The 55,878-nt window shown below is 69.6% G+C and carries 51 protein-coding genes (1 of these 51 running past the window's edge); 21 read left to right on the top strand and 30 right to left on the bottom strand.

Annotation, left to right across the window (positions count from 1 at the left end):
• The 3 genes from PARJ55_RS0102840 to PARJ55_RS0102830 form a co-directional block, all read right to left on the bottom strand.
• Positions 1-740 carry the 5' portion of a 3'(2'),5'-bisphosphate nucleotidase CysQ gene (locus PARJ55_RS0102840; RefSeq protein ID WP_028711617.1) on the bottom strand. The gene continues 82 nt to the left of window position 1, outside the view, so 740 of the gene's 822 nt are visible here — the first part of the coding sequence; the start codon lies at positions 738-740; the stop codon falls past the left edge of the window.
• A complete protein-coding gene (locus PARJ55_RS0102835; RefSeq protein WP_028711616.1) occupies positions 727-2,079 on the bottom strand; it encodes a TldD/PmbA family protein in 1,353 nt (450 codons plus the stop codon). The genes PARJ55_RS0102840 and PARJ55_RS0102835 overlap by 14 nt, the downstream gene beginning before the upstream one ends.
• A gap of 95 nt (positions 2,080-2,174) precedes the next feature.
• Positions 2,175-3,734 carry a DUF2125 domain-containing protein gene (locus PARJ55_RS0102830; protein WP_028711615.1) on the bottom strand — a complete coding sequence of 520 codons (1,560 nt, stop codon included), beginning with the start codon at positions 3,732-3,734 and terminating at the stop codon, positions 2,175-2,177.
• A gap of 87 nt (positions 3,735-3,821) precedes the next feature.
• Here PARJ55_RS0102830 and PARJ55_RS0102825 point away from each other — a divergent pair, with 87 nt between their 5' ends.
• Positions 3,822-4,439 carry an enoyl-CoA hydratase/isomerase family protein gene (locus PARJ55_RS0102825; protein WP_036697336.1) on the top strand — a complete coding sequence of 206 codons (618 nt, stop codon included), beginning with the start codon at positions 3,822-3,824 and terminating at the stop codon, positions 4,437-4,439.
• Positions 4,440-4,517: 78 nt separating this feature from the next.
• Here the strand turns inward: PARJ55_RS0102825 and PARJ55_RS0102820 are convergent, their stop codons facing one another.
• The 4 genes from PARJ55_RS0102820 to PARJ55_RS0102805 form a co-directional block, all read right to left on the bottom strand.
• Positions 4,518-4,859: a DUF2853 family protein gene (locus tag PARJ55_RS0102820; RefSeq protein ID WP_028711613.1), complete on the bottom strand. Its 342-nt coding sequence runs from the start codon at positions 4,857-4,859 to the stop codon at positions 4,518-4,520.
• A gap of 89 nt (positions 4,860-4,948) precedes the next feature.
• Positions 4,949-5,383, bottom strand: a complete 435-nt coding sequence (locus PARJ55_RS0102815) for an HIT family protein (RefSeq protein ID WP_028711612.1) — start codon at positions 5,381-5,383, stop codon at positions 4,949-4,951.
• Between the two features lie 30 nt (positions 5,384-5,413).
• On the bottom strand, positions 5,414-6,805 hold the full coding sequence (gene ahcY, locus PARJ55_RS0102810) for an adenosylhomocysteinase (protein WP_028711611.1): 1,392 nt from the start codon (positions 6,803-6,805) through the stop codon (positions 5,414-5,416).
• Between the two features lie 69 nt (positions 6,806-6,874).
• On the bottom strand, positions 6,875-7,318 hold the full coding sequence (locus PARJ55_RS0102805) for a hypothetical protein (RefSeq protein WP_028711610.1): 444 nt from the start codon (positions 7,316-7,318) through the stop codon (positions 6,875-6,877).
• A gap of 150 nt (positions 7,319-7,468) precedes the next feature.
• Between PARJ55_RS0102805 and PARJ55_RS0102800 the strand changes: the two genes are divergently transcribed.
• The 6 genes from PARJ55_RS0102800 (at position 7,469) to PARJ55_RS0102775 (ending at position 18,150) form a co-directional block, all read left to right on the top strand.
• The gene (locus PARJ55_RS0102800; RefSeq protein WP_028711609.1) at positions 7,469-8,392 is read left to right on the top strand and encodes a glucokinase; all 924 of its coding nucleotides are present in this window, start codon (positions 7,469-7,471) and stop codon (positions 8,390-8,392) included.
• 130 nt (positions 8,393-8,522) lie between these two features.
• A complete protein-coding gene (locus tag PARJ55_RS0102795) occupies positions 8,523-10,370 on the top strand; it encodes an autotransporter assembly complex family protein (RefSeq protein ID WP_232215656.1) in 1,848 nt (615 codons plus the stop codon).
• Positions 10,370-14,875, top strand: coding sequence for a translocation/assembly module TamB domain-containing protein (locus PARJ55_RS0102790; protein WP_028711607.1), 4,506 nt, complete (start codon positions 10,370-10,372; stop codon positions 14,873-14,875). Before PARJ55_RS0102795 ends, PARJ55_RS0102790 begins: the two co-directional genes overlap by 1 nt.
• 112 nt (positions 14,876-14,987) lie before the next feature.
• Positions 14,988-15,419 carry a MarR family winged helix-turn-helix transcriptional regulator gene (locus PARJ55_RS0102785; protein ID WP_028711606.1) on the top strand — a complete coding sequence of 144 codons (432 nt, stop codon included), beginning with the start codon at positions 14,988-14,990 and terminating at the stop codon, positions 15,417-15,419.
• Positions 15,416-17,065 (top strand): MFS transporter, encoded by a 1,650-nt coding sequence (locus PARJ55_RS21420; RefSeq protein WP_036697280.1) that lies wholly within the window; start codon positions 15,416-15,418, stop codon positions 17,063-17,065. The genes PARJ55_RS0102785 and PARJ55_RS21420 overlap by 4 nt, the downstream gene beginning before the upstream one ends.
• Positions 17,062-18,150, top strand: a complete 1,089-nt coding sequence (locus tag PARJ55_RS0102775) for an HlyD family secretion protein (RefSeq protein ID WP_028711605.1) — start codon at positions 17,062-17,064, stop codon at positions 18,148-18,150. The genes PARJ55_RS21420 and PARJ55_RS0102775 overlap by 4 nt, the downstream gene beginning before the upstream one ends.
• 27 nt (positions 18,151-18,177) lie before the next feature.
• On the opposite strand, the gene PARJ55_RS0102770 is transcribed toward PARJ55_RS0102775, so the two are convergent.
• The 4 genes from PARJ55_RS0102770 to PARJ55_RS0102755 all read right to left on the bottom strand — a co-directional run bounded on the left by PARJ55_RS0102770 (position 18,178) and on the right by PARJ55_RS0102755 (position 24,070).
• Positions 18,178-18,636 carry a hypothetical protein gene (locus tag PARJ55_RS0102770; RefSeq protein WP_028711604.1) on the bottom strand — a complete coding sequence of 153 codons (459 nt, stop codon included), beginning with the start codon at positions 18,634-18,636 and terminating at the stop codon, positions 18,178-18,180.
• 113 nt (positions 18,637-18,749) lie between these two features.
• Positions 18,750-21,419: a DNA translocase FtsK gene (locus PARJ55_RS0102765; RefSeq protein WP_028711603.1), complete on the bottom strand. Its 2,670-nt coding sequence runs from the start codon at positions 21,417-21,419 to the stop codon at positions 18,750-18,752.
• 3 nt (positions 21,420-21,422) lie between these two features.
• Positions 21,423-22,616 carry an aminotransferase class I/II-fold pyridoxal phosphate-dependent enzyme gene (locus PARJ55_RS0102760; protein WP_028711602.1) on the bottom strand — a complete coding sequence of 398 codons (1,194 nt, stop codon included), beginning with the start codon at positions 22,614-22,616 and terminating at the stop codon, positions 21,423-21,425.
• A 128-nt stretch (positions 22,617-22,744) separates the two neighbouring features.
• Complete coding sequence (locus tag PARJ55_RS0102755) at positions 22,745-24,070, bottom strand: amidase (RefSeq protein WP_028711601.1); 1,326 nt, start codon at positions 24,068-24,070, stop codon at positions 22,745-22,747.
• A 94-nt stretch (positions 24,071-24,164) separates the two neighbouring features.
• Between PARJ55_RS0102755 and PARJ55_RS0102750 the strand changes: the two genes are divergently transcribed.
• Both PARJ55_RS0102750 and PARJ55_RS0102745 read left to right on the top strand, forming a co-directional pair.
• Positions 24,165-25,424 (top strand): UbiH/UbiF/VisC/COQ6 family ubiquinone biosynthesis hydroxylase, encoded by a 1,260-nt coding sequence (locus PARJ55_RS0102750; protein WP_156929413.1) that lies wholly within the window; start codon positions 24,165-24,167, stop codon positions 25,422-25,424.
• Between the two features lie 90 nt (positions 25,425-25,514).
• Complete coding sequence (locus tag PARJ55_RS0102745) at positions 25,515-26,111, top strand: outer membrane lipoprotein carrier protein LolA (protein WP_036697277.1); 597 nt, start codon at positions 25,515-25,517, stop codon at positions 26,109-26,111.
• Positions 26,112-26,278: 167 nt separating this feature from the next.
• Here the strand turns inward: PARJ55_RS0102745 and PARJ55_RS0102740 are convergent, their stop codons facing one another.
• From PARJ55_RS0102740 to PARJ55_RS0102720, 5 genes are all read right to left on the bottom strand, one after another.
• Positions 26,279-26,857, bottom strand: coding sequence for a lytic transglycosylase (locus tag PARJ55_RS0102740; protein WP_028711598.1), 579 nt, complete (start codon positions 26,855-26,857; stop codon positions 26,279-26,281).
• A gap of 74 nt (positions 26,858-26,931) precedes the next feature.
• Positions 26,932-27,975 (bottom strand): molybdenum ABC transporter ATP-binding protein, encoded by a 1,044-nt coding sequence (gene modC / locus PARJ55_RS0102735; protein WP_084637772.1) that lies wholly within the window; start codon positions 27,973-27,975, stop codon positions 26,932-26,934.
• The gene (modB, locus tag PARJ55_RS0102730; protein WP_028711596.1) at positions 27,975-28,679 is read right to left on the bottom strand and encodes a molybdate ABC transporter permease subunit; all 705 of its coding nucleotides are present in this window, start codon (positions 28,677-28,679) and stop codon (positions 27,975-27,977) included. Before modB ends, modC begins: the two co-directional genes overlap by 1 nt.
• Positions 28,676-29,416: a molybdate ABC transporter substrate-binding protein gene (gene modA, locus PARJ55_RS0102725; protein ID WP_028711595.1), complete on the bottom strand. Its 741-nt coding sequence runs from the start codon at positions 29,414-29,416 to the stop codon at positions 28,676-28,678. The genes modB and modA overlap by 4 nt, the downstream gene beginning before the upstream one ends.
• A 66-nt stretch (positions 29,417-29,482) precedes the next feature.
• On the bottom strand, positions 29,483-29,839 hold the full coding sequence (locus PARJ55_RS0102720) for a winged helix-turn-helix domain-containing protein (RefSeq protein WP_028711594.1): 357 nt from the start codon (positions 29,837-29,839) through the stop codon (positions 29,483-29,485).
• Between the two features lie 104 nt (positions 29,840-29,943).
• On the opposite strand from PARJ55_RS0102720, the gene PARJ55_RS0102715 reads away from it, so the two are divergent.
• Positions 29,944-31,125 (top strand): acetyl-CoA C-acyltransferase family protein, encoded by a 1,182-nt coding sequence (locus tag PARJ55_RS0102715; protein ID WP_028711593.1) that lies wholly within the window; start codon positions 29,944-29,946, stop codon positions 31,123-31,125.
• Positions 31,126-31,513: 388 nt separating this feature from the next.
• Here PARJ55_RS0102715 and PARJ55_RS0102710 read toward each other — a convergent pair whose 3' ends face one another.
• The 6 genes from PARJ55_RS0102710 to PARJ55_RS0102685 form a co-directional block, all read right to left on the bottom strand.
• On the bottom strand, positions 31,514-32,128 hold the full coding sequence (locus tag PARJ55_RS0102710) for a VUT family protein (RefSeq protein ID WP_028711592.1): 615 nt from the start codon (positions 32,126-32,128) through the stop codon (positions 31,514-31,516).
• Between the two features lie 100 nt (positions 32,129-32,228).
• A complete protein-coding gene (locus PARJ55_RS0102705; RefSeq protein ID WP_028711591.1) occupies positions 32,229-33,362 on the bottom strand; it encodes a serine hydrolase in 1,134 nt (377 codons plus the stop codon).
• The gene (locus tag PARJ55_RS0102700; RefSeq protein ID WP_028711590.1) at positions 33,359-34,327 is read right to left on the bottom strand and encodes an esterase-like activity of phytase family protein; all 969 of its coding nucleotides are present in this window, start codon (positions 34,325-34,327) and stop codon (positions 33,359-33,361) included. The genes PARJ55_RS0102705 and PARJ55_RS0102700 overlap by 4 nt, the downstream gene beginning before the upstream one ends.
• Positions 34,300-35,172, bottom strand: coding sequence for a penicillin-insensitive murein endopeptidase (gene mepA, locus PARJ55_RS0102695; protein WP_028711589.1), 873 nt, complete (start codon positions 35,170-35,172; stop codon positions 34,300-34,302). The genes PARJ55_RS0102700 and mepA overlap by 28 nt, the downstream gene beginning before the upstream one ends.
• Positions 35,169-36,563 carry an MFS transporter gene (locus PARJ55_RS0102690; protein WP_256380422.1) on the bottom strand — a complete coding sequence of 465 codons (1,395 nt, stop codon included), beginning with the start codon at positions 36,561-36,563 and terminating at the stop codon, positions 35,169-35,171. The genes mepA and PARJ55_RS0102690 overlap by 4 nt, the downstream gene beginning before the upstream one ends.
• A 41-nt stretch (positions 36,564-36,604) precedes the next feature.
• Complete coding sequence (locus PARJ55_RS0102685; RefSeq protein WP_028711587.1) at positions 36,605-37,177, bottom strand: acyl-CoA thioesterase; 573 nt, start codon at positions 37,175-37,177, stop codon at positions 36,605-36,607.
• Between the two features lie 144 nt (positions 37,178-37,321).
• On the opposite strand from PARJ55_RS0102685, the gene PARJ55_RS0102680 reads away from it, so the two are divergent.
• Together PARJ55_RS0102680 and recQ are read left to right on the top strand one after the other, a co-directional pair.
• Entirely contained in the window at positions 37,322-37,615 is a 294-nt protein-coding gene (locus tag PARJ55_RS0102680) for a YggT family protein (RefSeq protein ID WP_028711586.1), read from the top strand.
• Positions 37,616-39,649, top strand: coding sequence for a DNA helicase RecQ (recQ, locus tag PARJ55_RS0102675; RefSeq protein ID WP_028711585.1), 2,034 nt, complete (start codon positions 37,616-37,618; stop codon positions 39,647-39,649). It abuts the gene before it with no gap.
• 568 nt (positions 39,650-40,217) lie between these two features.
• On the opposite strand, the gene PARJ55_RS0102670 is transcribed toward recQ, so the two are convergent.
• The 8 genes from PARJ55_RS0102670 to PARJ55_RS24465 all read right to left on the bottom strand — a co-directional run bounded on the left by PARJ55_RS0102670 (position 40,218) and on the right by PARJ55_RS24465 (position 48,662).
• Positions 40,218-43,313 carry an efflux RND transporter permease subunit gene (locus tag PARJ55_RS0102670; RefSeq protein WP_028711584.1) on the bottom strand — a complete coding sequence of 1,032 codons (3,096 nt, stop codon included), beginning with the start codon at positions 43,311-43,313 and terminating at the stop codon, positions 40,218-40,220.
• Positions 43,310-44,410 carry an efflux RND transporter periplasmic adaptor subunit gene (locus tag PARJ55_RS0102665; RefSeq protein ID WP_028711583.1) on the bottom strand — a complete coding sequence of 367 codons (1,101 nt, stop codon included), beginning with the start codon at positions 44,408-44,410 and terminating at the stop codon, positions 43,310-43,312. Before PARJ55_RS0102665 ends, PARJ55_RS0102670 begins: the two co-directional genes overlap by 4 nt.
• The gene (locus tag PARJ55_RS0102660) at positions 44,407-45,471 is read right to left on the bottom strand and encodes an efflux RND transporter periplasmic adaptor subunit (protein ID WP_036713725.1); all 1,065 of its coding nucleotides are present in this window, start codon (positions 45,469-45,471) and stop codon (positions 44,407-44,409) included. The genes PARJ55_RS0102665 and PARJ55_RS0102660 overlap by 4 nt, the downstream gene beginning before the upstream one ends.
• A 202-nt stretch (positions 45,472-45,673) precedes the next feature.
• Entirely contained in the window at positions 45,674-46,399 is a 726-nt protein-coding gene (fliP, locus tag PARJ55_RS0102655) for a flagellar type III secretion system pore protein FliP (RefSeq protein ID WP_028711581.1), read from the bottom strand.
• On the bottom strand, positions 46,396-46,653 hold the full coding sequence (locus tag PARJ55_RS0102650) for a FliM/FliN family flagellar motor C-terminal domain-containing protein (protein ID WP_028711580.1): 258 nt from the start codon (positions 46,651-46,653) through the stop codon (positions 46,396-46,398). Before PARJ55_RS0102650 ends, fliP begins: the two co-directional genes overlap by 4 nt.
• 2 nt (positions 46,654-46,655) lie before the next feature.
• Entirely contained in the window at positions 46,656-47,216 is a 561-nt protein-coding gene (locus PARJ55_RS0102645; RefSeq protein WP_028711579.1) for a hypothetical protein, read from the bottom strand.
• Positions 47,213-48,169 carry a flagellar M-ring protein FliF C-terminal domain-containing protein gene (locus PARJ55_RS24470; protein WP_232215655.1) on the bottom strand — a complete coding sequence of 319 codons (957 nt, stop codon included), beginning with the start codon at positions 48,167-48,169 and terminating at the stop codon, positions 47,213-47,215. The genes PARJ55_RS0102645 and PARJ55_RS24470 overlap by 4 nt, the downstream gene beginning before the upstream one ends.
• Positions 48,129-48,662 (bottom strand): hypothetical protein, encoded by a 534-nt coding sequence (locus PARJ55_RS24465; RefSeq protein ID WP_232215654.1) that lies wholly within the window; start codon positions 48,660-48,662, stop codon positions 48,129-48,131. The genes PARJ55_RS24470 and PARJ55_RS24465 overlap by 41 nt, the downstream gene beginning before the upstream one ends.
• 235 nt (positions 48,663-48,897) lie before the next feature.
• Between PARJ55_RS24465 and fliL the strand changes: the two genes are divergently transcribed.
• From fliL to PARJ55_RS21410, 9 genes are read left to right on the top strand one after another with little or no spacing between them, the layout of a single operon-like run.
• Positions 48,898-49,380, top strand: a complete 483-nt coding sequence (fliL, locus tag PARJ55_RS0102635) for a flagellar basal body-associated protein FliL (protein WP_028711578.1) — start codon at positions 48,898-48,900, stop codon at positions 49,378-49,380.
• Entirely contained in the window at positions 49,377-49,724 is a 348-nt protein-coding gene (locus PARJ55_RS0102630) for a hypothetical protein (protein ID WP_028711577.1), read from the top strand. The genes fliL and PARJ55_RS0102630 overlap by 4 nt, the downstream gene beginning before the upstream one ends.
• Complete coding sequence (locus tag PARJ55_RS0102625; protein ID WP_028711576.1) at positions 49,717-50,259, top strand: MotE family protein; 543 nt, start codon at positions 49,717-49,719, stop codon at positions 50,257-50,259. Before PARJ55_RS0102630 ends, PARJ55_RS0102625 begins: the two co-directional genes overlap by 8 nt.
• 9 nt (positions 50,260-50,268) lie before the next feature.
• Complete coding sequence (gene motA, locus PARJ55_RS0102620; RefSeq protein ID WP_028711575.1) at positions 50,269-51,135, top strand: flagellar motor stator protein MotA; 867 nt, start codon at positions 50,269-50,271, stop codon at positions 51,133-51,135.
• Positions 51,132-51,419: a hypothetical protein gene (locus PARJ55_RS0102615; RefSeq protein ID WP_028711574.1), complete on the top strand. Its 288-nt coding sequence runs from the start codon at positions 51,132-51,134 to the stop codon at positions 51,417-51,419. Before motA ends, PARJ55_RS0102615 begins: the two co-directional genes overlap by 4 nt.
• On the top strand, positions 51,416-53,503 hold the full coding sequence (locus PARJ55_RS0102610) for a flagellar biosynthesis protein FlhA (protein ID WP_051416136.1): 2,088 nt from the start codon (positions 51,416-51,418) through the stop codon (positions 53,501-53,503). Before PARJ55_RS0102615 ends, PARJ55_RS0102610 begins: the two co-directional genes overlap by 4 nt.
• Complete coding sequence (locus PARJ55_RS0102605) at positions 53,500-54,258, top strand: flagellar biosynthetic protein FliR (protein ID WP_028711572.1); 759 nt, start codon at positions 53,500-53,502, stop codon at positions 54,256-54,258. Before PARJ55_RS0102610 ends, PARJ55_RS0102605 begins: the two co-directional genes overlap by 4 nt.
• The gene (gene flhB / locus PARJ55_RS0102600) at positions 54,255-55,358 is read left to right on the top strand and encodes a flagellar type III secretion system protein FlhB (protein WP_028711571.1); all 1,104 of its coding nucleotides are present in this window, start codon (positions 54,255-54,257) and stop codon (positions 55,356-55,358) included. Before PARJ55_RS0102605 ends, flhB begins: the two co-directional genes overlap by 4 nt.
• Entirely contained in the window at positions 55,355-55,798 is a 444-nt protein-coding gene (locus tag PARJ55_RS21410; protein ID WP_198019305.1) for a hypothetical protein, read from the top strand. The genes flhB and PARJ55_RS21410 overlap by 4 nt, the downstream gene beginning before the upstream one ends.
• Positions 55,799-55,878: the final 80 nt, after the last annotated feature.

Here is a 55,878-nt window from a genome sequence, read left to right as displayed (position 1 = left end):
AGGGCGGGCGCCGCCACCACCAGCCCGTCGGTCAGCGGCCGGGCGGCGTTGAAGCGCATCGCCGCGCCGGTCAGGTCGCTGGCCAGGCAGCCGGCACGGGCGGCGATCAGGCTGCCCGCCGCCACGTCCCATTCCCAGGCCGGCCTGACGGACAGCGTCGCGTCGAACTGCCCGTCCGCCACCAGGCAAAGCCGCCAGGCCAGCGAGGGGCGGAAGCTGCGCCTGACCGGCGGCGGCGCGCCCCGCCAATGCGTGGGGTCGAGCCCGGCCTTGCTGGTCAGCACGCGCGCGCCCGTCAGGCCATGCGTCGAGGGGGCGATGGGCTTGCCGTCGCGCAGCGCCGGCCCATCGGCCGAGGCGGCATAGGTCGTGCGCTGCGCCGGCAGATGCACCACCCCCGCCACCACCCGGTCGCCGCGGGTGATCGCCAGCGCATGGGAAAACCCGACCTGCCCGTCGATGAAGGCGCGGGTGCCGTCGATCGGGTCGATGATGAAGCAATGCTCGGCCTGAAGCCGCGCCGGATCGTCGGCGCTTTCCTCGCTGAGCCAGCCGTAATCGGGCCGCGCGGCGCGCAGCAGACGCTCCAGATGCGCGTTGACCGCCAGGTCGGCCTCGGTCACCGGGCCGGCGCCGTCGCCCTTGTCCCAGACCCGGGGATCGCGCCGCCAGTAGCGCAGCGCGATTTCTCCGGCCTCTTGCGCGGCCTGTTCCAGAAGCGCAAGGTCACTCGCCGGCAACGGTCATCCCCTCGACCAGCAGGCTGGGCACGCGCATTCCCCGCCAGTCGGGCAGGTCGTTCGCCGCCGTCACCCGCAGCAGCATGTCGCGCAGGTTGCCGGCGATGGTGCATTCGTTGACCGGATAGGCGATCTCGCCGTTCTCGACCCAGAAGCCGCCGGCGCCGCGCGAATAATCCCCGGTCGTGCCGTTGATCGAGGCGCCCAGCATCGAGGTCACGACCAGCCCGCGCCCCATCTCGCGGATCAGCTCCTCGCGGGTCCTGTCGCCAGCGGTCAGTTCCAGATTGGTCACGCCGGGCGAGGGCGGCTGACCGGCGCCGCGCATGGCGCTGGCGGTCGAATCCATGCCGAGCTTGCGCCCGGTGGCCAGGTCCAGGGTCCAGCCCTGCAAGACGCCGTCGGCCACGATCAGCCGCGGCGCGGTCGCCAGCCCCTCGCCGTCGAACAGGCGCGACGAGCCATAGCGCGGTCGGTGCGGGTCCTCGCGCAGCTCGAACCCCCTGGGCAGGACCTGTTCCCCCAGCGCGTCGCGCAGCCAGCTGGCGCCGCGCGCCACCGAAGCGCCGTTCACCGCACCGACCAGATGGCCGATCAGCCCCGAGGCCACGCGCTCGTCGTAAAGGATCGGGAAGGCGCCGGTGGGCGGCTTCCGCGCGCCGCGCCGGGCGACGGTGCGCTCGGCCGCAAGCCGGCCGATCTCCTCGGGCGCGGGCATGTCGGCGGCATGGACGCGGCTCTCGCCGGCCCAGTCGCGCTCCATCCCCAGCCCCTCGCCGGTGATGGCGACGGTGGACAGGCTGTGGCCGCTGCGCCCGTAGCCGGCCGAGAAGCCGTTGCTGGCCGCCAGCCACATGCGGCGCTGCGAATGGCCGGCGCTGGCGGATTCGATCTGCGAGACGCCCTCGACCGCCAGCGCCGCGGCCTCGGCGCGCAGCGCCAGCTCCTGCAGCGCCTCCGGGCTCGGCTCGGGGCCGTGGTCGCAAAGGTCCAGCCGGGCGCTGTCGGTGTCGCGGGCCAGCTGTCCGGGTTCGGCCAGGCCCAGCGTGTCGTCCACCGGCGCCTCGCGGGCCATGGCGACGGCGCGGGCGGCCATCTCCTCGATGGTGCGCTGCGAGCGGTCCGAGGCCGAGACGCAGGCCTGCCGCCCGCCGATCAGCACCCGCAGCCCGATCTCGACCCCCTCGGCGCGCTCGGCATGCTCCAGATGGCCGGCGCGCACATCGACCGAGACGGCGGCGGCCTCCAGCGCCACGGCATCGGCCTGATCGGCGCCGGCCTTGCGCGCCGCTGCCAGAAGCTGCTGGGTCAGGGCCTCGAGTCGATGGAATTCGGACATGCGGTTCACCTTGGACAAGAACGGGGGCCGCGACGTCAACGCCCGGCCCCCGCGATACGATCCGTCAGGGCGCGCGGACGCCGCGCCGGACGGGATTACTTGATCTGCTGGCCGTTGGCAAAGATCGAGCCGCCTTCCTTGAACTCCAGCCGGGTTTCCAGCTTGTCCTCGCCCTCGGCGACCGGCTTGGCGAACATGGCCATCATCATGCGCACGCCCATGAGCTGATCTTCGGGGATCAGGCCCATGGCGCCCAGCTTGTCGATCAGCGCGTTCACGCCCTCATAGGTGGCGTGGATCTCGCCGACCGGGGCGGTCATGTCGCCGCCCTCGGGCGCCTGCAGCGCGCCCTCGGCATTCACCTTGGCGCCGAGCGCGTTCAGCGCGAACTGGTTGATCGCGACCTCGAGCGGCTCGAAGGGCTGCGGCGCGGCATCCGCCTCCATGTCCCCGGTTTCGTCGGCCTCTCCATCCTCGGCCGGCTCCTCTGCCGGCGGCGCCATGGCGGCGGGGTCGAAGATGTCCTTGAGGACCTTCATGGTGCCGGTCACGTCCAGATCCAGCGAGGCCGGGTCGCGCGGCAGCTGGCCCTCGGCGTCGAACAGGTTCCAGATCGCATCGCCCAGCGTCAGCCCGGCCAGCGAATAGGCGAACTTGAAAGGCTGCGCCTCGTCCGACTGCATCACCGGCAGCTGCATGTCGAAGCTGCCGCTTTCGATGGCGTAGTTGATCGGGAAGGCCAGGTCGCTGCTGGTCAGCTCGAAGCTGCCGGCGTCCGAACCGGCCTGGTAGGACATGCCGTCCTGCGACAGCGCATAGCTCAGCTCGAAGCCCTTGCCGTCGTATTTGCCCGCGCCGCTGGTGGCCTGGCCTTCCTCGTCCGTGCCGGCGAAGTCGAAGCTGGCGACCAGCGCCCCGGCCTTGAGCACGCCGTTCATGGCCAGCCCGGCCTTCAGCGCCGCGTTCATGTCCTCTTCGATCTTCGCGCCGCCGGGCACGGCCATTTCGCCCGTGGTCTCGGCCCCGTCGATGCTGCCCTCGAACTTGACCTTGTCGGATTCCTCGGCGGTCACGTCGCCGCTGAAGGTGATCCTGCCCGACTTCATCGCATAGTCGTATTTCGCCGGCGATCCGGCGACGATGTGGAAGGTGCCGGTCGAATCCGCCACCCCCACCTTGATCGGAAGCGGGGTTTCCTTGTCGCCGCTCTTGATCGTGGTCAGGGTGAAATCCATCGCGGGATAGTCGAAATCATGCGTCATGTCCTCGGGCGCGCCCGAGGTGACGATGACGTTGCCCGGCATGTCCACGGTAAAGGGCAGGCTGTAGCTTTGCCCCTCGGGATCGGTGCCATGCGCCTCGCCGGTCATCTGGTCGGCAAAGACCGTCCTGACCTTGCCGTCGCCGCTGTCGCTCAGCGTGACCTGGGGGATGCTGAAGCTGACCTGGCTTTCGGGCATGCCGCCGCTGATGGCGACATCGCTGAGGGTCAGCGTGTCGCCGGCCTTGTCGCGCTTGCCCTCGGTCACGCTGTAGCCGAGCGACTGGTAGTAATCGACCCAGGACTGCCACACCTGTTCCGAGGTCACGTCGGCAAGGGCCGGGGCGGTCATCGCGGCCAGTGCCAGGGCCGAGCTTGTCAGTCGCAGGTTCATTTCATAACACCTTTCCGGGCGAGAATTGCTTTTGAAACGCCAGCCCGGTTTCTGCCACAGCCGGCGCGCGGGTCCAAGGAGGGAATGATGATCGCAAGGGAATTCACCGGCGCAATCGGGCGCATCACCATCGCGCGCCCGGCCAAGGCGAATTCGCTGACCGGCGCCATGCTGGCGGAGCTCACCGCCGCCTTCGACGCCCTTGCCGCCGAGCCCGGCCTGCGCGCCGTCATCCTGACCGGCGAGGGCGCGGTGTTCTCGGCCGGGGCCGATCTGGACGAGGCCCGCGCCGGGCTGGCCCTGTCCCCGGAATGGGAGCGGCTGTCGTCCCGCGTCGCGGCGATGCCCTGCCTGACCATCGCCGCGCTGAACGGCACGGTGGCCGGGGGCGCCATGGGCATGGTGCTGGCCTGCGACCTGCGGCTGGCGGTGCCGGGGGCGAAATTCTTCTATCCGGTCATGCGCTTGGGCTTCCTGCCCCAGCCCAGCGACCCGCCGCGCCTGCGGGCGCTGGTCGGGCCGTCGCGGGCGAAGATGATCCTGATGGCCGGCCAGAAGATCCCCGCCGAGGAGGCGCTGGCCTGGGGGCTGGTGGACCGGCTGGTCGCGCCCGAGGCGCTGCTGGACGAGGCCGCGGCCCTGGCTGCGGACGCAAGCGCCGCCGGCGCCGAGCAGGTCGCGGCGATCAAGCTGATGCTGGACTGACGGCAACCCCGGCGCTGCCGGCGCGCGGACCGGTTTCAGCCGCCGCGCCGGCCCCGCCGTGACGTTGCGTCACAAGGTTCAGGCATAGGCGCTCTGTTTGCCGAAATGCGTGCAGAGCTGGTAATAGACCACCGCGCGATACTTGTTGCGGTTCGCGCTGCCATATTGCGCCACCACCTCGTCGATGGCGGCGGAAAGCTCGGGACCGTCGGGCAGGCCCAGTTTTTTCACCAGGTAGTTGGTCCTGATCCGCTCCAGTTCCGCCTTGTCGGATGCGGCCACGGTCTCGCCATCGGCATTGTAGATCGAAGGCCCGCAGCCGATGACCACCTTGGTCAACAGCTCCATGTCGGGCGTGACGCCCAGCTTTTCCTTCATGTCGGCGGCGTATTTGGCGATCAGATCGTCGCGCTTGCTCATGCTCCGTCCCCCTCGGGTCTGTTTCATCCCGAGGGGAAGCCTAGCGCCGGACTGACAAATATCAACCGAAACCGCGCGCTTGCGCGGTCCTAGACGGCGAAGGCCGGGGCCAGGGCCGCCGCGATCCGCCTGCCCTCCTCGGCCGGCAGCTGCGGCGGGGCCGAGAAGCTGCCGATGCCGTCCTGCAGATAGGCCTGCGACGAGACGTCATGCACATGATGCATCGGCACCACATGGGCATGGGCATGGGGGACATGGATGCCGGTATAGAACAGCGCCACCCGCTCGACCGCGTAAAGCGCCTTCATGTGGCGGGCGAGGCGCTGCGCGCAGCTGGTGATGCGGGTGGCAAGCGGTTCGGGCAGGTCCTCGAACCAAGGGTAATGCCGCCTGGGGATGATCAGGCAATGGCCGGGGCGGATGGGATGCAGGTCCAGGAAGGCCAGGATCTCGTCGTCCTCATGCACGCGATGCGCCGGCAATTCGCCGCGCGCGATGCGACAGAACAGGCAATCGTCGGACATGCAGGCATCCCCCCGGCTGATGGCGCCAGTTCAGTAGCGGTAATGTTCGGACTTGAACGGGCCTTCCGGCGTCACGCCGATATAGTCGGCCTGCTCCCTGGACAGCGTGGTCAGCTTGACGCCGATCTTGTCCAGATGCAGCCGGGCGACCTTCTCGTCCAGCGCCTTGGGCAGGATATAGACGCCGGGCCGGTATTCCGCCGCCTTGGTCCACAGCTCGATCTGGGCCAGCACCTGGTTGGTGAAGCTGGCGGACATCACGAAGCTGGGGTGCCCGGTGGCGTTGCCGAGGTTCAGCAGCCGGCCCTCGGACAGCAGGATGATGCGATTGCCCGAGGGCATCTCGATCATGTCGACCTGGTCCTTGACATTGGTCCATTTGTGGTTGCGCAGGGCGGCGACCTGGATCTCGTTGTCGAAATGGCCGATATTGCCGACGATGGCCATGTCCTTCATCTCGCGCATGTGCTCGATTCGGATCACGTCCTTGTTGCCGGTGGTGGTGACGAAGATGTCCGCCGTCGAGACCACGTCCTCCAGCAGCACCACCTCGAACCCGTCCATGGCGGCCTGCAGCGCGCAGATCGGATCGACCTCGGTCACCTTCACCCGTGCGCCGGCGCCCTGAAGGCTGGCCGCGCAGCCCTTGCCCACGTCGCCATAGCCGCAGACCACGGCGACCTTGCCGGCCATCATCACGTCGGTGGCGCGGCGGATGCCGTCCACCAGCGATTCCTTGCAGCCGTATTTGTTGTCGAATTTCGACTTGGTGACGCTGTCGTTCACGTTGATCGCCGGGAAGGGCAGAAGCCCCTTCCGGTGCAGGTCGTAAAGCCGATGCACGCCGGTCGTCGTCTCCTCGGAGACGCCCCGGATCGCGTCGCGCTGCCGGGTGAACCAGCCGGGCGAGGCGTCCAGCCGCGTCCTGATCTGGGCGAACAGCGCCTCTTCCTCCTCGCTGGTCGGCACGTCGATCAGCCCGGTCTCGCCCGCCTCGACCCGCGCGCCCAGCAGCACATACATGGTTGCGTCGCCGCCGTCGTCCAGGATCATGTTCGCCGTGCCTTCCGGGAACTGGAAGATCTGGTCGGTATAGGACCAGTATTCCGGCAGCGTCTCGCCCTTGACGGCAAAGACCGGGATGCCGGCCTTGGCGATGGCCGCCGCCGCATGGTCCTGGGTCGAGAAGATGTTGCACGAGGCCCAGCGGACCTCGGCGCCCAAGGCCACCAGCGTCTCGATCAGCACGGCGGTCTGCACGGTCATGTGCAGGCTGCCGGCGATGCGGGCGCCCTTCAGCGGCTTCGCTTCGCCATATTCCGCGCGCAACGCCATCAGGCCGGGCATCTCGGTTTCGGCGATGTCCAGCTCCTTGCGGCCGTAATCGGCCAGGGCGATGTCTCGGATGATGGAATCGGTCATGGGGCCCTCGCGCCTTGTGCTGTTGGCGCGGCCTTAGCATTCCCGGCGCGGTCCTGCAAACCGAAGCGGTCAGCCGTTGAGCCCGGCCTTGACGAAGAAGACCTGCGGGCTGGTCTGGTCGCTGAAGCCGATCCCCGAGGCGATCACGCAGCTGGTCGCGTCCGGGCGCTCGAAGACCACCGTCCAGGTGCCCATCAGGTCCGAGCCCCACAGCGTGGTGCCCTGGCTGCCGCTGGCGATTCTGGTCTCGCCGAAATCGTGGCGCAGGGTCGCCTCGATCGCGGCCTTGCGGTCGCACCAGGGCTGGTCGTCCACCGCCTCGTCGGACAGCGGCAGGGTGCGGGCCAGCTCGCGCACGGCGCGCGGGTCCATGCCGGCGACCGCGGACCAGCCGCGCGGATTGGCGGCATTCTCCTCGCGGGTCTGGATCGCGGCCTGCGCGGACAGGGCCGGCAGGGCCAGAAGCCCCGCCAGAAGCACGGGCGCGATGCGGGGGATCAGGGTCGTTTTCATCGCCTCAACCTTTCGCTTGCGCAGGTGACGAGGGAAAACCGCCGTGGTTCGCGAAAGGTTCCGATCCGACCGCGAATGTGAGCGGTAGCAGCTTTCGCTGGAATGGCTTAGAAGGACCGGAACCAAGGCCGGGCGAAGGGGGAAGGCAGCATGGCGATCCTGTTGGCGGATGTGGGCGGCACCAATGCGCGGATGGCGCTGGCGCGGGACGGCGCGCTTGCGACCGGGACCATCACCCGGTTTCGCGGCGACGACCATGCCAGCTTCGACGAGGTGGTGACGAGGTTCCTGGCCCAGCAGGGCAGCCCGCAGATCGAGGCGGTCTGCGTCGCCGTCGCCGGCCCGGTCTGGGGCGACGAGGCGCGGCTGACCAATCGCGACTGGACCTTTTCCGAGGCGCGGCTTTGCGCGCTGTCCGGCGCCCCGCGCGCCCGGCTGATCAACGACCTGATCGCGCTGGGCTATGCCACGCCGGCGCTGGACGGCGAGGCGGCGGGTTTCCTGCGCGCGGCGCCCCAGGGCGCGCTGTCGAACGGCCAGCGGCTGGTGGTGAATGCCGGCACCGGCTTCAACGTCTGCGCGGTCAAGGTCCTGCCGGACGGCGGCATCGCCTGCCTGGAGGCCGAAGAGGGCCATACCCGCCTGCCGCTTTCGGTGGCCGCTCCGCTGGCCGAGGCGCTGGGCGAGCCCGGCCGCGCCATCGATTCGGTCGAGGAGCTTTTCGCCGGCCGCGGTCTTGCCCGGCTGCACGCATTGCGCATGGGCGGCGCCCAGGGCCGGGCGGAAGCCGTGGTCGCGGCCGCCGCCGAAGGCGATGGCGCGGCCGAGGAAACGCTGGCGCTCTATGCCCGGCTGTTCGGACTGTTCTGCCGCGAACTTGCCTTGCGATTCATGCCGATGGACGGGATGTTCCTGGCCGGCAGCGTGGCGCGTTCCTGCACCGACCGCTTCGAGATCTTCGAGGCGGCCTTCCTGTCCGACCCGCTGATGGCGCGGATTCCGCAGGCGGTTCCGGTCGGGGTGATCCGGGACGACATGGCCGCGCTGCATGGCTGTCTGGCCGCAATCCGCTGAAAAATGCCCGGATTCGGGCGGGGATGCTGGATTTTGTTAACGCGGCCTGCAATGCTTTCGGCAAAACCGCCAGAAGCAGGGCAGTCAGGCAATGAAAAGCTGGATCAAGGCAGGAACGGCTGCCGCAATCATGCTGGGAACCGGCGCGGGCATGGTCTGGGCGCAATCCTCGGCCTCGCCCTCCTCCTCGCCCTTCTCGGGCTGGTTCGGCGGCGGCGACCGCAATGACCGCTCGCCCGTCGATCTGGATTTTCAGGTGCATGGCGGCGACGACGCCTTGCTTCCGGCGATCCGGCAGACCTCGCTTCTGGTCAGCGCCCAGGACGAGGGGCGGGTGACCGGGCAGGACATGCTGGCCGCGGCGCGCGGCGATTACGCCCGCATCCTGGGCGTGCTCTACGATCAGGGCTATTACTCGGGCATCATCGACATCACCCTGGACGGGGTCGAGGCGGCCAGCATCGCGCCGCTCGATGCGCCCAGAGAGGTGCGCAAGGTGGTGGTCTCGGTCCAGCCGGGACCGCGCTTCGGCTACAGCCGGGCCGAGATCGCGCCGGTGGCGCCGGGGACCGAGCTGCCGCGCGACTATCGCCGGGGCGAGATCGCCCGCACCGGCGACATGAAGAATGCCGCAACCGCTGGCGTCGCCGGCTGGCGCGATGTCGGCCATGCCAAGGCCGAGGTGGCCGATACCCAGATCATCGCCGATCACGCCACCAACCTGATCGACAGCCGCATCCGCCTGGCGCCGGGCCCCGAGCTGCGCTTCGGCCAGCTGACCATCCGCGGCTATCAGCGCATGGACCCGCGCCGGCTGCGCAAGATCGCCGGCTTCCCCGAGGGCGAGCGTTTCGACCCCGAGAAGCTTGAGGATGTGAGGAAGCGCCTGCGCCGCTCGGGCGTGTTCTCGGCCATCACCCTGACCGAGGCGGATTACATCGGCCCCGGCAACACGCTGGACGTGGACCTGCTGGTGGTCGAGCAGAAGCTGCGCCGGCTGGGCGCCGGCTTCGAATATTCCAGCACCGACGGGCTGTCGCTGACCGGCTACTGGATCAACCGCAACCTGTTCCGCGGCGGCGAGCGGCTGCGCGTCGATGCCAGCGTCTCGGATATCGGCGGCGATACCGGGCGCGACTACAGCCTGGGGCTGCGCATCGACCGGCCCGCCACCATCACCGCCGACACCACCGGCTATGTGCTGGCCAAGGTCGAAAGCCTGCAGGAAGAGGATTACGACCTCAAGTCCGGCACCTTCGGCCTGGGCTTCACCTGGATCCCCAGCGACGAGCTGACCGCCGACATCGCCCTGCAATACCGGGCGCTGAGGGTGGACGACGACAGCGGCCGCACCGATTTCCGGCTTTTCGCGCTGCCTGCCTCGGTCATCTGGGACAAGCGGGACGAGCCGAACGACGCCAAGCGCGGCTATTGGCTGTCGGGCGGCATCACCCCCTTCGTCGGCCTGCAGGAGGAAACCGGCTCGGGCGCGCAGATCCTGGCCGAGGGCCGGGCCTATTACAGCTTCGGCCGCGATGACCGCTTCACCCTGGCGGGCCGCGCGCGGCTGGGCACCGTGGTCGGCCCCGAGATCGAGGAAACGCCGCGCGACTATCTGTTCTGGTCCGGCGGCGGCGGCACGGTGCGCGGGCATTCCTATGAATCGCTGGGCGTCGAGGCGATCCAGGGCCCGGAGGGCCCGGTGCGCACCGGCGGCATGTCCATCGCCACCCTGACCGCCGAGGCCCGCATCCAGGTCCGCGAGCGCATCGGGCTGGCGGTCTTTGCCGATGCCGGCCGGGTCTGGGAGGACAGCGCCTGGTCCGGCGCCAGCGGCTGGCAGGCCGGGGCCGGGGCGGGCATCCGCTATCGCACCCCGGTCGGACCGTTGCGCTTCGACATCGCCACGCCGGTCGGCGGCGGCGATGGCGACGGGGGCGGGGTGCAGCTCTATATCGGTCTGGGGCAGGCGTTCTGATGCGTGATCTGGCTTATCGACTCATCCTTGCCTTCTGCCTTGTGCTGGCCGCGCCCCTGGCCGCGCTGGCGCAGGATACCGCCGCCGAGATCTCGCAGGAGGTCGAGGACGACCGCGGTTTCATCACCCGCTTTCTCGAGGAAAAGCTGTCGGGCGCCGGCCGGCAGGTGGTGATCGAGGGCTTTCGCGGCGCGCTGTCCTCGCGCGCCACCTTCGACCGCATGACCATCGCCGACGACGACGGCGTCTGGATCACCCTGGAAAACGGCGCCATGCAATGGACCCGCTCGGCGCTGCTGGCCCGCCGGGTCGAGATCAACGAGCTTTCGGCCGAGCGCATCATCCTGCCGCGCCTGCCCGGCACCGGCGAAAGCGCGCCGCAGGCCGAGGCGCGGGAATTTTCCCTGCCGCAGCTGCCGGTGGGGGTGAACATCGCCCGCATCGCCGTCGGCCGGGTCGAGCTTGGCCAGCCGGTGATCGGGCAGGAGGCGGTGATCTCCATCGACGGCTCGATGAACCTTTCGGGCGGCGAGGGCGAGACCAGGCTGACGATCAACCGCGTGGATGGGCCGCGCGGCGAATTCGCGCTGGATGCGGGCTTTTCCAACGAGACCCGGGTGCTGCGCTTCGATCTCAAGCTGGACGAGGATCGCAACGGGCTGTTCGCGAATGCGGTCAAGCTGCACGACCGCCCCGCGGTGCGGGCCGAGATCACCGGCGAAGGGCCGATGTCGGATTTCGCCGCCGATATCCAGCTGGCGACCGACGGCCAGCCGCGCGTGACCGGCACCGTCTCGGTCGATGCGGAAGAGCGCGACGGCGCTGCCGGCACCGCCTTCCGCGCCGAGCTGGGCGGCGATGTGGCCGCGCTGGCGCCGCCGCAGCATCGCGCCTTTTTCGGCACGCAGTCCCAGCTGGTGGCCGAGGGCTGGCGCGGGCAGGACGGGCGGCTGGTGGTTCCGACGCTGCGGCTGGCGACCGAGGCGCTGCGGCTGGACGGCAACCTGGCCACCACCAGCCGCGGCGCGCCGGAAAGCGCGCATCTGACGCTGCTGCTGGGCGAGGATGCGGGGGCTGCGCAACTGCCGGTGCGGCTGCCCTGGGCCGACAGGCCGACCACCGTGCGCTCGGGCAGCCTGCGGCTGGATTACGACGCGGCGCAGGGCTCGGGCTGGGTGCTCAAGGGCGTGGTGGGCGACATTTCCCGCGACGACATCGCGCTGTCCGAGCTGCGGATGGACGGGCGCGGCCGCATCGCGCTGACCCCCGAGCAGGCGCTGGAGGAGGTGCGCGGCTGGATCGCCTTCGGCATGGACGACCTGGCGCCGGCCGATCCCGGACTGGCGCAGGCGCTGGGTGACACGCTGAACGGCGGCCTCAACTTCGCCTTCACCCCCGGCAATGCGCTGCGGCTCTGGGGCATGAACATCAACGGCGAGGATTTCGGCTTCAGGGGCGAGACGACCGTCTCGGGCCTGCGGACCGGCATCACCCTGTCGGGCGACATCACCGCGCAGCACCGCAATGTCGGGCGCTTCTCGACCCTGGCCGGGCGCGAGCTGGGCGGCACCGCCGACGCGCATATCAAGGGCCGCTACGCGCTGCTGGGCAAGGGATTCGACGTCGAGGCAGAGGTGCTGGGCAACGACATCCGCATCGGGCAGGAGCACGCCGACCGCATGCTGGCCGGCCAGTCGCGCATCGAGCTGAGCGCCCGGCGCGACACTGCGGGCATCAACCTGCGCAAGCTGACGGTGAACGCCCGGAACCTGACGGCCGAGGCGCAGGGCCGGCTGGACAGCTTTTCCAGCACCCTGACCGCGACCATCGCCATGCCCGACCTGTCGGTCGCGGACCCGGACATGGCGGGCAGCGTCCGCACCGAGGCCCGCGTCACCGGCGCTGCCGGCACGCGCAAGATCACCCTGACCGGCAAGGCGCAGGACCTCGTCACCGGCATCGCCGAGCTCGACGGCGCGCTGAAGGGCGAAACCGACCTGCTGGTCGAGGCCGCCGAGACGCAGGGCAGCTTCGAGGTGCAGACCTTGCGGCTGACCAACCCGCAGCTGGATGCCCAGGGCCGGGGCAATTTCGCGCAGGGCGCGATGGATGCGACGCTGAACCTGTCGATGCCCGACCTCGCGGTGCTGGGGCGCGGCTTCTCGGGCGGGCTGACCGCCGAGGCGACGGCGGTGGAACAGGACGGCGCCCGCCGGATCGAGCTGACCGGGCGCGGCACCGACCTGCGCTTCGGCCAGCAGGACGTGGACGGGGCGCTGACCGGCGTGACCGATCTGCGGCTCTCGGCCGAGCAGCGCGGCGACGAGATCACCGTGCACGGTTTCAACCTGACCAACCAGCAGATGCTGGCGACCGCGCAGGGCCGCATCGCGCCCACCGGCACCGACATGGAGGGCCGGGTCGAGATTCGCTCTCTGGCCAGTTTCGGCCGCGGCTGGCGCGGTGCGCTGAACGCGCAGGGCAGCTTCAAGGACGACGGTTCGGGCGCGCGGCGGCTGGACGTGACCGGCACCGGCACCGACCTCTCCTTTGGCCAGGCGCAGGTCGATGGCGCGCTGGCCGGCGAAACCCGGCTGGCCCTGCACGGCGTCGAGCGGGACGGGGTGTTTTCCATCGAGACCGCGACGGTCGACAACCCGCGCCTGAACCTGGGCGCCGAGGGCCGCGTCGGCCAGGGCGCCACCGACCTGACCGCGACCCTGCGCGCCGACGACCTGCGCTTTCTGGGCCGCGGCTTCCGGGGCGCGGTCAATGCCTCGGGCCATGTCCAGGACCAGCAGGGCGGCGGGCGGCAGATCACCGCCAGCGGCGCGGCGCGCGGCCTGGGCATCGGCAACCCGCAGGCCGATGCCGTGCTGGCGGGGGAAACCAGCTTCGACCTTGCCGCCGCGCAGCGCCCGGACGGCAGCCTGACCGTCAGCCGGCTGCGCGCCGGCAACGGCCAGTTCAGCATCACCGGCGACGGCAACCCGACCGAGGGGCTGAACCTCGATGCCCGGCTGAACGACCTGGGCCTGCTGGTGCAGGGCTTTCCCGGGCCGGCCACCGTTGCCGGCACTGTCCGCAATACCGGCCGCGCCTATGACGTGAACCTGACCGCGACCGGGCCGGGCAATACCCAGGCAAGGGTGACCGGCACGGCGGCGACGGATCTTTCGACCGCCGATATCGCGGTCAGCGGCAGCAGCAACGCCGCCGCGGCGAACTCCTTCCTGCGCACCCGCTCGATCGAGGGGCCGCTGAGCTTCGACCTGCGCCTGAACGGCCGGCCGGCGCTGGAATCGCTGTCGGGCCGGGTGGCGCTGACGAATGGCCGGCTGGCCGAGCCGCGCTTCGGCCTGGCGGTCGGCAGCCTGAACGCCAATGCCGATTTCAACGGCGGGCGCATCACCGTCGATCTGCGCGGCGCGGTCGAGGCCGGCGGCATCATCACCGTCAGCGGCCCGGTCAATCTGGTCGGCGACCGGCAGATGAACCTGGACGTGCGGCTGTCCGACGTGGTGCTGCGCGACCCGAATCTTTACCAGACGCTGGTGAACGGCGCGATCAACGTCGCCGGCACGGTGGGGCAGGGGCCGATGGTCTCGGGCCGCATCGATGTCGGCCATACCGAATTGCGCATCCCCTCGACCGGGCTGGGCGGCGCCAAGGCGATCCCGGACATCATCCACCGTTCCGAACGCCCGCCGCAGCGCCAGACCCGCGCCAAGGCCGGGCTGCTGGAATATCCCAGCGAAGCCTCGCGCCAGGCCGGCATGGCCGCGCCGCCGGCGACGCCGCCGGCCAATCCGGCGCGCTTCGACCTGCTGATCTCGGCCCCCTCGCAGGTCTTTGTCCGCGGCCGCGGCGTCGATGCCGAACTGGGCGGCGAGCTGCGCCTGACCGGCAATGCCCGCCAGCCCATCCCCATCGGCCAGCTGGAGCTGATCCGCGGCCGCGTCGACCTGCTGGGCAAGCGGTTCGACATGACCGAGGGGCTGATCGAGCTGCAGGGCAGCCTGATCCCGGTGATCCGGCTGGTGGCCGAGACGGTGCAGGACGGCATCACCACCCGCATCATCATCGACGGCGAGGCGCAGGATCCCGAGATCACCTTCGAATCCTCGCCCGACATGCCGCAGGAAGAGGTGCTGTCGCAGCTGCTGTTCGGGCGCGGCCTCGACAATATCAGCGCCCTGCAGGCCGCGCAGCTGGCCAGCGCCGTGGCGACCCTGGCCGGCCGTGGCGGCGAGGGGATCGTCGGGCGGCTGCGCGCCTCGACCGGGCTCGACGACCTGGACCTGGCGACGGACGATCAGGGCAATGTCTCGGTCCGGGCGGGCAAGTATCTCTCTGAAAATCTCTATACCGACGTGCAGGTCGGCGGCGACGGCAAGACCAAGCTGAACCTGAACCTTGACATCTCGCAGACCCTGACCGCCCGCGGCTCGGTGGACAGCGAAGGCGAAAGCACCATCGGCCTGTTCTACGAGCGCGACTACTGATGCCTGTTCCGCAGGCCGCAGCGATGGACCCCGCCCGCAGCCGCGCGGCGGGGTCTTGAATAACTGCGGCGAGTTTATTAGCTAGCTAATGAAATTTGCCCCAGGACATTCCATGCCAGACCGTTCCTTCACCCTTTTGGAATCGCTGATCGCCCTGACCCAGACGCTGCGCTCGGCCTTCGAGAGCCGCGTCGAACAACACGGGCTGACCTTTGCCCGCGCCCGGCTCCTGACCACCATCGGCCGGAACGAGGGCGCGAGCCAGGCCGAGCTTGCCGCCATCCTCGGCATCGAGACGCCGACGCTGAAGCGCCTGCTGGACGCGCTGGAGGATCAGGGCCTGGCCGAACGCCGCCCGATCCCCGAGGACGGCCGCAAGCACGCCATCTTCCTGACCGAGGCGGCGCGCATCGAGCCGCTGCTGGGCTTCCGTGCCGAGGTCGATGCCGCGCTGGCCGAGGGCATCCCGCCCGAGGATCTGGCGGCGACGCGCCGCACGCTGGCGCAGATGGCGCTGAATGCGGAAAAGCTGAGGCAGGCATGAGCCAGCCCGCCGCCGACCCTGCCCCGGCCGCGCCCGCGCCGCCGCCCTTCGTGCCGATGTCCTGGCCGGCCACGCTGGGCTATATCGGCGCCTCGGTGACCATCGGCCTGACGCAGGGTCTGGCGCAGGGCTTCGTCAGCACCAACATCCCGCAGATCGCCGGCGACCTGGGCGCCACCACCACACAGGCGAGCTGGCTGATGGCGGCCTTCATGATCCCGCGCGCCTCGATGCCGATCCTGCTGATCAAGATCCGCACCCAGTTCGGCCTGCGCCGCTTTGCCGAGGTGGCGATCCTGGTCTATCTGGCGGTCTCGCTGGCGGCCTTCGCCATCTCGGACCTGCGCTCGGCGGTGACGGTGCAGTTCTTCGCCGGCATGGCCTCGGCGCCGCTGTCGACGCTGGCCTTCATGTATATGCTGGAACCGCTGCCGCCGGCCTGGAAGATGCGGCTGGGCCTGCCGATGGTGCTGGCCATGGTCGCCGCCGGGCCGATGCTGGCGCGGGTGATCTCGCCCGCTTTGATGGGCGATCACGGCTGGGACGGGCTGCATGTCATGGCGCTTGGCATGGCGGCGGTCTCGCTGGGGCTGGTCTATGCCCTGCCGCTGGCCTCGCAGCCGCGCGTCAAGGTGATCGCCGCGATGGACCTGGTCAGCTGGCTGCTGATCGCCACTGGTTTCGGCGGGCTGACGGTGGCCTTCGTCATGGGCTCGATCTACTGGTGGACCGATGTCGCCTGGCTGGGCTGGGTGCTGGCGCTGGCCATCGTGGCGCTGACGCTGGCCGTGGTGATCGAGCTGCACCGCAAGGCGCCGCTTCTGGACATCCGCTGGCTGGCCAGCCCGGCCATGCTGCACCTGACGGCGACGCTGCTGATCTTCCGGCTGGTGCTGTCCGAGCAGAGCTCGGGCGCGCCGCGCATGTTCCAGGTGCTGGGCGTGACGCAGGACCAGCTGGTGCCGCTTTTCGCGCTGATCTCGGCCGCGACGGTGCTGGGCGGGCTGGCGCTGATCCCCTTCATGAAGCCCGAGCGCGTGCCGCTGTTCCACATCATCGCGCTGGCGCTGATCGCCGCCGGCGCCTTCATGGACAGCCATGCCACCATCGACACCCGGCCGGCGCAGATGATGCTGAGCCAGGCGATGATCGCCTTTGCCGGCTCGCTCTTCTTGGCGCCGGCGATGATGCGCGGGCTGCTTTCGGCCCTGGCGCGCGGGCCGAACTACATCCTGTCCTTCGTGATCGTCTTTCTGTCCACGCAATCGCTGGGCGGGGCCGTGGGGTCCGGCCTGTTCTCGACCCTCATCAATCACCGTCAGGCCCTGCACCTGCAGGTGCTGCGCGAGGAGCTGACCGCCGCCGACCCGCTGACCGCGGCCGAGATCGCGCAGCGCAGCATGGCGCTGGCGCCGCAGATCGCCGATGCCGCGCAGCGCCAGGCGCAGGCGGTGGCGCAGATCGCCCAGGACGCCGGCGCGCAGGCCTATGTCATGGCCTATAACGACGCCTATTTCCTGACCTTCCTCGTCGCGGCGGCGGCGCTTTGCGCGCTGCTCCTGCACCTGTTCCGCGACTGGCTGGTGGCGCGCCGCGCGCCGCTGCCGGCTGTCGCCCAGCCCCTTTCCGAGCCCAAGACATCATGACCAGAAACCACCTTGTCCCGACCTTGATCGCCCTTGCCGCCGGCCTGGCCGGCCTGCTGATCGTGCTTTACGCTTGGCACCTGCCGCCGTTTCGCCCGGCGCATCCCCAGACCGAGAACGCCTATATCCGCGGCCAGCTGACCACCATCGCGCCGCAGCTTTCGGGCTATGTGGCGGCGGTCGAGGTGCGGGACTTCCAGCCGGTGACCCGGGGCCAGGTCATCGCCCGGCTCGACGACCGGCAGTATCGCCAGAAGCTGGCCCAGGCCCAGGCCAGCCTGCAAGGCGCCGAGGCGGCGCTGAAGATCCAGGAGCAGAGCGTCCAATCCGCCCGCGCCAGCCAGCAATCGGCCGAGGCGGCGCTTTCCGCGGCGCAGGCGGCCCGGGACACGGCGGCATCGACCTGGGACCGGGCGCAGGCCCTGCAATCGCGCGGCGTGACCGCGCAAAGCTCGGCCGACCAGACCGAGCTGGCGCTGCGTCAGGCCGAAGCGGCCGTCACCCAGGCCGAAAGCGCCATCGCGGTCGCGCGCGAGAACGTCGCCGGCGCCGAGGTCGGGCTGGCCGCGAAACGCGCCGAGATCGCCTCGGCCAGGGCGGCGGTGGAACTGGCGCAGATCGATCTGGACAACACGGTGATCCGCGCGCCCTCGGACGGGCGGCTGGGTCAGGTCGGGGTGCGGCTGGGCCAGTATGTGACCGCCGGCACCGCGCTGGTCAGCCATGTCGGCCCCGAGGTCTGGGTCATCGCCAATTTCCGCGAGACCGAGCTGCATGGCATGCGCGTCGGCGACCGTGCCACCTTCACCGTGGACGCGATGCGGCATCGCAGCTTCACCGGCCGCATCGAGGCGTTCTCGCCGGCCACGGCCTCCGAGTTCAGCCTGCTGTCCGCGTCAAACGCCACCGGCAATTTCACCAAGGTGGCGCAGCGCCTGCCGGTGCGCATCAGCATCGACCCGGGGCAGGAGATGGCGCATTATCTGGAGCCCGGCCTGTCGGTGGTGGTCACCGTGGACGAGGGCTCGGCCGCGCAGGAGCACTCTGCCAGCGCGGCGCCGCTGATCATGGGTCATGCGGGATAGGGGCGGCCCGGCCTGCCCGCCTCCCGCTCAATCGGCCAGGCAGAACTGGATCTCGATGGTCTGGCGGTCCTCGCCGGCCCCTGTCCAGTCGTGATAGACCTCGCGGCTTTCGCCCGTCAGCGTCCGGCCGGATTCACGGATCGCCGCCAGAAGCGGGGCGTAGCCTTCGCCGAACAGGGTCGCCAGCGGCCCGGCATGGATCACGCTGGCCACGGGGACGGCCGGCAGATGGCAAAGCCCGGCCGCGCCGTTCTCCCGCCCTGCCCAGATGACGGGGCGGCAGATCGACCAGTCGAAGAGGGTTTCGCCATCCTTCGGCAGGCCGCGAGAGATGAAGTGCCAGGGCCCGCCGGCCTGCAATCCCTGCCGTTCCCTCTGCTGCTCGATCTCGGGCGCCAGCGCGGCGGCGGCCTGGCCGATCTCGGGGATGCGCAGCCTGCGCTGCCGGCACAGCGCCCATATTTCGTTCGTCGTGCCAATCCGCATGATGTATCCCGTTTCGCTGCCAAGCTTTTCTAGCAAGGCCCCGGCGCACCGGCCAGAGGCATGAAAAAGGCCGGGCGCAGCGGCCCGGCCCCGATTCCGATATGCGGCCGGCCTCAGACCTCCGGCACCAGGACCTCGCGCTTTCCGACATGGTTCGCCGGGCTGACGACGCCCTGCTCTTCCATCTGCTCGACCAGCCGCGCGGCCTTGTTGTAGCCGATGGCGAGCTTCCTCTGGATGTAGGAGGTCGAGCATTTGCGGTCCTTGGCGACGATGGCGACGGCCATGTCGTAAAGTTCGGCATCGCCGCCCTCGCCGGTGCTGAGCCCCAGCACCTGGTCGATGCTGTCGGCGCGCTCCTCGTCCGGGCCCTCGACCACGCCGGACATGTAGCTGGGCGGGCCGAAGCTTTTCAGGTGGTTCACCACCTCCTCGACCTCCTCGTCGCTGACGAAAGGCCCGTGGACGCGGGTGATGCGCGAGCCGCCGGCCATGTAGAGCATGTCGCCCTGGCCCAGCAACTGCTCGGCGCCCTGCTCGCCCAGAATGGTGCGGCTGTCGATCTTGGAGGTGACCTGGAAGCTGATCCGGGTCGGGAAGTTCGCCTTGATCGTGCCGGTGATGACATCGACCGAGGGCCGCTGCGTCGCCATGATCAGGTGGATGCCCGAGGCCCGCGCCATCTGCGCAAGGCGCTGGATGCAGGCCTCGATCTCCTTGCCGGCCACCATCATCAGGTCGGCCATCTCGTCGACGATGACGACGATATAGGGGAAGGTCTCGGGCTGGAATTCCTCGGTCTCGAAGACCGGCTCGCCGGTGTCCTCGTCGAAGCCGGTCTGCACGGTGCGCTTGAACAGCTCGCCCTTGTCCAGCGCCTCGCGCACGCGGCCGTTATAGCCCTCGATGTTGCGCACACCCATCTTGGACATCTTGCGATAGCGTTCCTCCATCTCGCCCACGACCCATTTCAGGGCGACCACGGCCTTCTTGGGATCGGTGACGACGGGGGAAAGCAGATGCGGGATACCATCATAGACCGACAGTTCCAGCATCTTGGGGTCGATCATGATGAGGCGGCATTCCTCGGGCGTCAGCTTGTAGAGCAGCGACAGGATCATGGTGTTGATCGCCACCGACTTGCCCGAGCCGGTGGTCCCGGCGATCAAGAGGTGCGGCATCTTGGCCAGGTTCGCCACCACCGGCCCGCCGCCGATATCCTTGCCAAGCGCCAGCGGCAGCGGCTGGGTGCCGTCGCCATAGGCCTTGGAGGCCAGGATCTCGCGCAGCACCACCTTCTCGCGCCGGGCATTGGGCAGCTCGATGCCGATCACCGAGCGACCGGGCACGGTCGAGACGCGCGCCGACAGCGCCGACATGCTGCGCGCGATGTCGTCGGCCAGGCCGATCACCCGGCTGGCCTTCAGCCCCGGCGCCGGCTCCAACTCGTAAAGCGTGACCACCGGGCCGGGGCGGACCTCGGTGATCTGGCCCTTGACGCCGTAATCGTCCAGCACCGCTTCCAGCATGCGGGCGTTTTCCATCAGCGCCTCTTGCGACAGCTGATGACGCTCGACGGTGGTCGGCGCGGTCAGCAGCGACAGCGGCGGATGCTCGTAATGGCTGGCCGATTCGTCGAAGCGCAGCGCCGGCTGCGCCTCGGACTGCGCCTGCCGCGAGGGGGCGGGTTTCTTCGGCGGCACCACGACGCGCGGCGTTTCTGCGCCGAAGGGCGCGGCGCTGACGGGTTCGGCGAAATCCTCGTCCTCGTCCTCCTCGGCGCTCAGCGGCGGCTCGGCGCGCGCCGGGGCGGCGCGGGCGCCGGTCAGCCGCGCGGTCACCGCCGACAGCAGGCTCTTGCCTTCCGAACGGGTGCGGATGGCATCGGTGATGCGGGCGCTGATCGCGGCGTCCGAAGGCGGTTCGTCATCCTCGGCATAATGCGTCTCGGGGTCGATCAGCTCGGGCTGGGGGGCGAACTCGCGGTCCTCGGCCAAGGGGGCCGGGGCAGGGCGCAGGCCCGGCAGGCTGCGGCGCGACGCCTGCGGCAGGGCTGCGTCGCCAGAGCGGCCGGCACGCTCGCGCCGGGCCTCGGCCCGGGTCCTGATCCCGCGCGCCGCGCCCGAGGACAGCCGCGCCCCGCGATCCACCGCATGCAGCGCCAGGATGCGGGCGGTGGCCAGCCCGTCGCGCAGGAAGGTGCCGATGGCCGCCAGTTCCTTGCGGTCGAAGCCCAGCACGAAGGCCAGGAAGGCCAGGGCGCCGATGGCGGTCAGCAGCGCCAGCAGCTTGATGGCGATCGAGGCCTTCATCGGCATCGCGGACAGCATGCCGCCCATCAGCATGTCGCCCAGATGCCCGCCCAGACCGAAGCTTTGCGTCCAGTCGAGGGGCGGGGTCATCGAGGTGGCATAGATCGACACCAGCACCATGGCGATGGGCAGGAAGATGCCGCGCATCAGCCGTTCCTCGCCCCGGTGCAGCATCAGCCGCAGGCCCCAGGCCACGGCACCGACGACCAGGACCCAGGTGCCGTAGCCGGTGATCATGAACAGCGCCGAGGCGACATAGGCGCCGAAGCGGCCCAGATAGTTCTGCGCCGGCTGGTCGGTCGCCGACATGAAGCTGGGATCGTCGGGGGAATAGCTGACCAGCATCATCGCGATCAGCACGCCCAGGATGACCAGGCCTGCGCCCAGCAACTCCTTGCCGCGCCGTTCCAGCGCCGCCTGCGTGCTTTGGTCGAACAGCGGATCGCGGTGTTTCGCCTGCCAGCTCGCCATGCGTCAACCCCCTTGATACAAACAGTTTTTCAGGCGGTTCAGCGCCGCCTCGGTCTGGTCCGCCGGGGCGACCAGCGCCACGCGGATGAAATTCCGGCCGGGATTGCCGGCCTGGCCGTCGCGGGCCAGATAGGCGCCGGGCAGCACCTGGATGCCGGCCTCGGCCCAAAGCTTCCTGGCCGCCGCCTCGCCGGTGCCGACGCTTTCCGGCACCGGCAGCCACAGGAAGAAGCCGCCCGCGACCGGCTGATAGCCCGGCACATTGCCCAGCACCCGGTCGGCGATGGCGTATTTCTGCTGATAGAGCGCGCGGCTGGCCTCGACATGGCCCTCGTCACCCCAGGCCATGGCGCTGACCCGCTGCACCGGCAGGGGCAGGGGGGCGCCGGCATAGCTGCGCAGCCGCCGCATCTGCGCGATCTGTTCCTTCCCGCCCGCCGCGAAGCCCGAGCGCAGCCCCGGCAGGTTCGAGCGTTTCGACAGCGAGTTGAACATCACCACCCGGTCGGGCAGGCCCATGCGCGTCGCCACGGCAAGCGCGCCGGGCGGCGGCGCGTCGCGCCAGATCTCGGAATAGCATTCGTCGGAAAACACCAGGAAATCGTGCTTCTCCGCCAGCGCGATCAGCTCTTCGAGGTAGTCTTCGGAGGCGATGCTGCCCTGCGGATTGGCGGGCGAGCACAGATAGGCCACGGTGGCGCGGTCCAGCACCGCGGCGGGCAGGTCGGCAAAGCGCGGCAGGTGGCCGGTTTCCGGCGTGGCGGGCACGAAGACGGGCTCGGCGCCCACGGCGGCGGCGGCCACGGCATAGACCTGATAGAACGGGTTCGGGACCAGGATTGCGGGCTTCTGGCCGTTCTTGCGCTCGGGCGCCAGCGCCAGGGCGGCGTTGAACAGCCCCTCGCGCGTGCCGTTCAGCGCCATGATGCGCTCGGGCGCCACATCCAGCCCGTGGCGCCGCTTCAGCCAGCCCGAGATCGCGGCCAGCAGTTCGGCCGTGCCCTCGTTCGCGGGGTATCTGCCGAAATCGGCGATGCTTTCGGCCATGACCGGCCCGACGAAATCCGGCAGCGCGTGGCGCGGTTCGCCAATGGTCAGGATCAGGGGATCGCCCCCGGGCTCAATGCCCGCGAGCAGTTTCCGCAGGCGCGGAAACGCGTAATCCGGCAGGTTCGAGAACCGCTCGGGAATTGCCATGACTGCCTCTCGTTCGGGGTCGTCGCGCCCCGTTTCGTCGCAAGATTACCGGCAATCCCCCCATGCGTCCAGAGTTTCGCGGGAAGATTGCGCCTGCCCGCCCCGGATTTGCCCGGAAAATCCGGGGGTCAGCGCAGGCCGGCCTCGGCCCCGGCGGCGGCGGCCAGCAGGGCGCGGTCGCCGCCCGCGCGGCCCATCAGCATGATGCCGCAGGCCGGATGGCCGGTCGGCAGGCTGATCGCCGGCAGGCCCAGCAGATTGGCGATGCGGGTGTTGCGCAGGGTCAGCAGGTTCTCGCGCGCGAAGAACTCCTCTTCGGCCAGCAGCCGGTCCACCGGCGGCGGCAGGATCGGCGCCGTGGGCAGGATCACCGCGTCGAAGCCGGCGACCAGCCGCGCCCAGTCGGCGCGCAGCCGGTCGAGCTCTTCCCAGGCGGCGACGTAATCCGCGGCCAGCACGAACTGGCCGCCCCGGAAGCGTTCCAGGATCGGCGGATACATCAGCTCGGGCGCCGCCTCGATCTGCTCGCGCCAGATGCCATAGGCCTCGGGGGCGAAAAGCAGCGGCGCCAGCACCATGGCCTCGGCCACGCAGGGCGGCGCGGCATGGGTGATGCGGGCGCCGGCGCGGGCCAGGCGGTCCACCGCATCCTCGAAACCGGCCACGGGCTCCTTGCGCGCCTCGTCGAAGGGCACGCCGTCCAGCACCATCAGCCGCAGGCCGCGCGGGCCGGCCCCGGCCAGGTCGGGCGCGGGCTCGCCGCGCAGCACGGCGAAAAGCTCGGCGCAATCCTCGACCGTGCGGGCGATGGGGCCGGCCACGTCGAAGCGGCGGCACAGCGGCACGATGCCCTCGCCGCTGACGGCGCCCTGCGTGGGCTTGAAGCCGACCAGCCCGTTCCAGGCCGCCGGCACCCGCAGAGAGCCGCCGGTATCCGAGCCGACGGCTGCCGCCGCCAGCCCCAGCGCCACCGAGACCGCCGCCCCCGCGCTTGATCCGCCCGGCGCCAGCTCCTGGTCGATGCTGTTCGGCGGGGTCGCCGTCATCGGGTTCACCCCCAGCCCGGAAAAGGCCAGTTCGGTCATATGTGTCTTGCCCAGGCAGACCAGCCCGTCCAGCGTCGCGCCGGCCAGGATGGCGGCGTCGCGCTCGGGCACCCGGCCCTCCAGCAGGCGCGAGCCCGCCTCGGTCGCGGTGCCGGCGCTGTCGATATTGTCCTTCCAGCTGATCGCCACCCCGTCCAGCAGCCCGCGCCGCAGCCCTGCGCGGGCCCGGTCATGGGCGGCGATGGCCTCGGCCCGGGCGCGTTCGGGGGTCAGCCGGGCATAGATGCGGTCGCCATAGGGGTGGCGGGCGGCTGCGTCCAGATAGGCCTCGGCCTGCCCGACCGGGCTGATGAGCCCGGCGAGGATCGCCCGGCCCTGTTCCGCCGCTGACACCTTGAGCCAATCCATGCCCATCCCCCGACAAACGTTCAAATACCAAATAAGGCACAGGCTATCCCGCCGCGCAGGCGCCCGCAATGCCGCTTGGCGGCGACGGAGACGCATGGACATTGCCTCGCCGACGGTCATATTGCGCAGCATGAAGACCGATTTCGACATCCTGATCGCGGGCGGCGGGCTGAACGGCCCGGCGCTGGCGCTGGCGCTGGCCGATGCGGGCCTGTCGGTGGCCGTGGTCGATGCCCGCCCCGCCGATGCCCGCGCCGGCGACGCTTTCGACGGCCGCGCCTATGCGCTGGCCCTGGCCTCGCAGCGGCTGCTGGCCGCGCTGGGGCTGTGGCGCGACCTGGCCGACAAGGCGCAGGAGATCCGCAAGGTCGAGGCCACGCAGGGCGTGCCGGGCGAAGGCGCCGGTCCCTTCGGCCTGCATTTCGACGGCGCCGAGATGGAGGAGGGCCGGCTGGGCTACATGCTCGAGGACCGGTTCCTTTACCGCGCGCTGCTGGCCGGGATGCAGGACCGGGTCGCGCATCTGCCGGGCCTTTCGGTCATCGGGCAGCAGCCCGACGGCCCGGCCATCCGCGCCACGCTGTCGGACGGCCGCGTGCTGCGCGCGGCGCTGCTGGTCGGGGCCGACGGGCGGCAGTCGGGCGTGGCGGCGCGGGCCGGAATCCGGCGCATCGGCCATGATTACGGCCAGATCGCGCTGGTCGCGGCGGTCGATCACGACTTGCCGCATCACGGCACCGCGCATCAGTATTTCATGCCCACCGGGCCGCTGGCGATCCTGCCGCTGCCGGGCAATCGCAGCTCGATCGTCTGGTCCGAGGCCGAGGCCCAGGCCCGCGCCGTCATCGAACTGCCGGACCCGGACTTCCTGGCCGTCCTGCGCCCGCGCTTCGGCGATTTCCTGGGCGAAATCCGGCTGGCCGGCCCGCGATTCTCCTATCCGCTGAACCTGACGCTGGCCGAGCGCTATGTCGATGCGCGCGTGGCGCTGGTCGGCGACGCGGCGCATGGCGTGCATCCCATCGCCGGGCAGGGGCTGAACCTGGGCCTGCGCGACGTGGCGGCGCTGGCCGAGGTGATCGTCGCCGCCCGCCGCCGCGGCGAGGATATCGGCGCCGCGCCGGTGCTGGCCCGCTATCAGGACTGGCGCCGCCCGGACGCGACGGCGCTGGCCCTTGGCATGGACGGGGTGAACACGCTGTTTTCCAATGCCAATCCGCTGCTGCGCGCCGCGCGCGAGATCGGCATGGGCCTGGTCGATGCCATTCCGCCGCTGCGGCGCGGCTTCATGCGGCAGGCGGCGGGGCTGGGCCTTGATCCGATGCCGCGGCTGCTGACCGGGCGACGGCTGTGACGGAACGCTCACGCCGCCGTCAGCGTTGAGGCGCCGCGCATCCAGCGAACGTGATGTGCAAGACATCGAAGGATCGGTATCATCCAGCCCATGAAACTGAAAACGCTCGCCCTCGCCCCCGTCCTGTGTCTGGCCATGGCCTTTCCCGCCCTGGCCGAGAAGATCCCGCTGAACGAGATCTCGCGCTATCTCAACGGCCTGAAGACCGCCAAGGCGGATTTCACCCAGGTGAATGCCGACGGCTCGATCTCGACCGGGGTGCTTTACATCCACCGCCCGAACCGGGTGCGCTTCGAATACAAGGGCGACCGGACGCTGGTGCTGGCCTCGGCCGGGCAGGTCGCGGTGTTCGACGGCAAGACGCGCGGCGGCCCGCAGCAATATCCGCTGTCCAAGACGCCGCTGTCGCTGATCCTGGCGCCGAACATCAACCTGGGCCAGGCGCGGATGGTCACCGGCTATGCCGAGAAGAAGAACACCACCGTCGTCACCGCGCAGGACCCGCAGCATCCGGAATACGGCAATATCCAGATGGTCTTCACCGCCAATCCGACGCAGCTGCGGCAATGGGTGGTGACCGACGACACCGGCAAGCGCACCACCGTCATCCTGGGCGACATGCAGACCGGGGTCAGCTTCGCGCCCTCGACCTTCGCCATCGAGAACGAGATCGCCCGCCGCCGCTGAAGACCGCGGCGGGCCGGCATGAATTGGTGGCGGCCTTGCGGCCCCGTTCTCCTGCGCCGCGCCCGTGGAACGGCCGGCATGGGTATTTGAGAAACAGAGAAACCGAGCGCGGGGCTTCGGTCTTTCACCGTTTCCCAAATACTCCTATGCGGCCGCGCTACGGCGGCTCAGCGGCAGGAGGCGAGCTGCATCCGGTAAAGCTCGGACCGGGTCTGAACCTTGCCGGCCACGTTCACCAGCCAGGGCTTGGAATTGTGCGATCCCTTGGCGAAGCCGCTGCGGCCTTCGTGATAGGCCAGGTATTGCGCGCCGGCATCCCATTTCGAGATGCCCAGCATCCGCGCCGAATCGTTCATGTACCAGCCCATGAAATCGGTGGCGTCCTTGATGTTGTCGCGCCGGGCGCGGCGGTTGCCGGTCTGCTTGCGGTAATCGTCCCAGGTGCTGTCCAGCGCCTGGCTGTAGCCATAGGCCGAGCTCTGCCGCCCGATCGGGATGATCCCCAGCGCATATTGATGCGGGGTCCGGGCATCGCCGATGAATTTCGATTCCTGGTGAATCGTCGCCATCTGGACGTGGACGGGGATGCCCCAGCGCCGCTCTGTCGCCTTCATCGCGCGCATATAGGCGGGCCGTTCCGCCGCCAGGGCGCAGGCGTTTTCCAGATTGCGCGGTGCCTTGTAGTTCCCGCCTCCTCCGCAAGAGGCCACCAGCCCGACGATGGCGAGCTTGAGAAACCTGTTCATACTGCCCTCATGTTTTTGCGGGCAGGATAAGCGAAATTTCCGGGGTCGCGCAAATGACAAAGCCTCGACCCGACCTAGCTAGGCAGGACCGAGACCGATTTCACGACCGCATGGCAGGCGGTGCCCGGCTGCAATTCCAGTGCCTTGACCGAGCGCGGCGTGACTTGCGCAAGCATCCGCTCATCGCCCAGGGCCAGCTGCACCAGCCCGCCCTCGATCCGCGTCACCGCGACCGGCAGCACGTTCAGGGCCGAGAGGCCCAGCGGCGCCTCGCGCGCCAGGATCACCTCATGCGCGAGGATTCGCAGCCGTAGCACCCGCCCGGGGGGCAGATCCAGTTCCGGCAACAGCATCGGCCCCCCGGCGGTGGCGACCCTTGTCATGCCGTCGGGCTCGCGCCCCTCGACCGTGGCGCGGATGAGCGCGCCGGCCTCGCGCGCGCCGAGTTGCGGGGCCAGCGCCGGATCGGCCAGGATCTCGGTCAGCGGGCCGGAATGGGTGACGCGACCCTGCCGCATCAGCACCACCGTCGTCGCCAGCCGCAGCACTTCGGGGACCGAATGGCTGACATAGAGGATCGGCAATCGGATCTCGTCCCGCAGGCGTTCCAGCCAGGGCATGATCTCGGCCTTGCGGGCCTCGTCCAGCGCCGCCAGCGGCTCGTCCATCACCAAAAGCGCCGGGTCCGACAGCAGCGCCCGGCCGATGGCGACGCGCTGGCGCTCGCCGCCCGACAACGTGCCGGGGCGGCGCGCCAGCAGCGGCGCCAGCGCCAGCATCTCGACGATGCGGTCGAAATCCCGCGCCGCGCCGCGCCGCCAGCGCGAGGGATAGCGCAGGTTCGCCGCCACCGTCATATGCGGAAACAGCCGCGCGTCCTGGAACACGCAGCCGATGCGCCGCGCCTGAGGCGGCAGATTGGTCCTACTGTCGCACAGCACCCGCCCGTTCAGCGCGATCCGGCCGTGGTCGGGGCGCAAGAGCCCGGCGATGGCGTTGATCGCCGTGCTTTTCCCGCAGCCCGAGGGGCCGAACAGCGCCGTCACGCCGCCCGGCGCCTCGAAGGCGACATCCAGCGCCAGGCCGGGAAAGCGGTGGCGAAAGGCGACTGCCAGCATCAGCGCCGCCCCGATATGCGCGCCGACATGCGCCATGCCAGCCATTCCGAGACCAGCACCGCCGCCATGGCGATCACCACCGAGACCAGCACCAGCCGCAGCGCCGCCGCATCGCCCGAGGGCACCTGCAGCAGCGCATAGATGGCCGAGGGCAGCGTCTGGGTCTGGCCGGGAATGTTCGAGACGAAGGTGATGGTGGCGCCGAACTCGCCCATCGCCTTGGCGAAGCCCAGCGTGGCGCCGGCCAGGATGGCGGGCAGGATCAGGGGCAGGGTCACGGTCAGGAAGATCCAGGCCCGCGGCGCGCCCAGGGTGGCGGCGGCCTGTTCCAGCCTGGGGTCCACCGCCTCGAAGCCCAGCCGGATGGCGCGCACCATCAGCGGAAAGCCCATGATGCCGCAGGCCAGCGCCGCGCCGGTCCAGCGAAAGGCGAAGACGATGCCCAAGGGCTTCAGCAGGCTGCCCACCGGCCCCTGCGTGCCGAAGGTGACCAGCAGCAGGTAGCCGGTGACGACCGGCGGCAGGATCAGCGGCAGATGCACGAGGCCGCTCAGCAGCCCGTGCCCGGGAAACCGCCGTCGCGCCAGAAGCCAGGCGATGGCGACGGCAAAGGGTAGGCTGGCGAGCGTGGCGACGCAGGCCACCCGCAGGGACAGGCGCACGGCCTGCCATTCCTGAGGGCCAAGCCAGTCGGTGGGGATCATTGCGTGACGGTGAAGCCTTGAGATTCAAAGATCGACTTTGCCGGCTCCTGCGACAGGCTGTCAAGGAAGGCGGCGGCCTGCGGCGTGTCGGCGGCCCTGGTCACGGCGCCGGGATAGGTGATCTTGTCATGGCTGTCGGCCGGGAAGGTGGCGACCACGCCCACGCCCGGCTCGGCCACGGCGTCGCTTCCGTAGACGATGCCCAGGGGCGCCTCTCCGGTGGCGACCAGCTTCAGCGCGGCGCGGACGTTGTCGGCCTGCGCGACCTGGCTTTCCACCTGATCCCAGAGGCCCAGCGAGGTCAGCGCCGCCTTGCCGTATTGCCCGGCGGGCACGGAATCGACCAGCGCCATGGCCAGCTTGCCGTCGCCCAGCAGGGCGGGCAGCTCGGTCACCGGCGCCTCGGCCGGCTTGCCGGTTCCGACCAGCACCAGCGTATTGCCCAAGAGATCCTTGCGCGTGGCCGGGTCGATGTCGCCCGATTCCTGCACCGCGTCCATCCAGTCCGTCGAGGCCGAGATGAACAGGTCGGCCGGCGCCCCCTCCTGGATCTGCTTGGCCAGCTGAGAGCTGCCGGCATAGGAGATGGCCACCGTATCGTCATGGCTTCTCTGCCAATCGGCGGCGATCTCGTCCAGCGCGTCCTTGAGGCTGGCGGCGGCGAAGATGGTGATCTCGTCGGCCTGCGCGGCGGGGGCAAGCGCGATCAGGGCGGCGGCAAGGAAAGACAGGCGCATCGGGCTGGTCCATTCGTTATGTTTCAATGGACATAACCAGGCGGCTGGCCGTCTGGCAACCGTTATTTACGCTGAAACAGATCGCTGGCCGGCGCGAAGCCGCGCCAGCTGCCCGGCGCCCTGATCGCGCAGCAGCGCCTCCAGCGCCCGGTAATCGGCCAGCACCTGCCGACCCCGTTCGGTCAGCTGGGCGCCGCCGCCCCTGGCGCCGCCACGGCTGCTGTCGACCAGGGGTGCATCGAAATGCGCATTCATCTCCTCGACCAGCGACCAGGCGCGGCGATAGCTCATCTTCATGCGCCGCCCGGCGGCCGAGATCGAGCCTTCCTCGGCAATGCCTTGCAGCAGGTCGGCCTTGCCGCGCCCGAAGGTCAGGCCGGAATCGAAATGCAGGCGGAGGCTCAGCCGGGGATCGTTCGTCATGGCCGCATCTTGCGCGGTTTCCGCAACGTTGCAAGAGGCCGGGTCTTTTCCGTTCGCTGCCGCGCGGCTACGAGTAATAAAATTCCAGCATGACCGGAGGAATCATGTCCGAGAACGAAATCGTCATCCTGTCCGGCGCGCGCACGGCCATCGGCACCTTCGGCGGCAGCCTGGCGGGCGTGCCGCCGATCCAGCTGGCCGCGACCGTGACCCGCGCCGCGATCGAGCGCGCGGGCATCGGCGCCGAGCGCATCGGCACCGTGGTCTTCGGCCATGTGCTGAACACCGAGCCGCGCGACATGTATCTGTCGCGCGTGGCGATGCTGGAGGCCGGGGTGCCGGACACCACGCCGGCGATGAACGTGAACCGGCTCTGCGGCTCGGGGGCGCAGGCCATCGTTTCGGCCGCGCAGGCACTGATGCTGGGCGATGCGGATTTTGCCGTGGCGGGCGGCGCGGAATCGATGAGCCGCGCGCCCTATGCGGTGCCCGCGGCGCGCTTCGGCGCCAAGATGGGCGACGTGCAGATGCTCGACATGATGGTCGGCGCGCTGACCTGCCCGATGGGCACCGGCCATATGGGGGTGACGGCGGAAAACGTCGCGCGCGAGCACGACATCTCGCGCCAGGCGCAGGACGATTTCGCGCTGGAAAGCCAGAAGCGCGCCGCCGCCGCCATCGCCGAGGGCCGCTTCAAGGAGCAGATCGTCCCCATCGAGATCAAGACCCGCAAGGGCATGGTGGCCTTCGACACCGACGAGCACCCGAAAGCGACGGATCTGGAGAAGCTGGCCGGGCTGAAGGCGGTGTTCCAGAAGGACGGCACGGTCACCGCCGGCAACGCCTCGGGCATCAATGACGGCGCGGCGGCGCTGGTGCTGGCGCGGGCCGAGGCGGCGCAGGCGGCGGGCGCCAGGCCGCTGTTCCGGGTGCTCGGCTATGCCGTGGCGGGGGTGCGCCCCGAGGTCATGGGCATCGGCCCGGTGCCCGCGGTCGAGGCGCTGCTGAAGCGCACCGGCCTGAAGGCCGGCGATTTCGACGTGATCGAATCGAACGAGGCTTTCGCCGCGCAGGCCCTGGCAGTGAACAAGGGGCTGGGCCTCGACCCTGCCAAGGTCAATCCGAACGGCGGCGCCATCGCGCTGGGTCATCCGGTCGGGGCGACCGGCGCCATCGTCACCGTCAAGGCCATGTACGAGCTGATGCGCACCGGCGGCCGCAAGGGCCTGATCACCATGTGCATCGGCGGCGGCCAGGGCATCGCGCTGGCCATCGAGCGTATCTGAGCCTGGCTCGACCCGGTCCCTGCATCGGGGCCGGGGCTTTGACGGCACCCTCCTATGGGTATTTGGAAAACAGAGAAGTCCAGGTCGCTTCTCTGTTTTCCAAATACCCATGCGACCTTGCCACGGGCGCGGCGCTCGGGGGGTGTGGCATTGGCCGGAAAATGGAACGAGCCGTTCTGCTGGAGAACGGCTCGCGAGATCCACGGAGATGGTCCGGTTAGGGTTGGTGCCCACCGTCCCAGCCAGGGTTTACGACCCTTGGGGCTGCCCTCAGGCCACGGCCCCCCTGACTGTCCCGACACCTCTCTCCAATATCACTCTCGACACTGGACCACCTCCTTTCAATAAGTTGCCGTATGGGTTCAGCCTGCCACAGAACCGTTAACAGTCAATGAATTTGCGCGCGGCGCTGGATCAAATTTCCGACGACGATGCGGAACGGCACGAGCGCCAGCACCGCTTGCGCAAGCTTCACCGAACAGTCCGCGACGGCCAGTGAGACCCAGAGCGGCTGCACGGGGCCATGCCCCAGCAGCGGAACCAGTTCATTTGCCCAGGAAACATCGTCCGCGGGGAAGATCGGCGTCAGCTGCGAGGCAAAGGCGATGCTGAAGAAAATGGTGGTGTCGATGATCGAGCCGACGACGCTGGCCGCCAGGGGTGGTAGCCACCAGTTGTATTTTCGCAACTGGTTGAAGACCGAGATGTCCATCAGCTGCGCCGAAAGGAAGGCGGCGCCCGAGGCGACGGCAATGCGCAGCGTGGTCTTGTCCATGCCGGCGGCCACGACCGAGCAGAGCACGCCGGTCACGAAGCCGGCATAGACCACCTTGCGCGCGGCGGTCGGGCCATAGACCCGGTTCATGATGTCGGTCACCAGGAAGGCGACCGGATAGGTCAGCGCTCCCCAGGTCAGCCAGGAGCCCAGCAGGTGCTGGACCAGGATGTTCGAGGCCACCACGACGGTGGCCATGGCGATGACGCCGGGAAGAAGGCGGGGCATGTCTGTTTTTCCGTTTTGGCAAGGTCGCGGAGACTCGGCCCCGTCCGGGGCAAGGCCCCATAAGGCCGTCCGGGGATTCTGTCAACGATCTCGTGCGGGCTTATAGCGCGGCCGCGGCGGCAATTTCCACCGCGAAGGCGCCGTTCATGCCCTCGACCGCGGTATTGGTCAGCGCGACCAGGCTGCGGCGGCGGGCGGGATCGACGATCCAGCTGTGGCCGTAGATGCCGCCCCAGCTCAGGCTGCCCTGCGGCAGGCCGATGCCCGCCGCCACGGCATCGGTGACGACCGCGCCCGCCCAGGCATGGCCCCAGCCCGGACCGCGCAGCGGATGGCGCTGGCGGATGCGGTTGCGCTGCGCCTCGGTGCGCAGGTCGTCGCCGAGGAAGGAGCCCGTGCGCAGGGTTTCCAGCAGCGCCAGCGCGGCCCCGGCCGTGCCGGCCATGCCGCCGCCGCCCGAAGGATAGGCCGAGGGGTCGCGAATGCGCTCGGGCAGGTAGGCGTAGCTTTGCTCGGGCTGCAGCGGGTTCCTGACCCTGGTCGGGCCGCGCATCCGCTGCGGCTGGGGGCGGGCATCGGCGTAGTTCGCGGCCAGGTCGGCGGAGTCCGGGGCGTGGAAACCGGCCTTGATGCCCAGGGGGTCGGTCACCAGCCGGGCCATGGCCTCGGGCAGCGGCATGTCGGCGGCCGCCTCGATCACTGCGCCCAGCACATCGGTCGCCACCGAATAGCGCCAGCGCGACCCGGGCAACCGGTCCAGCGGCACCGAGGCGATGCGGCGCAGGTTCTCGGCCAGCGAGATGCCGCTGTCGCCGATCCCGTCCGAGACCCCGGCGCGGGCATAGGGGCCGTCCGGCGGCTGGTTGAAGCCGTAGTCGAGCCCCGCCAGATGCGACATCAGCTGGTCCACGGTGATCACGGGGCGGCTGCCGTCGGGCAGCGCCGGGACGAAATCCGGCAGCCAGCGCGTCACCGGATCCTCGGGAGACAGCTGCCCCGCCTGGATCAGCCGCAGCGCCGCGACCGTGGTGAAGGGCTTCGAGACCGAAGCATAGCGCAGCCAGGTCCCCCGGCGCATCGGCCGGGCGGCCTCGCGGTCGGCGAAACCTTCGGCGCGGGCATGGACCAGCCGGCCATCCTCGGCCAGCAGGACCACGCTGCCGACGATCCGCCGCTCGGCCAGGGCGCTTTCGACCGCGCGGTCCAGCGCGGCGATGCAGGCGGCAAGGCTCATTCCGCCACCCGGTATTCGACCAGTTCCGTGCGCTGCAGCCAGCCGAAATTGTCGTCCGAGATCAGCGTGATGCGGATGCCCTGCCCGTCATGCCAGACCGAGATCCCTTCGAGGTTGTCGTATTGCAGCGGCCGCGATTCCAGCAGCACCCGCTCGTTCGAGACGCCGCTTTCCGACAGGTCGAAGCGCCGGACGCGGGAGCGGAAGCCCAAGAGGCCCTTGAAGTCGCGTTCCAGCAGGTAGAAGCGCCCGTCCGGGCCGATATCGGCGCCCACCGCCAGCCAGTCGCCCGAGCGCGGGATCGAGAAGGGCTGGTCCCATTTGCCGTTCCGCCAGCGCCAGACCGGAAAGGGCCGGGTCAGGGCGCCGGATCGCTCGGGCAGGGTCAGGAGCGTGCCGTCGGGCAGGATCGCCAGCGCCTCCAGCGAGGAATTGCGCTGCATCGCCTTGAATTCCGGCGGCCGGGGCAGGGGCTTGGCCGGACTGTCGGGGGTGTCGTAGCCCGCGACGCGGGTCAGCCCCTCGAAGCTGACCCAGATCGTGCCGTCCGGGGCGATGGCCAGCCCCTCGCTGTCGCCCTGCCAGCCGGGCTTCAGCGGCTGGCCGGCGCTGTCGCGCAGGCGCGCGCGGCCGGCCGGCTCCAGTCCGCGGATGCGGCCCTGCGCATCGCGCTGGACGCTGCCCCAGCGAAGGGTGGCGCGATCCGAGAGCGCGGTGAAGCGACTGCCGTCGGCGCTGATCTCGATGCCCGAGAAGCCGCCGAAATCCTCGTCCTCCATCTGCCAGACATAGGTCGCGACGTAATCCGCCTTCGGCGCGGCCGGCGGCGCCGGGTCGGCCGCGCAGGCCGACGAGGCCGAGAGCAGCAGCAGCGACAGCGCAAGGCCCGGCAGGCGGCGGGGCCGCGCTGCCGCGCCGCCGGCCGTGCCGCCGCGCCCTAGCGGGCGGTGGCGACGACCTGGCATTGACGGGGCATCTCGCTTAGCCTGAAGCTGCGGGGGTGGCGATAGTTCGGGTCGGGCGGAACCGGCTTGACCCGGCTGGGATCGATGCGGTTCTTGATCCATTCCGCCGCCTCGGCGCAACCGTCGCCGGGGGGCGGCGCGTCCTGCTGCTGGCAGACCGAGCCTGCCGGGCAGGCCATCCGGACGTGGAAGTGATAGTCGTGGCCGCCCAGCGGCCGGATCTTGCGCAGGTAGCTGCGGTCGCCGGTCTCGGTCTGGCACATGGCGAGCTTGGCGACCGGATCGACGAAGATGCGCTCGACCCTGGGGTCGCGGGCGGCGGCGCGCATGATCGCCATGTGCCCGCCGTTCCACAGGCCCGAGGGCGCGGTGCCGGCCTTGTTCACCACCGATTGCGACGAGATCTTCTCGCGCTGCGCCGCGGTCAGGCGCAGGCTTTGCGGCGGCAGCATCCAGATATCGGCGTCGAGCCCGGACTGGTGGCTGGCATGGCCCGAGGTCATCGGCCCGCCCCTCGGCTGGCCCATGTCGCCGATATAGAGCCCCTGCCAGCCCACCTGGCGCGCCGCCTGCGACAGGCCGATCAGGAAGCTGACCAGTTCGGGATGGCCCCAGTTGCGGTTCCGGGACAGGCGCATGGCCTGCCAGGTCGGGCCGGATTCCGGCAGTTGCACGGCGCCCGAGATGCAGCCCTTGGAATAGAACCCGATCGAGACGGGTGCGCCTCCGGTCGGGCCGGGAACGGCGCCGAAGACGCTGCGGGCCAGCGGGTCGGCCCCGGCGGGCTGCACGAGGCCAAGCCCGGTCAGCGCCAGCACGGCGGCGGTCAGGAATTTGCGGATCACTGCTCGGCCTCTCCTTTTGCTTTGACCCAAACTAGCAGAACCAGCGCCAGAAGGAACATCACGATGAGCGGAGAGATGCCGAGCCGTTGGCTTCCGGTCACATCCGTCACCGTGGCGATCAACAGGGGCGCAAGGAAAGCCGTCGCCTTGCCCGACAGCGCGTAAAGGCCGAAGGCCTCGGTGGCCCGTTCCGGCGTGGTGTGGCGCACCATCATGGTGCGGCTAGCCGATTGCAGCGCGCCCCCCGCGCCGCCGATCAGCGCGCCGCAGAGGAAGAACAGCGCATCGGGCAGGCGCGAGCCCTCGGCCAGCGGCAGGCCCAGCACCTGCTGGCGGCTCATGCCGGTGACGAGGATGCACACGCCGATCAACACCAGCGTGCAGGCGACGATCACCGGCTTCGGCCCCCAGCGCCGGTCGGCGCGGCCGCCGATCCAGCTGATGACGGCGGCCGAAACGGCGCTGACCACGCCGAAGACCCCGGCCAGAAAGACCGGCCAGCCCAGCACCGTGCCGGCATAGACCCCGCCAAAGGCGTAAAGCGCGTTCAGCGCATCGCGCGAGAACATGGACGAGGCCAGCCAGGCCGCCAGCGAATGCCGGTGCCGCAGGCTGGCGAGCAGCCGGCCCAGTTCCGCCATGGCCGCGCCCAGATGCAGCGGCCGGCGCGGCCCCCGCGTTTCCGGCACCCAAAGCGCGAAGGGGATCATGAAGGCCAGATACCACAGCGCCGTGAACGGCCCCACGGCCCGCGTGCCCTCGCGCAGCGCCGGATCGAGGCCCAGCACCGGAGGGATGCCCAGCATGGTGCGGCCGGTCTGGGCGTTCTCGGCCAGAAGCAGCAGCACCGCGGCCAGCGCGATGACGCCGCCGAGATAGCCGAAGGCGAAGCCCGAGCCCGAGATGCGGCCGATCTCGTCATGCGGCGCCAGCCCGGGCAGCAGGGCATTGGTGAAGATGGTGGCGAATTCCATGCCGATCAGCCCGATGCCGAAGCTGACGATGGCCAGGTGCAGGTTCGGCTGGTCGGGCATCAGGAACCACAGCCCCCAGGACCCTGCCATGTAGAAGGCGGAAAAGATCCAGACCCAGACCAGCCGCCGCCCGGTATTGTCGGCGATGGCGCCCAGCACCGGGGCCAGGACCGCGATGATCACCCCGCAGATGCCCAGACCGTAGCCCCAGAGCGACTGCGCCGCCGCGCCCGCCGCCTCGGGCGTCATGCCTTGCGCGGTATAGTGCTGGCGGGCGACCTCGGCGTAATAGACCGGGAAGATGAAGGTCATCAGCAGCGTCGCGAAGGGCTGGCTGGCCCAGTCGAAGAACCACCAGCCCCAGATGCGTCTGCGTTCCATGATGGTTCCCCGCCCTTGGGATGCGCTGAAGCGCACCCTGTGTTCCGCCTTTCGGGGCGCATAAGGCCCCAGCGCGGTCAGGCTGGCAAGTCGGCATTCCGGTCGGCGGGGGCGATCGGCGGCAGCACCGGCGGCCAGGGCCGCTGGGCATCCGCCGCGATCCAGGCCTGCACCCAGCCCGGCAGGTCCGGGCTGACGGGATCGCGCCCGGCCGCCTGCATCAGCCGCGCCGGCGCGACGATGCCCTGGGCCGAGGTGATGGCGCCGCGCAGCAGCATGTGGTTGCAGCATTCGCCCGCCCGCCACATGCTCTGCTCCATGTAAAGGAAGCGTTCGTCCCAGCCCAGCGTGCGCGAGACCATGGTGAAGTGCTGGAACCCCTTGATCCGCCGCCGATAGCGCACCGTGTTTCCGGCCACGGTGATGCCCCAGCCGTTTTCCCGCATCGTGCCGATGATGCCGGTGCGCACCGCCATCGGCAGCCGCCCCAGGTCGTAAAGCGTCAGCGTGCGGCCGTTGTTCAGCTCGATCCACGGGTCGAGGTCCCAGGGCCAGCAGCGATGGGTCGAGACATGCGGCTCCAGCACGCCGATCCGGGGGCTGCGGCGGAACTTCAGCATCTCCTTGGCAAAGCGGAACATGGGATACATGGCGGCGTCCTTCTGCCTTGGGCAACGCCGCGGGGCTAGCGGCGGTCCGCCGGGGCGTCAATCGGAACGCTGCGGCCATGCTTGCAGCTTGCGCAAGGCGGATGCCTGCCTTACCTGTCCGGGGAACAGCCGGAAGGGAATGGAATGGGCACGCTCTACGAAGCCTTGATGCTGATACTCGACGTGGTCTGGTTCGTGATGATCGCCCATATCATCATGTCCTGGCTGATCAACTTCCAGGTGCTGAACCTGCGCCAGCCGCTGATCTGGCAGGTCTGGAACGGGCTCAATCGCCTGCTGGAGCCGATCTATGCCCCGGTGCGGTCCATCCTGCCCAATACCGGCGGGCTGGACCTGGCGCCGCTGGTGGTGTTCATCGCCATCATCATCCTGCAGCGCGCGCTCGCCAACAACGCCGGCTGGTTCTACGGCTTCTAGATGTCGGCCGCCCCCCTCCTGCGGCAGGTCTTCGGCTTCGACGCCTTCCGTCCGGGGCAGGAGGAGATCGTCGATGCCGTCGCCGCCGGCCGCGATGTGCTGGCGATCATGCCGACCGGAGGCGGCAAGTCGCTGTGCTACCAGCTGCCGGCGCTGATGCGCGACGGGCTGACCGTGGTGATCTCGCCGCTGATCGCGCTGATGCGCGACCAGGTGCGGGCGCTGACCGAGGCGGGCGTGGCGGCGGCGGCGCTCACCTCCGGCAATTCGGACGAGGAAAACAGCGAGGTCCTGCGGGCGATGGCTGCCCGCGAGCTGCGGCTTCTGTATATGGCGCCGGAACGATTGGCCTCGGGCGCGACCATCCCGATGCTGCGCCGCGCCGGCGTGCAGGCCATCGCCGTGGACGAGGCGCATTGCGTCAGCCAATGGGGCCACGATTTCCGCCCCGACTACCTGCGCGTGGGCGAGCTGCGCCGGGCGCTGGCGGTGCCGCTGGCCGCCTTCACCGCCACGGCAGATGCCGAGACGCGCGAGGAAATCGTCAAGCGCCTGTTCGACGGCGCCCAGCCGCAGATCTTCCTGCGCGGCTTCGACCGGCCGAACATTCACCTGGCCTTCCAGCCCAAGGACGGGCCGCGCCGGCAGATCCTCGACTTCGCCGCCGCCCGCCGCGGCCAGTCCGGCATCGTCTATTGCGGCACCCGCGCCAAGACCGAGACGCTGGCCGGGGCGCTGAACGACGCGGGCCTTGCCGCCGCCGCTTATCACGGCGGCATGGAGGCCGACCTGCGCCGCGAGGTCGAGACCCGCTTCCAGCGCGAGGACGGGCTGATCGTGGTCGCCACCGTGGCCTTCGGCATGGGCATCGACAAGCCCGACATCCGCTGGGTCGCCCATGCCGACCTGCCGAAATCCATCGAGGCCTATTACCAGGAGATCGGCCGCAGCGGCCGCGACGGCGCCCCGGCCGAGACGCTGACGCTTTACGGCCCCGACGACATCCGCCTGCGCCGCGGCCAGATCGACGAGGGGCTGGCCCCGGCCGAGCGCAAGGCCGCCGACCATGCCCGGCTGAACGCGCTGCTGGGCCTGGCCGAGGCGACCGCCTGCCGCCGCGTCGCCCTGCTGTCCTATTTCGGCGAAGAGGCGACGCCCTGCGGCAATTGCGACATCTGCGACAACCCGCCCGAATGTTTCGACGCGACCGAGGCGGCGCAGAAGGTGCTGTCGGCGGTGCTGCGCACCGGCCAGACCTATGGCGCCGGCCATGTCATCGACGTGCTGACCGGCACCATGACCGACCGCATCCGGGGCCGCGGCCATGACCGGCTGCCGACCTTCGGCTGCGGGCGCGACCTGTCGAAGGCGCAATGGCAGGCGGTGATCCGGCAGATGCTGGGCCGCGACCTGATCCGGCCCGACCCGGAACGCCATGGCGGCCTGGCCATCACCGCCGCCGCCCATCCCGTGCTGCGCGGCGAGGCGCGGATCACCCTGCGCCGCGACGCCATGACCCGCGCCCGTCCCGCCGTGGTGGTCCGCGCCTCGGTCGACGAGGAGGACGCGCCGCTGCTCTCGGCGCTGAAGGCCAAGCGGCGGGCGCTGGCCGAGGCGGCGCGTGTGCCGGCCTATGTCATCTTTCCCGACCGCACGCTGATCGAGATGGCGCAGAGCCGTCCCCGGACGCTGGACGAGATGGCGCGGGTGAACGGCGTCGGCGCCAAGAAGCTGGAAAGCTATGGCGAGGAATTCCTGCGCGTCATCGCCGGCGAGGTGGCGCCGATGCATCCGGCACGCCGGGCGCTGGCCGGTCGCGCCTCGGGCGCATTGTTCGACCGGCTGGCCGAGGCCCAGGCCCGGCTGATGCGCGGCGAGGACGGCACGGAAAAGCCGCTCTCGGTCGGCAATTCCGCCCTGCGCCGCATCGCCGAGGACCGACCGCGCGACCTGTCGCGCTATCTGGACGCGGCGCGGCTGGAGCGTTTCGGCCCCGCCTTCGCCGCCGAGATCACCGCCGACCCCGAGGGCTGAACGGGGCAGGAGGCCCGATGCCGGCTTTTCGGCAGCAACGGGGCGCGTCGCCGGACCGCGGGCGATGGCGTAGCAGAGGGGATGCGGTTTCTGTGGGCCCATGCAGGCGATTTCGCGGCGGCGATGTCCGGCTTTGCGTCCCGGACGGCCCTACGGGCAGCGGCGGTCGAGCCATCCCGCCGTGGCGTCGCCCTTTGCCGCTTCGATGCCCAGTCGGATCTGGCGATGTCTCCGGGAACGCCTTTTCCGCTTCCTCAGGGCTGATGGACTTCGGAACCAATGCTTAAGGGATTCCGAGGATGGCGCCCATCATCCCGGATAAAGCGCGTCCCCGGCTGGGGATTTTTCCCGACACCGCGCATCGGACCGGATGGAGGCCGGAGCCATATTCCCGGCATGACGCGACGCCCCAGGCCCGGGCTCGGCGCGGCCAGGGGCGGTTTTCACGCCGGGCCGGCCTTCGCGCCGCTGTCCGCTCCGCGCGATAAGCGTGAAGATGCGCCGCTGCTCCGGCTTCGGGCCCGGGCGGCGGCCCGCACGGCAATCTGCCTGATCCTCGCGCCCTGCCTCATTCATGCGCGGCGGCGCGGGCGCGGTCCTCGGGGCTGGGCATCGGGTCGCCTTCGGGCGGGCGCACGCCGAACACCGCGCAATAAAGCGCCGGGACGAAGATCAGCGTGACCAGCGTGCCGGCGATGATGCCGCCCATCATGGCAAAGGCCATCGGCCCCCAGAACACCTGCCGCGAGATCGGGATCAGCGCCAGGCTGGCAGCCGCCGCCGTCAGCAGGATCGGGCGGGCGCGGCTGTCCGAAGCCTCGAAAACCGCGTCCCATCTGGCATGGCCGCGCGCGATCAGTTCCTGCACCTCGTGCACCAGGATGACCGAATTGCGGATCAGGATGCCGATCAGCGCCAGGATGCCCAGGATGGCGACGAAGCCCATCGGCACGCCGAAGGGCAGAAGCGCCGCCACCACGCCGATCAGACCCAGCGGCGCGGCGGCAAAGACGATGAAGGACAGCCGGAAGCCCTGCATCTGCACCATGACCAGGGCCGCCATGATCAGCAGCATGATCGGCACCACCGCGGCGATGGGCTCCTGGCTTTCGGCCGAGGTCTCGACCGTGCCGCCCACCGTCACCCGGACGCCGGGGGGCAATCCGGCCTGGAAGCGCGCGACCTTGTCGGCCAGCGCCTCGACCAGCGTGGCCGGCTGGTCCTTGCTGGCGATATCGGCCTTGACCGTCACCGTCGGCAACCCGTCGCGCTGCATGATCAGCGGCTGTTCGGTATCGTATTCCAGCTGTGCGAGCGAGGCGAGCGGGATCGGCATGCCGGTGGCCGTGGCCAGCTGCAGGTTCTGGATCGATTCCAGCGATTCGCGATCCGCCTGCGAACCGCGCGCCGTGACGTCGATCAGGAAGATCCCGTCGCGCAGCTGGGTGATGGTGCGGCCGTTGAACGTGCCCGACAGCGCCCCCGAGATATCCTCGTTCGTCAGCCCCAGCCGGCGCGCCTGGTCCTGGTTCACCTGCAGCCGCACCACCCGGGCGGGCTCGTTCCAGTCCAGCGCGATGTCGCGCAGCCGCGGCTCGGTCGCCAGCAGCGCGGCAAGCTCGCGCGCCGCGTCGCGCGCCTGGTCCAGGTCGGGCGACGAAACGCGGTATTGCACCGGCTTGCCGACCGGCGGCCCGATCTCGAGATTCTTGACATAGAGGTCGGTGCCGATCAGCTCGCGCTGGCCGAATTCGACCAGCCGCGCCTTGAGCCGGTCGCGCGCCGCCAGATCCGGGGTCTGGATCACGATCTGGCCCATATAGGGGCCGGGGGTCGGCACATCCATCGACAGCACGAAGCGCGGCGCGCCGCGGCCGACATAGGTGGTCCAGAACAGCGCGTCCGGTTCCTCGGCCAGCATCGCCTCGATCCTGGCCATGTCGGCATCGGTCTTGGCGATCGAGGCATTGGCGCGTTCGGTCACGTCCAGGATGATCTCGGTCCGGTCCGAGGTCGGGAAGAACTGCTGCTCGACGAAGCGCATGCCGACCACCGAGGCGCCGAAGACGGCCATGGTGATGGCGATGGTCAGCCATTTGCGCCGCATCCCCCAAAGCAGCAGGCCGTGGAACTGCCGCCTGAGCCAGCTCGGCCGTTCCGGCTTGTGCGCCATGGTCGCGGGCAGCATGGTGACGCCCAGAAGCGGCGCGAACAGCACCGCCACGATCCAGCTGACGATCAGCGAGACCGCGATCACCACGAACAGCGAAAAGGTGAACTCGCCGGCCGCCGAGCTGTTCAGCCCGATGGGGATGAAGCCCGCCACCGTGACCAGCGTGCCGGTCAGCATCGGGAAGGCGATGGAACTCCAGGCGTAGCTGGCGGCGCTCTCCAGGCTGTCGCCGACCTCGAGCCGCGAGATCATCGTCTCGATGGCGATCATCGCGTCGTCGACCAGCAGCCCCAGCGCGATGATCAACGCCCCGAGCGAGATGCGCTGCAGGGTGATGCCATAGACGTCCAGGATCACGAAGGTGATCGCCAGCACCAGCGGAATGGTCAGCGTCACCACCAGCCCGGCGCGCAGGCCCAGGCTGACGAAGCTGACCAGCAGCACGATGGCCACCGCCTCGACCAGCGCCTGCACGAAATGACCGACCGCCTCGTCCACCACATGCGGCTGGTCGGCGAACTTGGCCATCTCGATGCCGATGGGCAGGCCGCGCGCCACCTCGGCCATCAGCGCATCGACCTCCTGGCCGAATTCCAGGATGTTGCCGCCGTCGCGCATGCCGATCTGCAGGCCGATGGCCGGCTTGCCGTTATAGCGGAACAGCGCGCTGGGCGGGTCCTCGTAGCCGCGCTGCACGGTCGCCACGTCGCCGATGTTGAAGAAGCGGTCGCCGACCCGCAGGTTCACCGCCGCGATCGAGGCCGCGTCGTCGAACTGGCCGCCGACGCGCACCAGCACCTGCTCGGGCCCGGCCTGCACGATCCCCGAGGGCGAGATGGCGTTCTGCACCGCCAGCGTCTGCACCACCTGGTTGTGGTTCAGCCCCAGCGAGGCCAGCCGCGCCGAGGAGAATTCCAGATAGATCTGTTCCTTGCGCACCCCCAGCAGCGAGGTCTTGCCCGCCATGGGCAGCGCCTGGACCTGCTTGCGGATGTCCTCGACCCGGTCGCGCAGCTCGCGCTGGGTGAAGCCGTCCGAGGTGAAGGCGTAGATATTGCCGAAGACGTCGCCGAAATCGTCGTTGAACTGGAAGCCCTGGAATTCCTGGGGGAATTCCGGGCGGATGTCCGACATCATGTTGCGGACCCGCTTCCAGACCTCGGGGACCTGCGGGCCGCGGATGGTCGGGTCCAGCTCCAGATAGACCACCGACTGGCCCGGCATGGTGACCGAGCGGGTGAATTTCAGCTCGTCCAGCTCCTCGAGCTTGGTCTCGATCCGGGTGGTGACCTGATTCAGCGTGTCCTCGATGGTGGCGCCGGGCAGCGAGGCGCTGATCACCATGATCTTGATGGTGAAATTCGGGTCCTCCTCGCGGCCGAGGCGCAGATAGCTCAGCGTGCCGGCGACCATCGAGACGATCAGCAGGAACCACACCAGCGAACGGTGGTGCAGCGCCCAGTCGGAAAGATTGAAGCCGCGTCGGGTCATGGTGTCACGCCTGGTCCCACGGATTGGCCCTCGGTCAGGGAATGGATGCCGCGGATCACCACCTCCTCGCCCGGGGACAGGCCCGAGGCGACGGTGACGCTCCGGCCGATCGGCTGGCCCAGGACCTCGATCCGGCGCAGCGAGACGGTGCCTTGGTCGCCCTCGCGGCTGACCACCCAGACATGCGCGCCGTCGTCGCGCTGCAGGATCGCGGCCTCGGGCAGGACCAGCCGCGCGGCGGCGGCGCCGGCGGGCCGGGCACGCACCAGCGCCCCCAGGCGCAGGTCGGCGTCCTCGCCAAGCGCCAGGTGGATGCGCCGGGTCCGGGTCACGGCATCGGCGACCGGCTCGATCTGCGAGACGGTGGCCGGCAGGATGCGCTCGGGCTCGTTTTCCGACCAGACCTCGTAGGGGTCCCCCGGCCCGACGCGGGAAAGCACGGTATCGGGCAGGTCGATCACCGCCTCGATTCCGTCCTGGGTCGAAAGCCGCAGCACCGGCTCGCCGGCGCTGACCACGGCGCCGGCATTGGCGAAGACCGCGCTGATCACCCCGTCGAAAGGTGCGCGCATTTCCGCGAAGCCTTCGGCGTCGCGGGCGCGGATCAGCTCGGACTGGGCCTGCTGCTCGGTCGCCTGCGCCGCGGCCAGGGCGCGCTCGACCTGTTCCAGCTGCGCGGTCGAGGCGACGTTGCGCCGTGCCAGCGCGCGGGTGCGTTCGGCACTGGCCTGGGCGGTGCGCAGCTCCACCTGCGCCGCCTCGACCGCGGCCTGGGCGGCGCGGACATCGCCCTGAAGATCGTCCGGGTTCAGCGTGGCCAGCACATCGCCCTGGCGGACCACATCGCCGATATCGACATTGCGCGCGGTGACGCGGCCCAGGGTCTGGAAGCCCAGGGCGACCTCGATCCGGGCCGCGATCACCCCGGGAACGGAATGGCCGGCTGCCTGGGCGTCGCTGACCAGGGTGCTGACCACGGGGCGCGGAGCCGCCTCGGGCTGGGCGGGCGGCTTGCGCCAGGGCAGGGTGAAGCCCGCTGCCGTGCCAGCCAGCAGGGTCAGCGCCAGAAATGCCGGGACCAGGGTCTTGCGCATCATTCCTGCCTCGACGGTTTGGATGCGTCCGCGACCTCGCGGCCGGGATAGAGCAGCTGCGATCCGGCCCCGACCACGGTCTGGCCGGGCTCGATGCCGGCGCGCAGGATCACCGTGCCGTTGGCGAAACGCTCGATCTGGACCGAGGCCAGCGAGACGCGGCCGTCGCCCCCCACCAGCCAGACGGCCGGTTTCCCATCCGCGGCGGTCAGCGCGGTCCAGGGCACGGCGATGCCGGTGCCGGCCGGGAAATGCACCGCCCCCCGCACCGCCGCGCCCAGCAGGCTGGCGGTCGGCGGGGCATCCTCGATCTCGGCCCGCACCGTGACCGAGCCCGTGGCCGGATCGACCAGGGGCGCGATCTCGGTCACCCGCGCCCGCATATGCAGATCGGCAAGATCGATGCCGGCCAGCGTCACCGGCGCGCCGATCGCGCCGCGCAGCAGCGGCGTGTCGGGGGTTTGGAACACCGCCTCGCGTCCCGTCGCCGAAGCCAGCGAGATCACCGCCTGCGCCGCGCCCACGATCTGGCCCGGCTCGGCCCGGCGGGCGGTGACGATGGCATCCGCGGGGGCCCGGATCACCGTGTCCTCCAGCGCGCGCTGCGCCTGGCCCAGGGCAGAGCGGGCCTGCGCCAGGCCGCCGCTGGCCGCCGACAGCGCCTGGCTTGCGGCATCCAGCGCCGCGCGGGTGCCCACGCCGCGATTCAGCATCGCCTGGGCGCGCTCCAGGGCCTGGCGGGCCTGGGCTTCGGCCGCCTCGGCCGAGGCGACCCCCGCCTGCGCCACGCGCAGTGCCTGTTCCTGCTGCAGCGGATCGGTCCGCGCCAGGGCCTGGCCCTGGGCGACATGGTCGCCCTCGCGCACCAGCACCTCGGTGACGCGCCCGCCCAGGCGGAAGCCGATATCGACGCTGTCCTTGGCCTGGATCGTCCCGGCCAGGGCGGCGTCGAAGGTCAGCTCGGTCCGCTGGACCTGCACGAACTCAACCGGCAGCGCCGTCTCGGCCCGGACCGGCGCGGCCAGCAGAAGCGCTGCAAAGATCAGCATGGTCAGGCGTGGCATGGCTATCCCGTCGTCCGTTTCCCATCCGATGCCCAAATCCCGCGCTCCTGAAAAGCCCCCGGGCGCAGTGACCTTGCGGACACCAGGCCCCGCCCGGCCGATTTTCGCCGTCGGCTGTCGGCACGGCCGCATTCCGCCCTGGCCCGCCCCGCCGGGTCTTGGTCTTGGCGGATTCCGGTCCCGGACCCGGCCGGGCGGCCTGCTATTGATAACTTCGCACCAGCGCGGCCGCAATCATGCCCCAGCCGTCGACGACGACAAAGAACGCCAGCTTGAAGGGCAGCGCGACCATGACCGGAGGCACCATCATCATGCCCATCGACATCAGCACCGCCGAGACCACCAGGTCGATGATGAGGAACGGCAGCGCGACCAGGAAGCCGATCTCGAAGGCGCGCTGGATCTCGCTGAGCATGAAGGCGGGGATCAGCACCGACAGCCGGTCGGGCGGCGCCTTGGGATCGGGCGCGACCTCGGCCAGGGCGGCCAGCATGCCGGGATCAGTCCTGATCTCCATGAAGCCGCGGAAGGGGACGATGCCGCGCTGGAAGGCCTGCTCGACGCTGATCCGGCCGTCGCGCAGCGGCGCGCCGGCGACGTTCCAGGCCTCGGACAGCACCGGGCTCATCACGAACCAGGTCAGGAACATCGCCAGGCTGACGATCAGCATGTTTGGCGGCGATTGCTGCAGGCCCAGCGATTGCCGCAGGATCGACAGCACCGTCACGATGAAGGGAAAGCAGGTCACCATGATGGCGATGCCGGGTGCCAGAGACAGCGCCGTCATCACCGCCAGCAGCGTGACCGCATGCCGCCCGACCCCGCCAGAGACCGCGTCGAGCCCCGCCGTGTCGAACAGCGGCAGGTCCTGCGCCGCCGCGGCCTGGGGCAGGAACAGGGCCGCAAGGACAAGAAGCAGCCGGATCACGATGCGCTGGCCGGACCAAGGATGCGGACGCAGAGCCGGTTGTCGGTCTCGTCGCCCGACACCAGTTCGCCGCGGGCGATGACCCGGTCGCCGACGCAGATCTCGACCCCGTCGGACATGTCCTGATCCAGTGTCAGGACATCGTCCGGCCGCAGGCGGGAAAGCTCGGCCACGGAAAGCTGCGTGCCGCCCAGCCGGATGGTGATTTCCACCTGGATCTGGTCGGTTGCAATCAGGCTGGCGAGATCGTCCATGATCATTCCTCGGTCTTGATGTCGTCAATGATGGATTTCAGCGCGGCGGTGACGAGCGAAGGTTCGAAGGTGATCGCGCCCTGGCCCGAGGCCAGCTCGACCAGGTCCTGGCCGGCAGCCGGGGGCTCGATCCGCACATCCCCCAGCCCGGCCCGGGCAAGGCAGTCGGCGAGGTCGGGATGCAGGTCTTCGGGACAACGGATGGTCAGAACCCGGCCGGGGGCATGTTCGATCAGACGGGCCATCTCTTGCGCCAGGGCCAGACGCAGCCGCTCCATTTCCGCGCGTGGACCCAGCAGGTCCACGACGGCATGCAGCACGGGGACCAGCGCGTTGCGGATTTCCCGGCGCAGGGCTTCCTCCCTTTCAAGGCTCGCCGACAGGTCCTTGCGCAGATCGGCCAGGGCCCCGGTCAGGGCATCGAGGCTGAGCTCGCGCCCTTCGGCCAGGCCTTTTTCGTAGCCGTCGTGAAAGGCGCCGTCCCGCGCCATCGCGGCGGCCAGCTGCGCGGCGTCCGAAGGGCCCGAGGAGAACGAGTCGAGGCGAAGTGCGGCGGGTCTCATACGGCATCCTCACGCTTCTCGATCCAGCCCGACAGGATCTGCAGGCTTTCGTCCTTGCGCGATTTCATCAGTTCCTTGAGCCGTCCGACCGGATCGGCGTCGCCCGCGGCCATCGGCGTAAAGTCGATTTCGGGGACGACGTTCGGAATGGCCGGCGCCGGCGCGGCATCGGCAGCGGTCCTGTCCGCCGCCAGGGCGGGCAGCGGCCCGGACCTGTCGAGCGCCGCCGGGGCCGCTCCGCCCCCGGTCCTCGACCTCAGCAGCGGGCGCAGCAGGAAGGCCGCCAGCGCCAGCGCGAAGAAGCCGACCAGCGCGATGCGGATGAAGCCGTTCAGATCCAGCCTGGACAGGAAGCCGCCGGTGCTGGCAAGGGTGCCCGCCTCGGACAGCGTAGCGAAGGGCAGCGATTTCACGGTGATCGCATCGCCGCGCGCCTCGTCGAAGCCGACGGCCGAGGCGACCAGCTCGCGGATCGCCTGCAGTTCGGCCTCGTCGCGCGGAACCAGCGCGGTTTCGCCATTCGCACCCGGTCGGGCGACGCCGTTGACTAGAACGGCCACCGTCAGGCGGCGGGTCGCGCCGGGCTGGCGCGTCACCTCGCGCGTGACCCTGCTGACCTCGAAATTCGAACGCTGGCGGGTTTCGGACCGCGAGGAGCGGCTCTGATCGCCGGAACTGCCCTGCCCTTCGGGCAGATTCGAGGCCGCAGTGACCACGCCCTGCTGCGCGTTGGTGCTCTGATCGGCGGTTTCCTCGTTTTCCTGCGAGATCAGCGCGCGTTCCTGCGGGTCGAAACGCTGCTCGGTCAGCAGTTCGGATTCGTTGACCACGTCCAGATGCAGCTCGACGATGGCGTTGCCATGGCCGACATGCGCGGCCAGGATGCGCTCGACATTGCGCTTCATGTCGGCCTCACGGTCCTCGCCGGCGAATTCCTCGCCCGACGAGACCACCCCGCTCGCTGTCGATCACGGCCACCCGATCCGCAGACATCCCCGGCACGCCGGAGGAAACCAGGAATTTCAGGGCCCTGGCCTGGCCGCGATTGATGGGCGTGCCGTCGGTCGTCAGCGTCACCGAGGCGGTCGCCTCGGCCTCGCGCCGATAGCCGCGGCCCTGGGGAACGGCCAGGTGCACGCGGGCCGCCTTGACATTCGGCAGCGCCAGGATGGTGCGTGCAAGCTCGCCTTCCTTCGCGCGCCAATAGGCGGCATCGAACATCTGCGATGTGGTGCCGAATCCCGACATGCCGTCGAGGATTTCGTATCCGGTGCCGCCGGCAGAAGGCAGCCCCTCGCCGGCAAGCGTCATGCGCAGCGCGTCGCGGCGGCTTTCCGCGACCCAGATCGAATCGCCCCGGATCTCGTAGGGGACGCCGGACTTCTCGACCGCGGCCATCACCGCGCCGGATTGCTGCGGGTCGAGGCCGGAATAGAGCAGCGCCATCCCGGGACGGCTGGCCATCCAGGAAAGCCCGGCAATCGCGGCAAATGTGAACAGAAAGGCCGCGGCCAGAATGGCCCTCTGCCTTGCGCTTCGTTCGCGCCAATAGTCTTGCAGCTTCAGCAAAACCGCCCCCTTCGAATCGCATCATCCTTGTGGCGACCTTGATGGCATGGGGCGATTAAGAATTGGTTAGCCCGCCGGTGATATCCAGACCCCAGACGGATGGAGAATCACCATGACCGATGTCGCCGACATCAATGCGGAAGAAAAGCCCCGCGGGGGGATCGGCCGCATCCTGCTGCCGCTGGGGCTTGCGCTTGTGCTGGGCGGGGCTGGCTTTGCCTCGACCTATCTGGGTTTCTGGTCGCCGCTGTCGCTTCTGGCGCCAAGGGCGGAAAAGGTACAGGCCGAAGCCGTCCCGGCGGTCGATTTCGTCGATCTTCCCCAGATCGTGCTGACGCTGGCCGGGCCCAGGTCGCGGACCCTGGTGATGACGGTCAAGATCGAGACCGACCAGAGCCACCGGGCCGCGGTCGAGCATCTGATCCCGCGCCTTCTGGACAGCTTCAACGGCTTTCTCGCGGATATCGACGGCTCGGCCTTCGAAAAGCGCGGAATACTGGAGATCGTCCGCGACGAGCTCGCGACCCGCGCGGTCTTCGTCCTGGGCAAGGAGGCGTTCACCGATGTCCTCATCACGGAGTTCAGGGTCCAATGACGATAGCGCAGCTTTTGCAGATCGCTCTGATCGCCTTCACCATCGGCCTGTCGGGCTTCTGCTTCGCGCTGGCGCGCCGCCTGCGCAAGCTGAACGACCTGGAGACCGGGCTGGGCGGCGCCATAGCCGTGATGACCAGCGAGATCGGCCGGCTGGAGAGGTCCATCCTGCTGGCCAAATCCGAGGCCACCAGCGCGACCCAGGCCCTTGCCGACGAGATCGAGCGTGCCAAGGAAGAGCGGGCCTTCTGGATGCTGCAGCAGAAATTCGCCGAGGCCGGACCGGCCCGCCCGGCGCGGCTGCAGCGTCGCCGCCGGCGCGAAGGGGTGGCAGCCGATGCGTAAGCCGATCCTGTCGTTTCTGGGCGGAGTGATGATCCTTGCCGCGGCCGGCCAGGCGGTGATGCTGATGGACGGCGTGTCGCGCCTGTCCGCCAATGCCGAGCCCTCGGCGCTGATGTCCGGCTGCACCGACGTTCCCGAGGCCGTCGCCCTGGCCGATACGCTGCGCGAGCGCGCGCTGCGCATCGACCGCTATATGCAGGACATCGACCGCCGCAAGGCCGAGATCGCCTTTGCCGAAAGGCAGCTGACCGAAAAGCTGGTCGAACTGCGCAAGCTGAAGCAGCAGATCGCCCAGGGCCACCAGGGCCAGAGCCAGGCGCAAGGCGAGGATATCGCGCGCCTGATCGCGGTCTATGACCAGATGAAGCCCGAACAGGCGGCCATGGTCCTGTCCAACCTGCCGCCCGACTTCGCCGCGCAGATCCTCGCCCGGGTCCAGCCGGAAACCGGCGCCCGCATCATGGCCTCGGTCGAGCCGGGCCATGCGGCGGTCCTGACCTCGTACATGGGCGCAATCAGAGCTGCCAGGAAATAGGTGTAACTCATGTTCGGCATGATCGGCATTGTCGTGACCTTCGCGATGGTCTTCGGCGGATATATCATGGCAGGGGGAAAGCTCGGGGTCATCCTGCATTCCCTGCCCTTCGAGATGATGATGATCGGAGGGGCGGCCATCGGCTCGTTCCTGCTTTCCAACGAGACCGTGGTGATCAAGCAGGCGCTGACCGGCATCGGCCGCTCGCTCAAGGGCCCGCGCTGGCACGAATCCGACCTGCAGGACGTGCTGTGCCTGCTGTTCCAGCTGCTGCGCATCGCGCGGTCCAGCCCGGTCGAACTGGAGGAGCATATCGAGAACCCCGAATCCTCGCCGATCTTTCAGGCCTATCCCCGGATCATGGCCGACGAGAACGCGGTGACGCTGATCACCGACACCCTGCGCTCGGCCAGCCTGAACTACGACGACCCCTATCAGGTCGAGGAAATGCTGTCCCAGCGCATCGGCCTGATGAACGAAGAGGCCATGCATGCGCCGCATGCGCTTCAGAACATGGCCGATGCGCTGCCGGCACTGGGAATCGTCGCCGCCGTCCTGGGGGTGATCAAGACCATGAGCGCCATCGACCAGCCGCCCGAGGTGCTGGGCAAGATGATCGGGGGGGCGCTGGTCGGCACCTTCCTCGGCGTGTTCCTCGCCTATGCGATCGTGGCCCCCTTCGCCCAGCGGCTCGGGGCGGTGACGAAGCAGGATCAGGCCTTCTACGACGTGATCAAATCCGTGCTGGTTGCGGGCCTGCACCAGCACGCCACCAATCTTTGCGTCGAGGTGGGCCGCCAGTCGGCGCCGGAACATGTCCGCCCGTCTTTCGGAGATGTCGAGAACGCGCTGCGCGAGTTGAAGAGGGCATCGTGATCGCCCTCCTCATCCTGTCCGCGGCGCTGGCCGCCGAACCGGCCGGCAGCGCGGTCTCGACCCGCGACGGCCTGATCCGCGAGGCGACGGACTGGCTGCTCAGCGGCGAATCCCTGCCGCGCGACATCGATGAAAGGCTGATGCGGCTGCCTCCGGCCGACCGGATCGAGGTGCTGATCTTTCTGCGCCGGTCGGGAATGCTGATCGGACCCGGCTGGACCGTCGACCGCCTGCTGGCGCCAGCCAAACCCACAGGAAACCAGGCCAGGGGAGCCCAGGAATGAGCATTGCCGAGACGGGCCAGGGCGCGGGCTGGGCGGCGCGCCCGCTGATCATCAGCGGCGTGCTGCTGCTGATCGTGCTGTCCATGGTGATCCCGATGCCGGCGCGCCTGCTGGACCTGGGAATCGCGCTTTCCATCGCCAGCGCCGCCTTGATCCTGGTCATGGCCTCGCTGGTCGAGAAGCCGACGGACTTCCAGGCCTTTCCGGTGCTGCTGCTGATCTCGCTGCTGATCCGGCTGTCGCTCAACATCTCGTCCACACGGCTGATCCTGACCGACGGCCAGAGCGGGACCGCCGCCGCCGGCCATGTCATCCAGGCCTTCGCCGAATTCGTTGCCGGCGGCTCGCTGCTGGTCGGGCTGACCGTCTTTGCCGTGATCACGGTGGTGAACTTCATGGTCATCACCAAGGGCTCCGGGCGGATGGCCGAGGTCTCGGCCCGGTTCGCGCTGGATTCCCTGCCCGGCAAGCAGCTCGCCATCGACGGCGACCTGAACTCCGGCGCCATCGACCATGAGGAAGCCAAGCGCAGGCGGGCCCGCGAGCAGCGCGAGATCAGCTTCTTCGGCTCGCTCGACGGGGCTTCGAAATTCGTCAAGGGCGATGCCATCGCCGGCCTGGTGATCACGCTGATCAACCTGTTCGTCGGCCTGGCTGCGGGCGTGCTTGTGCACGGCATGCCGGTGGGCGAGGCGATGACCACCTATTCCAAGCTGACCATCGGCGACGGGCTGGTCAGCCAGGTTCCGGCGCTGATCACCTCGATGGCGGCGGCACTGCTGCTGTCGCGGGGCGGCGCCACCGAGACGACGGCCGACCTGCTGTCGCAGCAGCTCCTCAGCAACTGGCAGGTGCCCTTCGTCAGCGGGGTCGGGATGCTGGTCATCGGCCTGGTTCCCGGCATGCCGACGCTGGTGTTCTTCGGCCTGGCGGCGGTGCTGGGCACGGCCGCGTGGTTCAGCCGCAGCCGCCAGGGCAAGCCCCCGCCGGACAAGGCCGCGATGCCAGAGCCGCAGGCTGTCGCCCCGTCCCCGGCGCGCATCGGCGACGTGCTGGACACGGACGAGATCTGCGTCGAGATCGGCGCGGGGCTGATCCTCGGCGCGCTCGATCCGGCGCGCGGGCTGGGCCAGCGCATCACCAACCTGCGGCTGCATATCGCCCGGACCTATGGGCTGATCCTGCCCGATGTCCGCATCACCGACGGCACCGGCTTCGAGGATGGCGAATATATCATCCGCCTGCAGGGGGTGGTGCGCGGCAAGGGGGTTCTGCGGCCGCAGGGGGTGCTGGCCCTGGGCGCCGATTCCGCCCTGGAGGGGCTGGTCGGCGAAAGCGTGCGCGAGCCGGTCTATGGCAGCGCAGCGCGCTGGATCGCGCCGGACTGGCAGGACGAGGCGGCGATTGCCGGCGCCACCGTCGTGACCCCGATGGAGGTCCTGTCCACCCATCTGATGGAGGTGGTCAAGACCAACCTGCCGGCGCTGCTGACCATGTCCTCGATGCAGCGCATGATCCGCGAACTGGGCAGCGTTTCGGACGAGCACCGCGCGCAGCTGAACCAGCGGTTCTTCGACAGCATGGTGCCGGACAAGGTCTCGCCCGAGATGCTGCTGGCCGTGCTGCGCGGCCTGCTGGAGGAGCGTATCTCGATCCGCAACCTGGTGCTGATCACCGATGCTGTGCACGAGGCGCGCAATGCCGCCACGCCCGAAGCGGTCTATGAGCAGGTGCGCAAGCGGCTGCGCGGCCAGATCACCGAGCAGTTCCTGGACGCCGAGGGTCAGCTCGGCATCCTGCAGTTGCACCCGCAATGGGAGGCCGAGATCACCCGCGCCGAAGCCGAGGCGGCCAGGACGGGGGCAAGCGCCATCCCGCAGATCCAGAAACGGCTGGCCGAGGCGGTGCAGGCCGCCTTGCGCGACCAGCGGCCGGGTCCGGAGGCGGTGCTGGCCGTGCCCGATCACCGCCGGCGCCTGGTGCGGATGATGCTGGCCTCGGCCGGGATCGCGATGCCGGTTCTGGGGCTGGACGAGATCGACCCGGCCGCGCAGGTGCGGCTGCTGGGCTCGGTCGAAGCATGAGCCAGCTGCTGGCAGATCCGCGCATGGCGGCCGCGCTGACCGCGCTGCTGCTGACCTATTGCCGCGCGCAGGCCTGCTTCCTGATGCTGCCGGTCTTTTCCGAGCGCGCCATGCCCGTCAGGCTGCGCGCCGCGCTGGCCATGGCGGTCACGCCGCTGCTGGCCGAACATACGCCGCCGCCGGGCGAGATCGGCGGCCTGCTGCCCCTGGCCGCCCTGGCCGGGGCCGAGATCCTGTCGGGGCTTGCGCTGGGCGGGCTGGTGCGGCTTTTCGCCAGCGCGCTGGACATCGCTGCGACGGCTATCGCCGCCACGGCCTCGCTGTCGCAGCTGGTTGGCGCCGCCAATGAATATTCGCCCCATCCGATCGGCAACCTGATGCATGTCGCCGGCCTGGCCCTTCTGATGGCGCTGGGCTTTCCGGTCCTGGCCTGCGACCTTTTGCGCGAAAGCCTGGCGCTGCGGCCGCTGGGGGCCTGGCCGCAGATCCCGGACATCCTGCCGGGCGCCGTTTCCCTGACCCGGCAGAGCTTTGTCCTGGCCATGCTGCTGGCCGCGCCGTTCATCCTGGGCGGCTTTCTGTTCCAGGCGCTGTCGGGGATGATCAGCAAGGTGATGCCCGCCCTGCCGGTGGTCTTCATCGCCGCGCCGGGGGCGATTCTTCTGGCGCTTCTGGCGCTTGTCGTGCTGACGCCCACCATCCTTTCGGTCTGGGCCGAGGCCGTCCTGGCCATGATGGAAACCCTTCTCCGATGAGCCAGGACAACGACGACAAGCAATTCGACCCCACGGAAAGCAAGCTGCGCAAGGCGCGGCAGGAAGGCGACGTCCCGCGCTCGGCCGAGCTGCAATCGGCGCTGATGTATCTGGGCTTCTGGCTGGCGGCGCTGTTTGCCATGGGCTGGGCGGCCCCGGCCTGGACCGGCATGGCCGCCCGCGCCCTGGGCGGCGAGCCCTGGCCCGATGCCGAAGGCCGGGCGGTCGCCGATCTGGCGCGCGCCCTGGCCGGCCAGGCCGCTCTGGCCACGCTGGCGGGGGTGGCGATCATGGCGGTGCCGGTGGTGCTGGGCCTGGTGGTGCAGCGCTCGGTCGTGCTGACGCCCAAGAAGCTGCTGCCCGACGTCAAGCGCATCAATCCGGTCAAGAATGCGGCGCAGAAATTCGGGAAAAGCGGGCTCGTGACCTTCTCGATCTCTCTGGGCAAGGCCCTGCTGGTGGGTGTCGGGGGGTGGTTTCTCTATGCCTCGCTGCTGTCCTGGCTGCTGAACTCCGGCGTCATGGCAGATCTGCAATGGGTCGAGGGGCTGGGGCTGATCCTGCGCCGGGCGGCTCTGCTGGCGCTGGGCATCGGCGCGATCTTCGCCGGCATCGACCTGATCTGGAAGCGGCGGGAATACCTGAAGCGGCATCGCATGTCCCGGCAGGAAATGCAGGACGAACACAAGGAAAACGAGGGTGATCCTCACCTGAAGGCCGCGCGGCGGCAAAAGGGGGTCGACATCGTGCTCAGCACCATGCTGGCCGATGTGGAAAAGGCGGATGTGATCATCGTCAACCCCACGCATTACGCGGTGGCGCTGGAATGGAAACGCGGCAGCGGCCGGGCCCCGGTCTGCCTGGCGAAAGGGGTGGACGAGGTCGCCCGCCGCATTCGCGAGCGTGCGCATGAGCATCGGGTCCCGATCTGGTCCGATCCGCCCTGCGCGCGCGCGCTGCACGCCACGGTCGAGATCGGGCAAGAGATCAAGGCCGAGCACTTCGCCCCGGTCGCCGCCGCCATCCGCTTTGCCGAAGCCATGCGCAAGAAGGCGCGCGAGGGCTGGGGCGGCCTGCCCCGGCGCAAGGAGGGAACATGAGTCGCAGGCAGGACGCGCTTGGCGGGCTGGAACGCATCGCGCGGTTGAAGGCCGATCTGGAGATGCGGCGCCTTGCCGCCTTTCGCGCCCATGTCGAGGCCGCGCGCCATCGCGTCAGGCAATTGGAGGATGAGCTCGACACCCTCTATCGCGTCGAGCGGCCGTTTTCGATCGCCGAGGCGCGGCTGGCCAATGCCCTGGCGGGCGAGCGCAGCCGGGCGTTGCTGAATGCCGAACAGGAGCTTGCCCGGCTCCTGCCCGGCTACGAGCAGGCGCGACAGGCTGCGGCGCGCGAATTCGGCCGGGCCGAGGCTGTCCACTCCCTGCGAAAGCAGCTGATCGCCGAGGCGCGCCAGAACAGGCTGCGGCGCGGTGCGCTGGCCGATCCTGCAGGGCCGGGCGGCGCCTTGGGCCCTGCGTCCTGTCCCGGCGCCGGATGATGCGATGCCGGGCCGATCTCCATGGTGATCCTTGCCGCGATTTCCGCGGGACGAAGGCGTGGCGATCAGCGCCACCGATG

The organism is Paracoccus sp. J55 (assembly GCF_000513975.1).
In the GTDB taxonomy this organism is placed as follows: domain Bacteria; phylum Pseudomonadota; class Alphaproteobacteria; order Rhodobacterales; family Rhodobacteraceae; genus Paracoccus.
This window is presented reverse-complemented; position numbering and strand designations above follow the sequence as displayed.

Bases quoted from the DNA above. Each gene is read 5' to 3' on its own strand.
- PARJ55_RS0102835 (WP_028711616.1), bottom strand. From the start codon at position 2,079: ATGTCCGAATTCCATCGACTCGAGGCCCTGACCCAGCAGCTTCTGGCA.
- PARJ55_RS0102830 (WP_028711615.1), bottom strand. From the start codon at position 3,734: ATGAACCTGCGACTGACAAGCTCGGCCCTGGCACTGGCCGCGATGACC.
- PARJ55_RS0102825 (WP_036697336.1), top strand. From the start codon at position 3,822: ATGATCGCAAGGGAATTCACCGGCGCAATCGGGCGCATCACCATCGCG.
- PARJ55_RS0102820 (WP_028711613.1), bottom strand. From the start codon at position 4,859: ATGAGCAAGCGCGACGATCTGATCGCCAAATACGCCGCCGACATGAAG.
- PARJ55_RS0102815 (WP_028711612.1), bottom strand. From the start codon at position 5,383: ATGTCCGACGATTGCCTGTTCTGTCGCATCGCGCGCGGCGAATTGCCG.
- ahcY (WP_028711611.1), bottom strand. From the start codon at position 6,805: ATGACCGATTCCATCATCCGAGACATCGCCCTGGCCGATTACGGCCGC.
- PARJ55_RS0102805 (WP_028711610.1), bottom strand. From the start codon at position 7,318: ATGAAAACGACCCTGATCCCCCGCATCGCGCCCGTGCTTCTGGCGGGG.
- PARJ55_RS0102800 (WP_028711609.1), top strand. From the start codon at position 7,469: ATGGCGATCCTGTTGGCGGATGTGGGCGGCACCAATGCGCGGATGGCG.
- PARJ55_RS0102795 (WP_232215656.1), top strand. From the start codon at position 8,523: ATGCTGGGAACCGGCGCGGGCATGGTCTGGGCGCAATCCTCGGCCTCG.
- PARJ55_RS0102790 (WP_028711607.1), top strand. From the start codon at position 10,370: ATGCGTGATCTGGCTTATCGACTCATCCTTGCCTTCTGCCTTGTGCTG.
- PARJ55_RS0102785 (WP_028711606.1), top strand. From the start codon at position 14,988: ATGCCAGACCGTTCCTTCACCCTTTTGGAATCGCTGATCGCCCTGACC.
- PARJ55_RS21420 (WP_036697280.1), top strand. From the start codon at position 15,416: ATGAGCCAGCCCGCCGCCGACCCTGCCCCGGCCGCGCCCGCGCCGCCG.
- PARJ55_RS0102775 (WP_028711605.1), top strand. From the start codon at position 17,062: ATGACCAGAAACCACCTTGTCCCGACCTTGATCGCCCTTGCCGCCGGC.
- PARJ55_RS0102770 (WP_028711604.1), bottom strand. From the start codon at position 18,636: ATGCGGATTGGCACGACGAACGAAATATGGGCGCTGTGCCGGCAGCGC.
- PARJ55_RS0102765 (WP_028711603.1), bottom strand. From the start codon at position 21,419: ATGGCGAGCTGGCAGGCGAAACACCGCGATCCGCTGTTCGACCAAAGC.
- PARJ55_RS0102760 (WP_028711602.1), bottom strand. From the start codon at position 22,616: ATGGCAATTCCCGAGCGGTTCTCGAACCTGCCGGATTACGCGTTTCCG.
- PARJ55_RS0102755 (WP_028711601.1), bottom strand. From the start codon at position 24,070: ATGGATTGGCTCAAGGTGTCAGCGGCGGAACAGGGCCGGGCGATCCTC.
- PARJ55_RS0102750 (WP_156929413.1), top strand. From the start codon at position 24,165: ATGGACATTGCCTCGCCGACGGTCATATTGCGCAGCATGAAGACCGAT.
- PARJ55_RS0102745 (WP_036697277.1), top strand. From the start codon at position 25,515: ATGAAACTGAAAACGCTCGCCCTCGCCCCCGTCCTGTGTCTGGCCATG.
- PARJ55_RS0102740 (WP_028711598.1), bottom strand. From the start codon at position 26,857: ATGAACAGGTTTCTCAAGCTCGCCATCGTCGGGCTGGTGGCCTCTTGC.
- modC (WP_084637772.1), bottom strand. From the start codon at position 27,975: ATGCTGGCAGTCGCCTTTCGCCACCGCTTTCCCGGCCTGGCGCTGGAT.
- modB (WP_028711596.1), bottom strand. From the start codon at position 28,679: ATGATCCCCACCGACTGGCTTGGCCCTCAGGAATGGCAGGCCGTGCGC.
- modA (WP_028711595.1), bottom strand. From the start codon at position 29,416: ATGCGCCTGTCTTTCCTTGCCGCCGCCCTGATCGCGCTTGCCCCCGCC.
- PARJ55_RS0102720 (WP_028711594.1), bottom strand. From the start codon at position 29,839: ATGACGAACGATCCCCGGCTGAGCCTCCGCCTGCATTTCGATTCCGGC.
- PARJ55_RS0102715 (WP_028711593.1), top strand. From the start codon at position 29,944: ATGTCCGAGAACGAAATCGTCATCCTGTCCGGCGCGCGCACGGCCATC.
- PARJ55_RS0102710 (WP_028711592.1), bottom strand. From the start codon at position 32,128: ATGCCCCGCCTTCTTCCCGGCGTCATCGCCATGGCCACCGTCGTGGTG.
- PARJ55_RS0102705 (WP_028711591.1), bottom strand. From the start codon at position 33,362: ATGAGCCTTGCCGCCTGCATCGCCGCGCTGGACCGCGCGGTCGAAAGC.
- PARJ55_RS0102700 (WP_028711590.1), bottom strand. From the start codon at position 34,327: ATGCCAGGTCGTCGCCACCGCCCGCTAGGGCGCGGCGGCACGGCCGGC.
- PARJ55_RS0102685 (WP_028711587.1), bottom strand. From the start codon at position 37,177: ATGTATCCCATGTTCCGCTTTGCCAAGGAGATGCTGAAGTTCCGCCGC.
- PARJ55_RS0102680 (WP_028711586.1), top strand. From the start codon at position 37,322: ATGGGCACGCTCTACGAAGCCTTGATGCTGATACTCGACGTGGTCTGG.
- recQ (WP_028711585.1), top strand. From the start codon at position 37,616: ATGTCGGCCGCCCCCCTCCTGCGGCAGGTCTTCGGCTTCGACGCCTTC.
- PARJ55_RS0102670 (WP_028711584.1), bottom strand. From the start codon at position 43,313: ATGACCCGACGCGGCTTCAATCTTTCCGACTGGGCGCTGCACCACCGT.
- PARJ55_RS0102665 (WP_028711583.1), bottom strand. From the start codon at position 44,410: ATGATGCGCAAGACCCTGGTCCCGGCATTTCTGGCGCTGACCCTGCTG.
- PARJ55_RS0102660 (WP_036713725.1), bottom strand. From the start codon at position 45,471: ATGCCACGCCTGACCATGCTGATCTTTGCAGCGCTTCTGCTGGCCGCG.
- PARJ55_RS0102650 (WP_028711580.1), bottom strand. From the start codon at position 46,653: ATGGACGATCTCGCCAGCCTGATTGCAACCGACCAGATCCAGGTGGAA.
- PARJ55_RS0102645 (WP_028711579.1), bottom strand. From the start codon at position 47,216: ATGAGACCCGCCGCACTTCGCCTCGACTCGTTCTCCTCGGGCCCTTCG.
- PARJ55_RS24465 (WP_232215654.1), bottom strand. From the start codon at position 48,662: ATGGCGCTGCTCTATTCCGGCCTCGACCCGCAGCAATCCGGCGCGGTG.
- fliL (WP_028711578.1), top strand. From the start codon at position 48,898: ATGACCGATGTCGCCGACATCAATGCGGAAGAAAAGCCCCGCGGGGGG.
- PARJ55_RS0102630 (WP_028711577.1), top strand. From the start codon at position 49,377: ATGACGATAGCGCAGCTTTTGCAGATCGCTCTGATCGCCTTCACCATC.
- PARJ55_RS0102625 (WP_028711576.1), top strand. From the start codon at position 49,717: ATGCGTAAGCCGATCCTGTCGTTTCTGGGCGGAGTGATGATCCTTGCC.
- motA (WP_028711575.1), top strand. From the start codon at position 50,269: ATGTTCGGCATGATCGGCATTGTCGTGACCTTCGCGATGGTCTTCGGC.
- PARJ55_RS0102610 (WP_051416136.1), top strand. From the start codon at position 51,416: ATGAGCATTGCCGAGACGGGCCAGGGCGCGGGCTGGGCGGCGCGCCCG.
- PARJ55_RS0102605 (WP_028711572.1), top strand. From the start codon at position 53,500: ATGAGCCAGCTGCTGGCAGATCCGCGCATGGCGGCCGCGCTGACCGCG.
- flhB (WP_028711571.1), top strand. From the start codon at position 54,255: ATGAGCCAGGACAACGACGACAAGCAATTCGACCCCACGGAAAGCAAG.
- PARJ55_RS21410 (WP_198019305.1), top strand. From the start codon at position 55,355: ATGAGTCGCAGGCAGGACGCGCTTGGCGGGCTGGAACGCATCGCGCGG.